The sequence below is a fragment of the Catelliglobosispora koreensis DSM 44566 genome, assembly GCF_000379685.1.
Taxonomy (GTDB): Bacteria; Actinomycetota; Actinomycetes; order Mycobacteriales; family Micromonosporaceae; genus Catelliglobosispora; species Catelliglobosispora koreensis.
In genome coordinates this window covers 1-55,067 of sequence record NZ_KB903250.1, presented here as the reverse complement: position 1 = coordinate 55,067, position 55,067 = coordinate 1, and the positions used below count along the sequence as shown (strand labels likewise).

Genomic DNA, 55,067 nt, shown 5'->3' with positions numbered 1-55,067 from the left:
CGCACGATGCCCGCATCACGGAACGCCCACGTGCTCAGCAGGTCTACGGCACGGGTCATCAAACCTCGCCCGCGAAACTCCGGGCGCAACGAGTAGCCGATCAGCGCTTCGCCCAGCATGGGCTGCCAGTAACGCAACGAGATCTCCCCGGCGAACGCCCCGGTCGCGGCGTCCTCGATCACGCACTCCGCGACATCGCCAGACAGCCATGCCGACTCGGCCGTGTGACACTTGCGGTAAGCCTCGTCGGAAGTCATCTCGCCACCGATGGTGGACTCCGCCACCTCGGGCAGCTCATAGATCGCCAGGTAGTCGTCCACATCGGTGGGCCGCAGGGGGCGCACGTTCACGACGCCATCGGTCAGCACCCCACCGGGGAAGTCAGGCAGCAGGCGGCGCACCGGGCCAGGGGCGTCATCGCGCATCCGAACGAACGCCACCAGGTCGCGCCGGTTGCCTTCGCGGTCGGGCGCGATCTTCGAACGCACGCCTTCGCGCCGGAAGCCCGAGGCCAGGGCCACCCGCTGACTGGCCGGATTGTCTTTCGCCGCAAGTAGTTCGAGCCGGTAAAAGCCCTTGCTGTAAGCCCATTGGCTGAGGGCGGCGACTGTCGCCTTAGCGACGCCGCGGCCACGAGCCGAGGCGGCGACCCAGTAACCGATCTCGGCCATGGATCTTGTCCAGTGCAGGGAGCTCAGCCCGGTACCCCCAAGAATTTCCCCGGATTTTTCATCGGTGATCGCAAATGCGACTCCGGTATCGCTCCACGCCGACCCTTGGGTCACCCACATCAGCGCGTCTTCGGCTGTATACGGGCTGGGAAACAGCGGCATGAATCGCTGTATGAGCGGATCATTGCAAAGGCTGGGCAGGATGTCGGCGTCGGCCAACTCCCACGGGCGCAGCACGATGCCTGCGCCAGCAACCGGCTCCGGGGTGAGCTTCATGGCTTCACCCTGCCATACTGAACAAGCTGTTATTTTGCCCGGTTTCGCCCGAGATCTTCAGCCCGGGGGTGTGGGTTGCCGGTTTCAGCGCCTACGATGGGGCCGTTAACTTTTTAGGGGAGCGAACCCGTGTCGTTTTTTGAGAAGATCCTTCGCGCCGGTGAAGGTCGGATGCTGCGCCGCCTTGAGGCTATCGCCAAGGCGGTCAATTCCATCGAAGACAATTATGTCGATCTCACTGATGCTGAGCTGCGTGCGCTAACTGATCAATACAAGGAGCGCTATACCGACGGCGAAACGCTAGACGACCTGCTCCCTGAGGCGTTCGCCACGGTTCGTGAAGCCTCCAAGCGCACGCTGCACAAACGTCACTATGACGTGCAGCTCATGGGTGGCGCGGCGCTTCACTTCGGCAACATCGCCGAGATGAAGACCGGTGAAGGTAAGACCCTCGTGTCGACCCTCCCGGCCTACCTGAACGCGCTGTCCGGCAATGGCGTGCACGTGATCACGGTGAACGACTACCTCGCCCAGCGTGACGCGGAGTGGATGGGCCGTATCCACCGCTTCCTGGGCTTGAGTGTGGGCGTGGTGCTGCCCAACCGTCCGTCGGCTGAGCACAAAGCCGCCTACGAGTGCGACATCACCTACGGCACGAACAACGAGTTCGGCTTCGACTACCTGCGCGACAACATGGCGTGGCAGGCCGAGGACATGGTGCAGCGCGGGCACAACTTCGCCATCGTGGACGAGGTCGACTCGATCCTGATCGACGAGGCCCGGACGCCGCTGATCATTTCCGGCCCCGCCGAGCAGTCAGCCCGGTGGTACGCGGAGTTCGCGAAGATCATTTCCCGGCTGGAAAAGGGCAAGGACGGCGCGGGTGACTACGAGGTTGACGAGTCCAAGCGGACCGTCTCGGTCACCGAGCGCGGTGTCGCCAAGGTCGAAGACCGGCTGGGCATCGAAAACCTCTACGAGTCGGTGAACACCCCGCTCGTTGGTTACCTGAACAACGCGATCAAGGCCAAGGAGCTCTACAAGCGCGACAAGGACTACATCGTCTCCGACGGCGAGGTCCTGATCGTCGACGAGTTCACCGGCCGCATCCTGCACGGTCGCCGCTACAACGAAGGCATGCACCAGGCCATCGAGGCGAAGGAAGGCGTGGAGATCAAGCAGGAGAACCAGACTCTTGCCACGATCACCCTGCAGAACTACTTCCGCCTCTACGACAAGCTTTCCGGCATGACCGGTACGGCGCAGACCGAGGCCGCTGAGTTCAACAAGGTCTACAAGGTCGGTGTGCTGTCCATCCCGACCCACCGTCCGATGATCCGCATGGACAAGTCAGACGTCATTTACAAGAGCGAGAAGGCTAAGTTCCAGGCCGTCGTCGAAGACATCGCCGAGCGTCACGCCCAGGGCCAGCCGGTGCTCGTCGGCACCGTGTCGGTGGAGAACTCGGAGATCCTGTCGCAGCTGTTGCGCCGCAAGGGTGTCGCGCACAACGTCCTCAACGCTAAGTACCACGCGCGTGAGGCGGAGATCATCGCCCAGGCGGGGCGTAAGGGCGGCGTCACGGTGGCCACGAACATGGCCGGCCGTGGAACCGACATTCTCCTTGGCGGAAACCCCGAGTTCCTCGCCGCGGCAGAGCTGCGCCAGCGTGGGGTGACCGAAGAGGAACACGGCGACGCCTACTACAAGGAACTCGAAGAGATCCTGCCCGAGTGGGAAGAAAAGTGCGCCGCCGAGGCTGAGGAAGTGGCCGCCGCCGGTGGCCTCTACGTCCTCGGAACGGAACGCCACGAGAGCCGTCGCATCGACAACCAGCTCCGTGGACGGTCGGGCCGTCAGGGCGATCCGGGTGAGTCGCGGTTCTATCTGTCCCTTCAGGACGATCTGATGCGGCGGTTCCGTTCCGGTGCTGTCGAGGCGGTCATGGACCGGCTCAACATCCCTGAGGACGTGCCGATCGAATCCAAGATGGTCAGCAAGCAGATCAAGAACGCGCAGACCCAGATCGAGGCGCAGAACGCGGAAATCCGCAAGAACGTCCTCAAGTACGACGAGGTCATGAACAAGCAGCGCCAGGTGGTTTATGCCGAGCGCAAGCGCGTCCTCAACGGTGAAGACCTCAACGATCAAATCGAAGGCATGATTGACGACGTCGTGACCGCCTATGTCCAAGGTGGAACCGTCGGCAGCGGCAGTCTGCACGCCGAGGACTGGGATTTCGAGCAGCTGTGGACCAACCTCAAGCAGCTCTACCCAGTGGGCATGACCATCGAAGAGCTTGAGGAAGAGTCAGGCTCCCCGAGGACCACGTGGGATGTCGACTTCCTTGTCGAGCGGCTCAAGCAGGACGCGCACGACGCTTACAAGAAGCGTGAAGAGTCCATGCCGCACCCCGACGCGATGCGTGTCCTGGAGCGCCAGGTCCTCCTGCACGTGATCGACCGCAAGTGGCGTGAGCACCTCTACGAGATGGACTATCTGCAAGAGGGCATCAGCCTGCGGGCCTATGCGCAGAAGGACCCGCTGGTCGAGTATCAGCGCGAAGGCTTCGACATGTTCGCCCAGATGATGGACGGCATCAAGGAAGAAGCCGTTGGCTACCTCTACAACGCGACCGTTCAGGTGACCGAAGCCGAGCCGCAGCCAGCCGCCGAAGGGGTCGCCCTGCCGCAGCAGGAGTCCGCTGTGGAGGTTAAGGCCAAGGGGTTCGGGCAGCAGCAATCCCGTGCGCTGCAATACACCTCGCCCTCGGTCGACGGCACGGCTCAGGTCCAGCAAGGCTCAGCGCTAGGCCTCGGCGGCGGTGGCACCGCCTCCAAGACCGCGGCGAGCCAGGGCCGCAAGCCTTCCCCGCACGGCAAGGCCCGCTCACAGCAGGCCCGCAACGCGCCGCCCGTGGGTCAGGTCGCCGCACCAGCTTCCCGCAACGCACCCTGCCCCTGTGGTTCAGGTAAGAAATACAAGCGCTGCCACGGGGCGACTGAGTGAGGACCCGCTCAGACGCCAACCGGACTGCGCAACGAAAAGACTTGTTTACCAAAGTAAACGGCGCCTTCTCGTTGCTTGCCGGATTGACGCCTGAGCGGGCCACCGAGGTTTAGAGCAAGAACTTGAGAAAGGCGCACTTCCAACTGGGGGTGCGCTTTTCTAGTCGGTAGGCGACGGCGAAGGTGCGGGTGGGGGAAGCGAGGACGGCGGCGGCTTCGGCTGCGCCGGTTATGGGTTCGCAGACGCGCAGGGTGCTGCGGCGAAGCTTGCTGTCGTTGGTGCGGCGGCGCATTTCGGTGGCCAGGTGCATGACACGGGTCAGCTCTTCCAGCACCACGAAGCTGGTTTCCGGCTCGATCAGCTGGCGCAGCTGTGCCGGGGTGCGAAAGCCGTTGAGCACTTCTAGGCCGAAGTTGAGGAACCGCAAGCACGCCTGGTGTGCCTCGGGCGAGGCGCCCGCGAGCGCGGAAGGCGGCAAGACGAACCGCTCATCGACCGGCTCGGGGCGGTAAGTCTGGGGACTGAGCTCATCGTCGAACGGGGGATCCAGCAGCGGCGCCCGGTGCAGGCGGATCATCGCGGGAGGGGCGTGGGTGACAGCCGACATCAAAGACCCCCGAACCTTGAGTTTGCTTCAGTTTGACAAAGTTTGCCTCACTCCTCGGCACCCGTCAATGGGTTCTCCCGCACATAACGCTCCGTATCGGTGTAGAGCTGGGCGATGAAATCCTCCAATTTGGAGCGCTCCACGCGCCACTGGCCCCTGCCGCCCAAGCGAATCGCGACCAGCTCACCCCGGCGCACGAGGGCATAGATCTGCGCGGCCGAGGTGCTTAGCTCCTCGGCGACCTGCTCGAGGGTGAGGAAACGAGGCTCATCCATCCACATAATCTTTCGCTTGACGCTGTTTGGATTAGTTTGCCACCTACGGCGGCGCAGGTACACCTGCGTGCGAGACTGTCAGCCATGATGCGCGTGTACCTGCCGGCGACCACGGCACACCTCGCTCAGCTGCGGGAAGCGGCCGAGATCAGTCAGCCAGGCGTCGCCGCGCATGCCGTCACGCCGGCGCTGCGGGAGTGGTACGCCGAAGGCGACGACGAAGAGCTCGAATACGTCGCGTTCACCCGTGCGGCACAGGAAGCGTTGCGGCTCTTGCACTCTGACCACGAGGCGCCCCGCCGCCGGGTAGTCATCTCCGCTGACGTGGTCCCTAATGTCGTGACCGTGGTGAATCAGGATCTAGGCACGAGCGCGGTGCAGTTGGCCTACCCGATCCCGCTCAATGCGGTGGCTGCCATCCACATCGACGCGGCCGAGGCCGAAACTGACGTCGCGGCGGCGGCCGAAGCCGTGGATGCCGCAGCGGCCGGAGACCCGGACGCTCAGTTCACGGTGGACTCAGCCGAGGATCACGAACTGCTTTGGTATGCGCCAGAGGAACTCAACGATCTGCTTTCTTAGGCATCGTGCGGCCGAGCGCGATGATGGCCGTGATCGAGCCCAGGAAGAACAGCAGCATCCCGGTCACGATGCGCCCGCCGCCCAGGCTGTGCTGAATGATCCGGTCGCCCAGGGCGTCATTGCTGGCAAGGGTTAGCAGCTTCGCCGTGCCAAGGCGGGTGAAGACGTCGCCCAGGATCCACACCAGACCCGGCATGCCCCCGGCGAGCAAGAACAGCTGCCAGCGTGTCATGCCCTCGCGGCGCATGACCCAGAAGGCGAAGAGCCCGCCCAGGATTCCCATGAGCATCGCCTGGGTGATGCGCAGATAGCCGTTGGCCGACTCGTTGCCCGCGACAGTGCCGTCAGCGCCAAAGAACCGCAGCAGCGGGCTGGAGAAGATCTGCAGCACGCTGAAGCACACCAACGCGGTCAGTGTGGCGGTCGTCCCGGCCCGGACCACAGCGGCTGGGCGCAGCAGGCTCAGCGCGCCACCCACCGCTCCGCAGAGCCCAAGAATCAGCGCGAGGGTCCACATGGCCCCGGTTGGCATGCCCCGCACCAGAAGCACGGCTGCCCCGGCCACCGCTCCAGTCAGGACACCGGCCACGACGGGGACGGCGTACCTAGTACCCCCGGAAAGGTTGGGAAAGCGTGAGGTGGACCAGGCGCCCATCGCGGCCCCGGCCACGATGGCGGCCAGGGTGAAGAGCGTCAGCGAACTCGCGGCAGTCGCCAGGGCGATGTCGGCGTTAGCGGAGTCGATGAACTGGCGCAGCATGCTCAGCATGGCGATGAGATAGGCCACAGCCGCGAAGGCGAGCCATCCGCCGCGGGCGGCCGGTGCCTCGCTTTGAGCGGGCGCGAGAGTGGCTTGCTCGGTCATCGTGGCCTCCGGGGGTGGGCGAGGGGAAGTGCGGTTGCCGCGTCGAGCCTAATCAACGCGTGCGAGGATGGGGAAAGGCCCCGGCGAACGGCCATGCGCCGCCGAGCGAAGCTACTCGTGCGGGGAAAAATACAGTTGGAGGATCGTTCATGGACGCCATCGTCGCCGTGCCGGAACCACATAATGAGCCGGTGCGCGGATACGCGCCGGGCAGCCCCGAACGGGCAAGCCTGCGCCGCACTTTGATTGAGCTCGCCGCACAACAGACCGAGCTTACGATGACTATCGATGGGCAGCACCGTATGGGTGGTGGCGAGGCGATCAAGGTCGTCCAGCCCCACAAGCACCGGCATGTGCTGGGAGTCACCCACAATGCCACCAACGCGGATGCGGTTGCTGCGGTAACGGCCGCCAAGGAGGCCGCCCCCCTTTGGCGTGATATGTCCTTTGAGGACCGGGCTGCGATCTTCCTGAAAGCAGCGGATCTTCTGGCTGGGCCTTGGCGCGACACCCTCAATGGCGCCACGATGCTCGGGCAGTCCAAGACCGCCTTCCAGGCCGAGATTGACGCCGCCTGCGAACTGATCGACTTTTTGCGGTTCAATGTCCACTTCGCCCACAAGCTCCTGGCGGAGCAGCCGATGTCCAGTGCGGGCATCTGGAACCGGTTCGATCACCGCCCGCTTGAAGGCTTCGTTTACGCCATCACCCCGTTCAACTTCACCGCCATCGCCGGCAATCTCCCGACCGCCCCCGCTCTGCTTGGCAACACGGTCGTCTGGAAGCCCGCGCACACGCAGCAGTTCGCCGCTCACTTCACGATGCGGCTGTTCGAAGAGGCCGGCCTGCCGCCCGGTGTGATCAACATGGTGACCGGTGACGGCCTCGCGGTGTCAGACGTGGCACTGTCCGACCCAGACCTGGCGGGCATCCACTTCACCGGCTCGACGCGGGTCTTCCAGCACCTGTGGTCCACGATTGGGAACAACATCTCCCGGTACCGCAGCTACCCCCGCATCGTCGGCGAGACCGGCGGTAAGGACTTCGTCTTCGCACACGCTTCAGCCGACCCACAGGCGCTCGTGACCGCGCTTATCCGCGGCGCCTTCGAGTTCCAGGGGCAGAAGTGCTCGGCCGCCTCGCGGGCCTACATCCCGCGCTCCCTTTGGGACAGCTACGTTCGCGACCACCTCGCCGCGACCGCCGAGTCGCTCACCTATGGCGATGTCACCGACTTCACCAATTTTGGCGGCGCGGTCATCGACGACAGGGCGTTCAAGAAGCACGCCGAGGCGCTGGAGATGATCAAGTCATCGAGCGTGTGCAATGTGATCGCCGGCGGCACGTGTGACGACAGCGAGGGCTACTTCGTGCGGCCGACCGTCGTCGAGTGCTCCGACCCGGCGCACGAAGTCTTCACGACCGAATACTTCGGGCCCATCCTCGCGGTGTACGTCTACGAAGACTCCGCAATGGACGATGTCTTGAAGCAGGCCGAAAGCGTGGCGCCCTATGCGCTCACGGGCGCCATCTTCGCCCGCGAGCGGACCGTCATCGAGAAGCTGTCGAAGGCGTTGCGATTTGCGGCTGGCAACTTTTATATAAACGACAAGCCAACCGGTGCCGTGGTCGGGCAGCAGCCCTTCGGTGGCGCTCGCGCTTCGGGCACCAACGACAAGGCGGGCTCGTGGCAGAACCTCGTGCGGTGGATGTCGCCTCGCACCATTAAGGAAACGTTCGTCCCGCCGGTCGACCACACCTATCCGCATATGCAATCTGCGAGCGACCAATGAGTTCCACGGGAGATTCGTTCGTCCGCTTCGGTGAGCAAGGCGGGCAGCTGACCTATAACAGCTATCTGCGCGTGCCAGAGTTGCTGTCACAGCAGGTGCCGGAGAGCGATCCTGAGGCACACGACGAGTTGCTGTTCATCACCATCCATCAGTCGTACGAGCTTTGGTTCAAACTCCTCCTGCACGAACTAAGTGATGCCCGCGACCGCATGCTCGCGGGGGAGAGCTACCTTCCGCGGGTGCGGCTGGAGCGCTGCCAAACCATTGAGCGGGTACTCGTGCATCAGGTCGACGTCATCGACACCATGACGCCACAGGACTTTCTCGTCTTCCGCAACAAGCTGGCGCCTGCTTCGGGCTTCCAGTCCTCGCAGTTCCGTGAGATCGAATTTCTCTCTGGCCTCAAAGACCCCACCTATCTCGACCGTTTCCGTGGCCTCACACCGGACGAACAGGCAGCCTTGCGCCGTCGGCTGGAGGAACCGTCCCTTTGGGACGGATACCTCGCACTCCTTGGCACGCATGGGTTTGACGTGTCGTCCGAAGAGGACAGGGTGAGCGCGCTGGTGATCATCGCGCACGACCGCGAGAAGTATGGCGCGCTATGGGATCTGGCCGAAGCCCTTATCGCGCACGATCAGGCGTGGTCGCTGTGGCGTGCCCGGCATGTGCTGATGGCTGAGCGCCAGATCGGCACGAAGTCCGGAACGGGTGGCTCGAGCGGCGGGGCATACCTCCGTTCGCGTGTCGCGACACGCTTTTACCCCGAGTTGTGGGATCTTCGCTCCCGGCTCTAAAAGCGACAAAACGGACAGCCCAGAGCCGTTACTGACTGTCGGCTCTGGACTGTCTGACACGAACTGTGCACATCGGAATGTGCGGAAATCCTGGCAAGAGCCCTGGAAGGCTGTAGCGTAGGTGTCATGGCAGAGTCAGATATCAACGCAACAGCGGCAGCCGTGCTGGGTCTCCTGCACGACGGCGCGATGACGGGCGGCCAATTGATGGCTGCCGCGGAACGGCGCCTCGGCGCTTACTGGTCGATGACGCGGTCCCAGGTTTACCGCGAGCTTCCAGTGCTCGCCGAAATGGGATACGTCAAGGCGGGCAAGCAAGGCCAGCGCGCCAGCCAGCCCTACTCCATCACGGCCAAGGGCAAGGCCGCGTTCAGCCGCTGGCTGACCGAAGAGCCCGGCCGCGAGCTCGTCCGCAACCCTTACGCGCTACGCACCGCCTTCGGTGGCGCGAAGCAGCGTAAGGAAGCTGAGGCCTACCACAACACGGCCCTGGCTGAGGCGCGCGAGCAGGCCAAGGAGGCGAAGAAGGATGGCGACAAGATGATGGAAGCCAGCCTCGAGTTCGCCATGAACTATCACAAGGCCGCGCTGAACTGGCTGAAGTCCGCTAAGTAGCGCAACGCCTGGTGCGCGGCGACGCCCGCACCAAGGCTATCCAAAGCGAATAGACCCGCACCGAGGACGGGCGGCTGGGTTAGCACGGACAACACGGCACCGGGTGAGTGAGCACCGATCCCCTCCCGGATTGCCATGTCCAGCAACGGATGTTGCGCCCGCAACACACCACCGCCCATCACGACGGCATAGCGATTCTCACGCAGCCCGAGGCGGTCAGCCGCAACGGTGACGAGTGAAACTATTTCCATAGCCTGACGGGCAACGACCCGTTTGGCGACCTCGTCACCCGTTGCGGCCACCGCGAAGAGCACCTTGCTCAAGTCATCAAGGCGCGCCGCTGGGATGGTTCCCAAGTGGACACCGGTAATGACTTCGGTGACGGTGCCGGTGCCACAATGCCTGGCGACCGCCGCTTCTAGTGCGGTTGCCGGGCCACGGCCGTCTTCGGCCCGCGCCGCGTGCCACATCGCGAGCGAAGCAAGGTGCTGCCCCCCACCCCAATCCCCGGAAAGCATGCCGAGCGCGGGAAAACGGGCCGTCTGCCCGTCTGACCGGCGCCCAGCGCAGTTGATTCCCGCACCGCAAACCACCGCTATCGCGTCGGGTTCGTCGGTGCCCGCCCGCATCAGGGCGAAGACATCGTTGTCCACGCGGTACTCGCTGGCCCAGCCAGTGTCTTGCACCGCAACGGAAACCGTGGCCACCTCCTCGGGCAGGTCCACGCCCGCTAGGTAAACCTCGGCGCGCGCGAAGGTCGCGTGCTCCAGGCCAGCGTCCTTCTTGGCTGCCGCCACGAGCCGGTCGAGCAACTGCAGCGCCGGTTGCACCCCAAGGGTTTGCGGCGACGAGCCGGGGCCGCGCACGTAGGCGTGCACCTTCCCGTCGCTGTCTCCAATGAGGACATCCGTCTTGGAGTTGCCGCCGTCGATGGCTAGAAAGAACGTCATTTCGCCCATGCCAGGTATGCGGAGTTGGCAGCGGCCAGTTTCCCGGTCAGCTGTTCGGCCTTTTCGTGCTGCGCTATCAACGGGTGCGCCAGCAGTGCCCGGTAAACCTTGTCCCAGCTGCCGTTGATGGCCGCGTCCACCGCGAGCTCCTCGTAGGCGCTGACGTTAGCGATGAGGCCCTTGAGTTCCGGCTTGATGGGCAAGGCCCGCAGTGGTTTCGCGCCCTCGGCGTTGACCTGGCAGCTCACTTCAATGACGGCGTCATCGGCGAGGAAGTCCCAGAAGCCATTGTTTCGCACGTTCACCGCGTGCACTCTGTTGTCGCCGTTGGTCAGCGACTCGATAAGCCCCACTGCCGCTTCGGAGTAGAAGGCGCCGCCTCGCTGGCCGAGCAGTTCAGGCTTCTGGGTGAGCGCTGGGTCCTGGTACATCTCGAGGAGCTGAGATTCAATAGCGGCAACCTTTTCGCCGCGAGACGGGGCTGTTCTTTGCTCTTTCAGCACCTCATCGTGTTCATAGAAATACTTCAAATAATATGAAGGTACGCTGCTGAGCCTTTCCAAAAGCGAAAGTGGCAGCTGCACCAGCTCGGCGGCCGGCGCCAAAAGCTCCGGCAGCCGGTCGTGTCCGTTCACGTATACGGCTTGTTCCCACGTGAGATGGTTGAGCCCTACGTGGTCGAGCGTTACTTCTTCTGGCGAGACGTTGAGGGCGGCCGCGAAGCGGCGCTCAAAGCCGATGGCGACATTGCACAGACCGGCAGCCTTGTGTCCCGCGTCCAGCAGAGCCCGCGTGACGATCCCGACCGGGTTGGTGAAGTTGACGATCCACGCGTTGTTCGCGAGCCGGGCGGCCCGTTCCGCGATGTCGAGCACCACCGGAACGGTCCGCAGGGCCTTGGCTAGGCCACCAGCTCCCGTCGTCTCCTGGCCGATGCAGTCACACTCCAGCGGGAACGTCTCGTCGCTGATGCGTGCCGCCTGGCCGCCGACCCGGAGCTGGATGATGACAACGTCGGCACCATCGAGCCCTTCATCCACATTGGACGTCATCGTCACCTTGGCGGGATGGTCGCGCAGCAGGCGCTGGGCGAACCCACCCACGATGGCGAGCCGCTCCTGTGCCGGGTCAATCAGGGCGACCTCGGCGAGCTGCCCGAACTTCCCGAAGCCGTCAATAAGCTCCGGGGTGTAGGTGGACCCACCGCCCACTACCGCGATTTTCATTGCTATCCCTTAACTCCCGTGAGGGTGACACCTTGCACGAAGGCCTTCTGAGCGAAGAAGAACAGGACGATGACCGGGATCATGGTGATCATCGTGGCCGCACTGACCAGTTCCCATTCCACGTGGTGCGCGTACTTGAACGAGGCGATGCCAAGCGACACCGTCCAGTTGTCCTGGTTCTCGCTCGTGTACAAAAGCGGGTAGTAGTAATCGTTCCAGGCGTAGAAGAACTGGAACATCGCCGCGGCGGCTATGCCGGGACGGGCCATCGGGAGGACCACCTTGAACATGGTCTTCCACTCACCCGCACCGTCCACTTTGGCGGCATCCAAGTACTCGTCCGGAATGGTCACCATGAACTGACGGAGCAGGAAGATGGCGAACGCGTCCCCGGCTAGCAGCGGCAGGATGGCGGGCCAGAGTGTCCCGGTCAGGCCGGCGTTGGCCCAGAACAGGTACATCGGGATCGTCGAGACCTGAGGCGGCAGCATCATCAGGCAGATGATGAGCACCATGGTGGTGTTGCGGCCGCGCCAGCGAAGCTTCGCCAGACCATAGGCGGCCGGCACACTGGACAGCAGCATGAAGATGGTCGCGAGCACGGCATACATCACGGTGTTGAGCAGATACCGCAACAGCGGCGCCTTCTCGAACACGGTCGCGTAGTTCTCCGGATGCCATGACTGTGGCCAGATCTCGGTGGTGAACGTCTGATTGCTCGTCATCATCGAGGTCAGGAACAGGAACACGAGCGGAGCCAGGAACATCAGCGACAGGGCGATCGTCACGCTATGGCGGGCGACGAATATCAGAAACGGCCGGTTCATCGCAGGAACGTCCTAAAGCGACGGAGCAAAATGAGGGTGAAAGTAACCGCGACAACGAACAGCACGACTGACAGCACGCTGGCGTAGCCGAGCAGTCCCCGTGGGCCGAAGCTGATCACGTATAGGTAGAGCGGATACGTGAAGGTGGAGCCACTTGGATACCCGAAGGTATTGGCGATGCCACCACCACCCGTCACCGCGCCGGAGGCGACACTCGAGGCCACCGCGGCCTGGGTGAAATATTGCAGCATTCCGATGACGCCAGTGATCGCCGCGAACTGCAAGACCGGTGAGATGCTCGGCAGCGTCACGTAGCGGAACCGTTGCCACACCCCGGCACCGTCTAGCGCTGCTGCTTCGTGAAGCTCCACCGGCACATCCAGCAAAGCCGCCACGAAGATGATCATCAGGTCGCCGATGCCCCAAAGCCCGAGCAGGACAAGGGAAGGCTTGGCCCACAGCGGATCGTTGAACCACAGCGGTCCCTCAATCCCGATGTTGGCGAGCAACGTGTTCACGGGACCCGTGCCCGGCTTGAGGAGCAGAACGAACGCGACGGTCGCCGCGACCGGCGGGGCAAGTGCCGGAAGGTAGAACAGCGTGCGGTAAAACCCGCGGCTGCGCTTGGCCTGGTTGAGCAGAAGTGCCGTGATGAGTGCGCCAACGATGCGCATCGGAACCATGATGACGACGAACCAGAGCGTGTTCTTAGCCGCCCGGATGACGTTGGGGTCTTCGAAGAAGAACTTCCAGTTGTCCAGGCCGATGAAATCTGGTGGCTGGGTCAGGTTCACCAGATGCATGCGGTGAAACGAGAACCAGATCGACGACAGCAGCGGGTAGAACAGGAACAGGCCGAGGCCGATCAGCGCGGGAATCATGAACGTGTAGGGGGTGAGGCGCCGGCGATACCGGCCGGCGCCTCCCGTGATCGTGGGCATGGATGCTGGCCTTAGCCCGCTAGCTTGATGAGATTGTTGACTTGACTATCCACTTTGGCCAGTCCACCGGGGACGTCTTTTTGCGCCCCTGACTGGTACTCCTGAAGGAATGTGGAGAACTCGTCCTGATAGGCCGGGCCCACCGCGCTGGGCGGGGTCGTCACCGTCGCGGGGTGGTTGAAGATCTCAAGGAACACCTTGAACTCCGGGTCCACCACGAGGTCCTTGCTGGCAAGGGCGTCGGTGGTCGTCGGCAGGTTGCGAATGCCGTTGCTGAGCTTGACGATCGCGTTGGTGTCGGTCGTCAGGTACCGGATGAGTGCCCATGCGGCTTCGGCGTTCTTCGACGTCCGAGACACACCGATCACGCTGCCACTGACGTAGCCCGCGCCGTAGCGGCTCGCGTCGCTCACCGGCATCGGGGCGACCCCGAACTGAACATCCTTGGCCTGGTCCCGCAGGAAGGCCATGCGCCACTCGCCGTCGATCGCCATGGCGACCTGTCCTTTGTGGAACGCGTTGTCAGCTGACCACTCGTCACCAAGGCTGGCGCGGAAGGCTTCGAGCTTTTCGTAGCCGTACCAGTCGACGAGTTCCTTCTGCCACTTGATGAGCTCCTGCCACTTCGGGTCGCTGCCGATGTTTGACGTGCCGTCAGACTTCAGCCAGCTCGCCCCGGTCATGGGCGCCAGGTGTGACGGAGAGTTCTCGTAGAAGCCAAACAGCGGAAGGAAACCCACCTTCTGCAAGTTGCCCGCGGCGTCCTTGACTGTCAGCTTCTTCGCCAGTTCCGTCAGCTCGGCGAGCGTCTTAGGTGGCGTGGTCACCATGCTCTTGTTGTAGTAGAGACCGTAGGCGTCAGCCAGGAACGGCATCGCACAGCGCTTGCCACGGAACTCCGTGTAGGAGCGGACTACTTGCGGGAACTTGCCCAAGTCAATCTTGTCGCGATTGAGGTAGGGCGCCAGGTCGTTCCATGCGCCCTTGGCACAGAAGGAACCAACGATGTCGGTGGAATAACTGATCGCTACGTCGGGACCCTGTCCCGCGCCGATCGCCTGAGTCGTCTTGGCATCATCCTGGCCACCCTTGGCGACCAGATTCACCTTGGGGTGCTTCTTCTTGAAGTCTTCAAGGATTTCGTTGAGCGCTTTTTCTTCCCGGTCGGTGAAGAAGTGCCAAAGCTCGATATCGCCGGTGGCCTCAACGCCTGCGTTTTCGATCGGCGTGTTGTTCGCCGACGGCGTGCAGCCCATGAGAAGACCGGCAAATGCCGCGGCAACGGCCAGTTTTCTATACATTCGCTGGCTCCCTTTAGCTAAGGGGTGAAAGGGGTGTGGTGCTATGCCGGGGTCAGCGCGTGCCGTAACGAATCGATGAGTGACTCGCGCACGGTACGCAGACCGGCATCAAGGGCCCCCAGTAACACCGCATCGTCGGTTAGCGACGTAACGGCGACCGGGGTGCGTAACGGAGTGGCTCCATGGAAGGCCTCCGCTACCAGATCCCGCAGCGCACTGCCGCCCGCTTGGGCGACCTCGCCGGCCAGAATGACCAGTGGGGGATCGAGGATGGCCGAGACTGAGGCCAGAACAAGAGCGATGCGTTCGGCGAGTTCCTTGAGGAACATGCGCGCCCCGCTGTCTGGCTGGGACACCGCGCTAGCGACCGCTGCCTCGGCCGTCTTCGCTGTGAACCCGTGCTCTGCCGCAAGTGAAAGAACGGCCGGACCGCCGACAAAGTCCTGAAGATCCTTGCCGGACTGTCCTACCGGGACATAACCGATCTCACCGGCTCCGCCGGAGACCCCGCGCAGCAAATTGCCGCCGAGGTCGATCGCACAACCGAGACCAGCGCCAAGCCAGAGCATGGCGAAACCTTCAGTGCCGGACCCGACCCCGCGATGGCGCTCGGCGATCGCGGCCAGGTTCACGTCGTTTTCAGCCCACACCGTCGCTTCTAGACGGGTCGCCAGATCGCTGATGAGCCCGGGGCGGGACCATCCTGAAACGTCGATATGGCGGATCGTGTCGCTGCTCGCGTCGTAAGAGCCCGGAACGGCCAGCTGAACGTGTGTCACGACGCTCGCGTCGAGGCCAGCTCGCTCGCACAGGCCGGTCACGACCTCCTGCACGCTAGCGAGCGGGTCCCCTGAACTGTTGTCGTATTCAGCTTGGGCCAGCACTGTCCCCGTCAGATCACACAACGCCGCGCCGAACGCGGGATGTGGGGTCTCGGTGATGTCGCGGACGGATATCGCCACGACATGTGCGGCGCTGGGGTTCACCGCGTAGATTTCCGCGTTCGGTCCGGGGCCGCCGCTGGTGTGCCCGATCACCGTCGCGAAGCCCGCGTCGGTGAGGGTCCGGAGCACATCAGATGTGGTCGGCTTGGAGAGGCCCGTTAGCTCGCGCAGCTCAGCCCGGGTAAGGGTGCCGCGTTCGAGCAACAGCGCCAGCGTGGCGCTTTCATTCATGGCGCGCAGAAGTTTTGACGACCCGGCAAGCCGCGTCATGCTGTTCCTCCGATAGATAGGAAATCTGACTAACTATTAATCGTGGATAGGTTGCTGTCAAGGCTCAACTGTTTCGTGCCTCTGTAGTCTTGTTGCGTGACGACAGCCGACTACGCGGACCAGATCAAGCACCTCGACGCCACACTCAGGTCGATCGAGGGGGTTCTGGACATCGCCAAACTCCGTAAAGACAAAGAGGGGTTGGAGATCGCGGCGTCGGCACCGGACCTCTGGGACGACCAGGCTAAGGCGCAGGAGGTCACCTCTCAGCTGTCCTATGTAAACGGTGAGATCGAACGGCTGACCACGCTGCGCTCGCGCATCGATGACGTCAATGTCTTGCTCGAGCTCGCCCAGGACGAAGGGGACAGCGACTCGCTGGCCGAGGTCGGCAGAGAGATCACCGCCCTGGCCAAGGCCGTTGAGGAACTTGAGGTCCGCACGCTGCTGTCGGGCGAATACGACTCGCGGGAAGCCCTGGTCGCGATCCGGGCTGGTGCCGGTGGCGTTGACGCGGCTGACTTCGCCGAGATGTTGCTGCGTATGTATATGCGCTGGGCCGAGCGGCACGGGTACCCAACCGAGGTCTATGACACCTCCTACGCCGAAGAGGCCGGATTGAAGTCCGCGACCTTCGCGGTGAAGGCACCTTACGCCTACGGCACGCTCAGTGTTGAGTCCGGCACCCACCGGCTCGTGCGCATCAGCCCGTTTGACAACCAGGGCCGCCGCCAGACCAGCTTCGCCGGCGTCGAGGTGCTTCCGGTCGTGGAGCAGACCGACCACATCGACATCCCCGACAACGACATCCGCGTGGACGTCTACCGTTCCAGCGGCCCGGGTGGGCAGAGCGTCAACACGACCGACTCCGCGGTGCGCATCACGCACCTGCCGACCGGCATCGTGGTGACTTGCCAGAACGAGAAGTCCCAGCTGCAGAACAAGGCCTCGGCGCTGCGCGTGCTGCAGGCTCGCCTGCTGGAGCGCAAGCGGCAGGAAGAACAGGCCAAGATGGAAGGCCTGAAGACTGACGCGTCCGGCGCCTGGGGCGATCAAATGCGGTCCTATGTGCTGCATCCGTACCAGATGGTTAAGGACCTCCGGACCGAATATGAGACCGGAAACCCTAGTGCTGTCTTCGATGGTGAGATTGATGACTTCGTGGAAGCGGGCATCAAGTGGCGGAAACAGCAACAGAAGAGCGCCGCGTAGTTACATTGAGTGACTTTTTCCAAGAACATTTCCGGCAATAGTGGCATCCCGCCTAGGGTTGTCTTGGCGGAACAGCAACAGCGCGTAGACTCTCGCCCGTGATTCGACTCGACCACGTGACTAAGACCTACCCGAAGGCGTCCCGACCCTCGCTGGACGACGTGTCTGTGTCGATCGAGAAGGGCGACTTCGTCTTCTTCATCGGTCCGTCAGGTTCGGGTAAGTCCTCCATCATCAAGCTCCTGCTGCACGAGATCAGCCCCACGCGTGGCAAGGTGCACGTGAACGGCAAGGACGTCACGGCAATGCGCTCGTGGCGCATCCCTTCCTTCCGGCGCACGATCGGCTGCGTATTCCAGGACTTCCGGTTGCTGCCCAACAAGACGGCCTACGAGAACGTCGCCTTCGCCCTTGAGGTGATCGGCAAATCGAAGGCTGTCGCGCGCCGGATCGTGCCAGAGGTGCTTGAACTCGTCGGGCTCGGCGGTAAAGAACACCGCTACCCACACGAGCTTTCCGGTGGTGAGCAGCAGCGCGTGGCGGTGGCCCGGGCATTCGTTAACCGCCCGCTAATCCTGCTGGCGGACGAGCCCACGGGAAACCTTGACCCCGATACCTCGATCGAAATCATGCGGCTGCTGGACCGGATCAACCGGACCGGCACGACAGTCGTCATGGTGACCCACGACTCAAACATCGTTAACCAGATGCGCCGCCGGGTTATTGAAATCGAAGGCGGACGGATCGTTCGTGACCAGGCCCGAGGAGTTTACGGCTGATGCGCGCTAAGTACGTTCTAGCCGAAGTACTGGTGGGCCTGTGGCGTAACGTCACGATGACCATCGCCATGATGATCACAATGACGGTGTCATTGTCCATGCTGGGCGCCAGTCTGCTGATGTATCTGCAGGTCGAGGACATGAAGGAGTACTACTACTCCCAGGTCGAGGTCTCGATCTATCTCAAGACCGACGTGACCCCCGAGCAGCGCACGGAGATCCAGACCAAACTGGACACCGATGAGCTCGTGGAGAAGGTCGACTACGAGAGCAAAGAAGCCGCCTACGAGAACTTCAAGAAGCTCTTCCACGACGCCAAGGCGATGGTCGACTCGGTTGGCCCCAATGAGATGCCGGAGTCGTTCCGGGTCAGTCTCAAGGACCCGACCCAGTTCCGTGCGATCGACGAGGGCTACCGGCAGCTGCCGGGCGTGCAGAGTGTCGTTGACCAGCAGCAGTTGCTGGCCAAGGTGTTCGACGTCCTCGGGGCGATCCAAAGCATGTCGCTCGTTGTCGCCGCCGTGATGGGTATCGCCGCCTTGCTTCTGGTCGCGAACACGATTCAGGTCGCCGCCTACAGCAAGCGCCGCGAGGTCGCGGTGATGAAACTCGTCGGTGCGTCCAACTGGTTCATCCAGATGCCGTTCGTGCTTGAGGCGGTCTTCGCCGCTCTCCTCGGTGCGATCCTGGCCGGTGTCATGCTCGTGCTGGCGAAGGTGTTCCTGCTCGATGGATCCCTTGCCGCGCTCACCAACCTGCTCACGCCAGTGACATGGGGCGATGTCTTGCTCATGTTCCCGGTGCTCGCGGGTATCGGTGGTGTGGTTAGCGCGGTCACCGCCTGGATTACCTTGAGGTTCTACATTCGCGTGTAGTGTCCAGCTTTGTCTGGATTTAGACCGTATGTCGGCTGTAGAGTGCTGTCATGCGAGGTGGGCGCCTACTCCTAGTTGTGTTGGCCCTGCTGAACATGGCAGCCCTACAGCCTGACGGGGATCCGAGTGAACTGAAAAAGCGGGTAGACGCTGAGCTGGCCAAGGCCGGCGCGATCGCCGAAACGGCGTCCGCCGAAGCGCAACAGGCCGTCGCGAGACTCGCCAGCCTCAATCAGCAAGTCGCTGACGCCCGGCATGCCGCCGCTCAAGCGCGGGGAGCTGTGGCGGCGGCCGAAGTTCAAGCCGCGGCAGCGGCGCGGACGGCCGCGCAAGCGGGACTCGTCCGGGATCAGGCCACGGCTCGCTATGACGAGGTCGCCCTAGGAGTGCGTGAAGGGCGTTCCCGTCTCGGCCGGTTCGTCGCTATGACCTATCAGGGCGGCGATGTCGCTCAGTTCAACGCCCTTGTCTCGGCGGGAAGCCCCAAAGACCTGATGGTCAAAATCTCCTACGCCCGCAAAATCGCGGAGTCCAAAAAGGACGCACTAACGGAACTGATCGCCGCGGAACGTGCGGCCAAAACGATTTCCAGTGAGGCGGCGCTGGCGTCGCGGGCCGCCGAGGAGGCCTCCCGCCAAGCAAAGGCAGCGCTAGCCGAAGCCGAAGCCGCACGCGCGGCTGCCGAGCGCAGTGAGCGTGAGCTGAGCGAATTCGTGCGCAGGCAAGAAGGCGCTGTGGCGGACGCGCAGAAATATCGTGACGAGGTCGTGGCCCGGCACGAAGAGGTCAAACGCGAAAGCGACCGGATCGCCGCCGAATTGCTTGCCTGGCAACAAGCTCAGGGCAGCACCGGCCCGGTGCTGCAACCCGGTGCCAGACTATTGATGCCGGTGCGCGGCTGGAAGTCCAGTGACTACGGCCAGCGCTACGACCCCTACTACCACGTGTGGCAACTGCATGCCGGGGTCGACATCGCCGCCGGTGGTGGGGAGCCGATCTACGCGGCCGCTGACGGGCAGATCGCTTCGGCCGGATGGCGAGGTGGGTACGGCAACTACACGTGCGTGAGCCACGGCAGCTATCAGGGCCGTTCCTTGTCGACCTGTTACGCGCACCAGTCGAAGATCCTCGTGGGCGTGGGGCAGTGGGTGACCCGTGGGCAATTGATTGGCCGGGTCGGCACGACGGGTGCCTCGACTGGAAACCATCTGCACTTTGAGGTGCGGCTCAACGGCAGTCCTACCGACCCAGAAGAATGGCTGCCCGGTTGCCTGTGCTGATCCGGTAGCATTGCCGAGCCACATTAGCTGGGGAGGAGGAGAAGTCATGCCACGGGAAAAGGGACAGAAGGTCGTTGCGTCTAACCGCAAGGCCCGGCACGACTATGCCATCCTCGACACTTTTGAGGCAGGTCTGCAGCTGACCGGCACCGAGGTGAAGTCGCTTCGGCTGGGCCGGGCCTCGCTCACGGACGCGTTCGCTCAGGAGCGCGACGGTGAGATTTACCTGCACCACTTGCACATTCCGGAATACACGCAGGGCACGTGGACCAACCACGAGCCGCGCCGCACGCGCAAGTTGCTGCTGAACCGGATGGAAATCATCAAGCTAACGACCAAAATCAACGAGAGCGGATTGACGCTTATACCGCTTTCTATTTATTTCAAGGATGGCTGGGCCAAGGTCGAGCTAGGTCTCGCGCGCGGTAAAAAGGACTACGACAAGCGGCAGGATCTGGCCAAACGCGATGCCAACCGGGAGATTCAGCGTTCGCTGGGCCGCCGATCCAAGGGCATGGATTAAATAGTCTTCCGTCGATCGGACGATAGACCCTGATATGTGGTACCGGTAGCGTGCGCCACCATGGGGAGACATCGGCGTGATCTCGGGCCTGAGCCCGAGAGCCTGCGCCCGGCGACCGTCGAAGAACTGGCGGCGCAGGAGCGGGCGGAAAAACCGGATCGGGAGCGTGGCGGCCACAAGCGGCCCATCCTGGTCGCACTGTCCACATCGGCCTTGCTTGTCGCTGGCGCTGGAGCGTTCGCGCTAGCTCGCGAAGACCAGCCTGCCGTGATCATTGAGCCGTATGGTGCCGCGGCGCCCTTCGGTGTTGGTTACAAGGACGGCTTCGGCGAGCACACACCGAAACCGTCGCTGCCGGCCACGCCGAAGAAGTCAAAGACTTCGGTGCCCAATACGTCGCCGCCAGTGTTGCGCTCGTCGCCCACCGTGGCCGGTTCCGTTAGCAGCCCCGGCACCCTCCTCGGTGGCACGCCAGCTAGCTCACCGTCGCAAGAAGACGGTGCGATAGCGACGCTGACCGCGGTTCACTGGGAGATGACCTTCCAAAACCAGTACTGGGTCTATATCTGGGTCAACAACAGCGGCAAGACCTCAGCCAACTGGCAGGTCGACGTCAAGCTTCCGAAGGGCGCGACTATCACCGGCGCCTACGCCGTGAACCGGGTCTCCAAAGGCGACGGAGCGTGGCGGCTGACCCCGACGCGTGGCACCCTCGGGCCCGGCCTGACCTACTTGTTCGCGATCGAGGGCGTCAGCCCGACCCAGTTCCAGCTGCATTCCTGCACCGTAAACGGCGTCACCTGCGATCCGTTCTAGGAAGCCATATAGTCACAGCCGTGAGCGACGTGCAGATCACGGTCGATCTTTCGTACCCGGCTGACCTTGTCTGGCGAGCCCTGACCGAGCGCCCGCTGATGGGTGAGTGGTTCCTGCCCACCGATCTGGCACCGGTCGCTGGCGGCGTCTACCGCGTCTTTCCGCCACCGGGCACGCCGGGGTTTACCGCGCCGTTTGACGTCGATGTGCTCGAAGTCGTTGCCCCGCAGCGCATTTTGCAGCTTTGGCAAGGCGAGCAGCTGCACACCGAGATGCTCTGGGAGATCAAGCCCACGGATGACGGCTGCCACTTGCGGGTCGTGCAGAGCGGATTCCTTGGCCTGGCCGGGGAAAGCCGTCGTGGCGAACTGCTCGAACTCTACGAAACCCTGTTCCAGCAACGCCTTCCAGCCGTGCTGGAGCGGCTCGCGAGCACGGACAGCGCGGCACGCCCGGCCGCGTCCGCTCGCGTGACCCGCAGCCAGCCCGCGCACGCGGCACTGCGCCGCGCGCCATGGTGGCGCCTGCGTGAACATCACCGCCTGCGGCTGCTGTCCGTGGCAGGGGCGGCCGTGCTCACCGTGCTCATCGCCACCGCCCTCGCGACGCTGGTGTTCCGGCCACACCTGGGCCCAGGTGACGCGATGCCACCCGGGTTCAGCGTGATCAGTGGACGTCAGGCAGCCGGGGCAACGGCGTCACCGGCTCCCTCGCCCGGGGCGACCCCGTCGCCTTCACCGTCTGCCGTGGACCGTCCCGCGACCCCACAGCCCACCGTACTGACCGCCACGTACCGCACCGCCGAGTCATACAGCCTGAGCTACATCGGGACAGTCAGCATCAAAGCGGGCCCATCCGCGGTGGACGGATGGACAGCCGTGCTGGAGCTGCCGCCCGGAGCGAGCGTCTCCAGCGCCTGGGACCAGATTCGCCACACATCGGACGGGCAACGTGTCACCTTCACGTCGTCTGTTCACCAACACATCGACGCAGAGGCTACATTCACCTTCTCCTTCCAAGTCGGTGACGATGCCAGTGGTCATCGCAAGCCCTTGTCCTGCACGGTGAACGGTGTCCCATGCTCCGGTTTCTAAGGTGGCCCAGCGATCGGCGGCTGCGCCTGCTCAGCATGACGGGCGCGGCTGTGCTCGCGGTGATGTGCGGCTCCGCCTTCGCCGTCTGGCTCAACGGTGGCCAGCTGCCGCTGGGGCTACCGCCGCTGACCGGCAACCAGGCCTCCGACGACTACGGGGTGGGGGCAGCCGCACAGCCCGGCCCATCAGCGTCGCCGTCGCGGACACCGGGGTCCTCGCCGACCTCAGGTGATGTTCCAGTCCAGGTGAGTGCTTCGGGAGTACCGGCAAAAGCAAGCTATAAGACCGTGGCCTTGCTGGGACTCGGGGGTTTCGATACCGAAGTCACGGTGAGTGATTCGCCTCACGGAGCGTGGACGGTCGTGCTGACTATGCCCGATGCCACCGCGGTGGAGAATCGGTCAAAGGATCTTGTGAAAGTGGAACAGAACGGCACGGTCGTCACGATTACGCCGCTCAAGGCCACAACGCCGGTCAAGTTCACGATCCGGTTCCCGGCCGTGCTCGCGCTGGGGAAATCCGCGAAGGACTGCAAGATCGACGGCACACCGTGCGTGGCTGGCTGATACTGGAATGACTTCGAGTGACCCGGGCGTTAGGGTAATCGGGTACACCAAACTGGGGGTGACTGGTTTCGACATTGTTCGTGAATGCAGGAGAAGCGAGCCGAGGAAGCCAACGCCGTCTCGTAAATCGTCGTTGGAAAACACAAATGGCACTTACGCCAAGCAAGACCTCGCTCTCGCCGCCTAGGCGACTGCGCTAAAAGGTCCGGTGGTCTGGAATCGTCTGCGTTCCAGATAGCCACCGTCAGCTAGCAGACTGGCCAATCTAGTCCCGTCGGGGGGCTGGGGCGGCGAGATCAAACCCGGCTGGGCCCGTCACACCAACTTGCTTGCGTGATTGGTGGGGCCGAGAAAGGCACAGCAAGCTGCGCTCGGAGAAGCCCTGTTGCAGCGGCGATGGACCCGGGTTCGATTCCCGGCACCTCCACACCTGCGACCTGCACGTGCCCATGGCACGTGCAGGTCGTGTCTTCGTTATAGCCCGTTTCTTTTGAAGAACTTTGGTCCCCATACCGAGTGTGGGTGACTTTCTCTTTGCGCCTAGGTGGCATCCCGCTGGTCCAGCCACTTCAGAATCGCCTGGTTTGTTTCTTCCGGCTTTTCTTCCTGGATCCAATGCCCGCAATCCAAACTGACCACTTCCACATTGGGCACGAACTTCGCTAGATTCTCCGACTTCTGGATCACATCCCGGTCGCCGTAGATCATGAGCGTGGGCTGCTGGATGATCGGGTCCACGTCGGCCAGCAAGTGCCAGTTGCGGTCAAGGTTGCGGTACCAATTCACACCGCCCGTGAAACCTGAGGTTTCGAAGGCGGAGACGAAAACGGCCAGTTCGCTTTCGCTCATGACGGGCTCACCGAGTGGTGCGTCCGCTGTGGCGAGGTCGATCAGCGTCATACCTGGCTGAGGCTGCATGGGGGGCTCGTTCTTGCGGTACAGGTTGCGAAGGAACTGGTGGGTGTTCGCGTCGAACACGGCGTCGGCGACGCCTGGCTGCCGGTTGAAGTGGACGAAATAGAAGTCGCCGCCAAACACCTCTTCCATGAACTCGATCCAGGGCTTTTCTCCGCGCTCCTGGTAAGGCAGGCTCAGGTTGATCACTTTGTTTACCCGGTCCGGATGCAGCAGGGTCAGTCCCCAGACGACCATTGCACCCCAGTCATGACCGACGAAGGTGGCATCCTCGTACCCGTAGTGATCGAGAAGTGCGACGAGATCACCCGACAGGTGTTCAATGTCGTAGGCGGTTACTTCGGCCGGGCGGGATGAATTGCCGTAGCCCCGCTGGTTCGGGACGATGACGTGGTAGCCCGCTGCGGCAAGGGCCGGCATCTGATAGCGCCATGAGAAGGCGTGCTCTGGCCAGCCGTGGCAAAGGACAATGGGTTTTTCCACGTTTTGCTGGCCTGCTTCAAAGACTTCGAGTTCCACCCCGTTGACGGAAATAAGGGTGGGCTTGGGAAATTCGGGATTCGCCGCTGAGGTCATGTCGCCATCTTGCCGACCGAAACCGGTCACCTCATGACCGGTTTTTGTGAAAATGTTGCCGACATGCGAACCGACCGGCTGGTGGCCATCCTCCTGATGCTGCAACGGCGCGAGCAGGTGACAGCGGCAGAGGTCGCCCGGGAGCTAGAGGTCTCCGAGCGCACCGCACGCCGCGACCTTGATGCTCTGGCCATGTCCGGCGTGCCCGTGTATTCCGTGCAGGGCCGCAGCGGCGGCTGGCGTCTCGTGGGCGGCGCCCGCACAGACCTGTCCGGGCTGACCGCCAGCGAGACCCGCGCCCTGTTCTTGGTCGCGGGCCAGGCCTCGGCGGCGACGCCAGCCGTGAAAGCAGCTCTGCGCAAACTCGTTCACGCTCTGCCCGAGCCCTTCCGGGTGCAGGCCGAGGCGGCAGCGTCATCGTTGGTCGTGGACCCGCAACGATGGGGATCGAATCGGATCGAGCACCGGCCACCTCGTTTCCTCGGCGAACTCCAAGACGCGGTGATCCGCGGCCTCCAGATACGCCTCGGCTACGTCGACCGCAACGGCACCGAGACCGAAAGAACCGTCCACCCGCTGGGCATCGTGGCCAAAGGCCCGGCCTGGTACCTCGTTTCCCACACCGAAGCCGGCCAGCGGACCTTCCGGATCGACCGTGTGTCATCCGCCGATCCGACCGGCGATCCTGTGCATCGGCCCGAGGACTTCAACCTTGCCCAGAGCTGGCGCGAAATCGCCGACGAGATCGACCGCAAGCGAACACCACTTGAGATCCAGGCGGTATCCACATCCGACGGGATAGGCATACTCCGGATGGCACTCGGCGAACGGCTCGACGTGGGAGGCTCCACCGCCGATGGCCGCATCGAGGTCGTGATCCGTGGCCACAACGAATACCTGCTCGCCGGAGAGCTTGCCTGGATGGCCGAATGGCTTGAGGTGACCGGCCCTGCGGGTGTGCGCGACCACCTGGCCGCGATCGGCAACGCGCTCGCCGCCCGATACGGCTGAGACCAGCATGAGCGCTCATCGATGGGTTTGGGTCGCGTGTCGTAGTGCAATAGGCGAGCGCTGGGTCTGCGAACAGCCCGCACGTGCACTTCGCACGTGCGGGTGTTTCGTCTATGTGCCGTGATCCGCGACGGTTGGCGCCCATGCTGAGTGCGGGCCTTGTCCTGAAGTGCTGGTGCGCCAGTGCGGGATCGTCAAAGCGCGGGTACCAAACGGTGGCCTTTCGAGATCCTTGAAATGGCCATGGGGACCAGGTTCTTGTGATTGAGCAGGCGGCTATTGCTGAGATGCGGGCGTTAGGCCCTCCGTTCTGACATCGCGTCGGCGGAAATGCCCCAGGTGGCTGAATGTCAGAGAAAGCGGTTTGGCGCGTGGCATAAGGGACTTCGCTTTCCAAATTGGCTTGGAGCCTGGCTAAGCCGTACACCGGATGGTGTACAGCGTGCTCCAGGCGAGCAGGCGGAGGTGACTCCGGCTGGATGACGACCGTAGGACGTTGGGCCGCATAGCTTTCTTCACATGACAAGCATGGTGATGAAACGATCGGTCATTGGAACGGCAATCGGCGTTTGCGCGAGCATCGCGGTGGCGGATCTGGTGAACCCGCAGTATCAGCCAATCAGTGAAACGGTTAGCCGATACGTGAATGGCAATGCGGGCTGGCTGATTTCCGCGGCAATTCTGGGCATGGGTCTCGCGTCGGCACTGGTGCACGGGTTGTTGCGCCGGGTGCCCGGCCACCGGTGGGGTAAGTGGTTGCTGGCGCTCTGGACTGTGGGGGTTCTGGTTGCCGGGGTATTTCCGGCTGACCCACCGGGCCAGTGGAGCCGTCCGTCCACATCGGAAATGACACACGGGATGGCGGCGTGGCTGGCATTCGCCAGTTTTCCGGTCGCCGCGGTTCTGCTCAGCCGGCCCTTGGCGGCACGTTGGGTCAAGGGACGCCAGTGGCTTTGGGGAGCGGCGATTTCCTCGGTGCTGGGCACGGTCGCGCTGGCGGTTTTTCTGGCGGATGTCATGGATGGCCCATCGCTGGGCATCGGAGCCGTCCCGACACTGCTTGGCCTGGTGGAGCGGCTGCTGATCGCCGTCAACCTGCTTTGGCTTGCTCTGGCGGCGGTGGCCGCCGCACAGCATGCGCGGCCGAACGGCATGATCGGGTCGTGAAGATGGAACGGGCCACTGATCTGGCATTGGCCGTGGCCACGTTTGTGGGCGTGCTGGCAGGGGCTGCTCTTGCGGGCGAGCCGGTGACATACGAGGCGACGCTGCCGCTGGCCGTGGTGCTCAGCGCATTGGTGTGGGCCTGGCGCCGCTGGCCGTTGGCTGCCTTGCTCATAAGCGCGGCAACGATCACCGCCTTCCGTACTTCCGAGCTAACCGCGACCGGCTGGATATGGCCGGCCTCTGTGGCCTATTTCGCGGTCGCTGTGGCCGGCCGGCCGAGATGGGGAGGCTTACGCTGGGCGCTTGGGGTGGGGCTATTTCAGCTCGGGTTTGCGGCGAGTTGGGAGATCTTCGTCCAGGGTGGTGATCCGCAGGCGGTCTTGGGGTCGCTTGGCGGAGAGCTGCTGTGGTTAGCGGTGGTGCTCAGCGCGGCGGTCGCCTACCGCAATCAGCTGCTGTGGCGGGAACAGGCTTCCGAACGTGCCCGTAGCGAGGCGCTGCGGCGCGCGGCCGACGAACGACTGCGGATCGCCCGTGAGCTGCACGATGTGGTGGCCCATACGCTGACGGTGGTGGGGCTCCAGTTGCGGGTAGTTATCGAAGCTCTGGACGACTCCCCGGCTGAAGCCCGGGAAGCTTTGCGCATCGCGCAGGAGGTGCGTGGCCAGGCGGTGGCTGATCTGCGCGCCCTCGTTGGGGTGTTGCGGGACGGCGGCGATGCCGTCGACCTGGCGCCGCCGGCTGGATTGGACAGCCTCATGCAACTGATACAACGGATCCGGGCCAGCGGCTTGAACGTAGAACTGAGCTCGGCTGGGGACCTGCACGGGTTGCCAGCGACAGTGGGGCAGGCTATCTACCGTTTGGTTCAAGAGTCGCTGACCAACGCGGTCCGGCATGCGCAGGCCACGAGGGTTTCAGTCCGCCTGGAGAACTCTGGCACGGTAGCGATTGCTGAAGTGACGGATGACGGCGTGGGGACACCAGGGTTGCCCGGCGCGGGCATAACCGGGATGAAGGAGAGGGTCAGTGCTTTAGGCGGTAGCTTCACGGCCGGCCCGGCCAGCGGCGGGGGCTACGCCGTCCGAGCCGAAATCCCTGTGCCAAGCTCGTCCTTATGACGATCAGGGTGCTCCTCGCCGATGACCAGGCACTCGTACGGGCGGGATTCCGCAGCCTGCTTCGCCGTGCCCGCACCATTGAAGTCGTCGGCGAGGCCACCACCGGAGACGAAGCGGTCCGCGCGGCTAAAACCCTGCTTCCAGACGTTGTCCTGATGGACATCCGAATGCCTGGGCTCGATGGGCTTAGTGCCACGGCCCAAATCACCGCGGATCCAGCCCTGGCCGCCGTCAAAGTAATTATCCTGACGACTTTCGAAACGGATGAGTACATCTTTTCCGCGCTGCAAGCCGGAGCCAGCGGCTTTCTCACCAAAGAAATCGAGCCGGATGAGTTGCGGCACGCGGTGACCGCGGTCGCCGCTGGCGATGCGTTACTTTCCCCTAGCGTCACGCGGCGGGTCATCGAGCAGTTTGCCCGCCGCCCGGTTCCCAATCCCAGCAACGATAGCCGTCTAGAGGTTCTTACTGGTCGCGAGCGGGAGGTAGTGCAGCTGCTCGCTTCCGGCATGTCCAATGAGGACATTGCGCGAGCTCTGTTTATCAGCCCGCTTACGGCCAAGACGCATATCACACGGGCGATTTCGAAGCTGGGCGTCAGAGACCGGGTGCAGCTGGTGATTCTGGCCTACGAAACGGGATTGATTAAGCCCGGCTAGGCTGGTTCGCCGGTGACGTCCCATTGCGCTAGAGGGCGGCCGTCGCTACGCCACTGGTGCTGGCCGGCAGGAATCTTTGGCCAGCCGTCGGGAGAGTCCTCCCACGCCTCCTGACGGCCGAACACGGTCCGGTCCAGCAGACTGTAGGACCAGAAGCCCGCTTCGTTGCCACGGTCAGTGGTCCAGTAGGTCTCGTAGACACGGCCATGATCGTCGCGTACGTAGCAGCCGAGCCAGCCGAAATCCCGGCCTGCCAGCAGCCCGTCGCCCGCGTCGCGCGCCGAATACCAGGGTGCCGTGTAGCGCATGAAGTCCGCGTAGGCCCGGCTTTCCTCATAGGTGCCCTCGCAGAAGTAGGCCAGTGTCACGTCACGTGCGTGCAAGTGCGCCAGCGGACCCTGGACTTGAGAGGCGAAGTAGGTGCAGCCAATGCACTGGCCTTGCGCCGGCTGGCCGTCGTGCCACATATGGAAGTAACCGACGAGCATCCGCCGCCCTTCGAAGGCCTCCAGAAACGGGACCTCGCCCTTCGCACCGACGACGGTGACGGACTCGGGAATCTCGATCATCGGTAGCCGGCGGCGCTCCGCGGCGATCGCATCTCCCGCGCGGCTGTGCGCCTTCTCCTTGACCAGCAAACTGGCGCGGGCAGCCTCATAATCTTCGCGGCTGGTGGCAGTTGGCAGCGCCGAGACGGCTAGCGGCTCGATGGGTAGGTGGCGCACAGTCGCTCCCTCTTTTCGGCAGTGCCTGATTCAACACCGGGACCAGGCTTCACCAAGCTAGTCCGGGGATACGACACATACGCTTGCCCAGCGAGTGCGTAAACACGCCGAGTTGCGATGCTCCGCCGAAAACCCTTCAAGAGCCTCATTTCCCGGGTCCGCGGTGCTTTCAGACCGCTGCTCCCGCCGGGCACCGGTCAGGCCTTGCCGGCCTTTCCCTGCCAGATCCGCGCGGGTTTTGGACACCCGGCCGCCGATGGCACGTAGCCGTTGGCCCGGAACGCGTAGGCTCAAGGGCTATGCGGATCTCCGTCTCTTCGGATATGGACGAACCAGTAGCGCGCGCACTCGTCAATGAGCTGAGGGAGCGCGGGCACACGGTTTCGGCGTATGGGGCGCTCGATCCGGGTTCCGATGCGCAGTGGGCCGTCTGCTCGGAGGCAGCCGCCCGCGAGGTGGCTGACGGGAAAGCGGACCAGGCGGTCGTCTGCTGCTGGACCGGCACGGGCGCGTCGATTGCCGCGAATAAGGTTCCCGGCATTCGGGCCGCCCTGTGCACGGACGCCTACACGGCCGACGGTGCTCGCCGCTGGAACGATGCCAATGTGCTGGCGCTCAGCCTCAGACTGACCTCCGAGCCGCTTCTCAAGGAGATCCTGGACGCGTGGTTCGCGGGCTCGGCCAGCGAGGACACCGACGACCAGGAAAACGTTGCCTACGTAAGGCGTCTAGACCGCCGGTAGCGCCATCACTTGGGGATGCCGTGGGTAACCAGCCACCACACGGCACTGCTCAATCCGGCGCCGACCAGAGCGGTGAAGACTGTTCCGGCCACTATCGGCAATGCCCAGCCGGGCAGCCGTTTGCTGTGTAGCACAAGGATTTTGGACACAAAGGCGCCGTAGAACAGGCAACCCAGCAACCCGTGCAGGACGACGCGGGTATCGGTGGAGTGCAAGCCCAGCACCCACAGACAGGCGCCGGCCACCGGCAGGCTGGTCAGGAACGCGAGGCCACCGCTGACCTTGTGCACCTTGCCCAGCCACGACGGCGACGCGATGCCGAGCTTGCCGTACATCCACAGCGCGGTGACGAGCTGGATGGCGGCGAACACCAGAACGGCGACGGTGAGCCACACCTTCATGGAAAGCATCGACGGGAAGGGGCCGTGCCACGACACCCCTCGCTGGGCGGGATGGGTGCGGGCAAACACACCCAGCCCAACCGTCACGACGGCGCCGATGAGCAGAGGTAGCACCAGAAGCGATGCCTTGATCGAGGTCTGGCCTGCGGGTTGGTCCGACATGGCGACAGTATGTGCTCGCTAGCTCCAAACCGGAATCACCACGATGGCTGTCGAAGTCTGGCGGTCCGCCGCCTAGCCCAGGACTCGTTTGGCGATGCCGCTGCCGGTCTCGCGCAGGCTGCGCAGATCGGCGTGCACGAGCCGTCCGTCGCGTTTGACGACTTCACCGTTGACCAGCACCATGTCGACGTCGGCGCGGCCGAGGCAGGTGACGACCGCGCTGGCGCACTCGCTCACTCCGGCCAAGTGCGACAGCCCACCGAGGACGATTATGTCGGCCTGGTTGCCCACGGCAAGCGAGCCGATGCGGTCCTGCATCCCGATCGCCCGTGCGGCGTCGATGGTGACCGCGTCAAGCAGCGAGCCCGCGGAAGCGAAAGTGAAGGTACGCAACGTATCCCGCATCGGCTCGAACAGGTCACCAGGCGCGTTGATGACCACGTCAACACCGAGCGCGGGCCGGCCGCCCGCTTCGCGGAACATGCCAAACGGAGACGATCCGTGGCCCATGATGGCTTCGACGAGCGGCGTGACACTGATCCCCGAACCCGCGTCGACCAGCATCTTGACATCGTCGTCCGTTACCGCGTTCATGTGTACCCACAGCAGGTCCGGCCCTAGCAGCCCTGCATCATGCAGACGGCGCGTGAGACGGCCGCCCGCATGCATCGTTGTCACCAAGCCGAGCTCCCGGGCCTCGGCGATTTGCCGCACGGAAGTGTCCCAGTCGCCATACTCGGGCCCGAGAATCGCCCTAGCGCTCGTGACCAGAGCACTGTCGATGACGACTGGATTCTCTTGTGCGACAACGGCTCTGGCACCTATGTCGCGGTAAGCACTAGCTACCGCGTCTAGATCGGCCGCGGTGCGCGTGACGTTGGACCAGTCGAAAAGCGTTGTCACGCCGGCATCCAGCGCTTCAGCCGCCCCCAGCATCGTGGCGAAATGGGCATCGTCCGGCCGGTACCCGGAAAGCGCCCTTCCAAGCACCACGGAGAAGTAGCCGGGCATATCCATGTTGGCGCCAACGCCACGAAGCGGCGCCTGCCAAACATGACGATGTGTGTCGATCAGACCCGGCATGACGATGTGCCCGGAGACGTCGATGACCTCGGCTTCTGGGCTCGTGAGGTCGGCACCGATCGCCCTGATAACCCCCGCGTCGATCAGCACGTCAGCCCGCAATTGTTCCGGCGCGCCCGCGCCAGGAATGACGTGCCCATTCTTAAGTAGCAGCATTTCGCGGTACTCCTTTGAAGAAAGCTTTTCTGAAAGGTATCGAGAAAGCTTTCCTAATGCAAGACTTCACCTAAGATCGGCCTATGAGCACGCGCGACATCACCGACAACATCCTGGCGACGTGGCGGCGCGAGCTGCCCGGGGTCGTCGGCGACGAGATGGCGATAGCCAAGCGGGCCGCCCGCCTCTCGGCGATCTTCAGCGAGCGCGTCAGTGCCGAACTCGCCCGCATGCAACTGACGAAGGCCGAATACGAGATCCTCGCGGTGCTGCGGGCCGCTGGATCGCCGTTCCAGCTGCGACCGTCCGATCTGGCCGGTCGGCTGCTGCTCTCCTCGGGCGGGACGAGCAACCTCCTGCGCCGCCTCACCGAGGCCGGCCTGGTCGAGCGCGAAGCCGACCAGCGCGATGCCCGCAGTTCCTGGGTGAGACTGACCAAGCAAGGCATCAAGGTCGCCGAACAGGCCGTGCGCGCGGCGAGCGAGGCGCAGGCCGCGCTGCTGCGCACCATCCCTTCGCAGACGGCCGACAACGCCATCAAAGCATTGCGCGACTTGCTCATCGCCCTCGGCGATACCAACGATCAAGCGGCGTCCACTTAGGACGCCGCTGAGGTTTTACCGTGGTTATGCCAGCACAAGCACGGCGCAAAGGGCAGCCAAGGCGATGCCTTGCAAGGTGACGCGGAGAACGATCACGCTGTCCCAGCGGGTCTGCAGCTCGCGAGTGTTGTCTGGCATGCGGTCCTCGCGAACCGCGGCGGTGAATTCCCGGTTGATCGGTTCGTTGACTCGCTTGTAGATCGTCAGCCAGGTGAGCAGGGCGATGGTCGCCACCGCTCCTGCCGCGAAGGCAAGCCACAGTTCGGCAAACGCTGAGGTTGCTGTCGCCAGCACGGTGGCGACGATGCTGAGGATGCCTGGGATCGGGAAGCGCCGGTCGCCGTAGTAGTGCGAGTGGCCAGCGACGATGGCCAGCGTCCGGTCGTCGACCTTGGTCCAGGTGGGCCGCATGACAAGGGCGCCAAGCATGTCGGTGCCGTAGATGGCGGCGGCGGAGAGCACCGCGACCGCGGCGATCAGCTGAGTCAGGATGTTCATGTCAGTTCTCCTTCGAGGTGCGCTCACGCAGCAGCAGGACAGCATTGGCGACAACCGCTAGAGCGGTCAGGCCGTGGACGCCGAGGGCCATCGCGATGGATCCGCCGTCGTTGAGCACGATCACCATGTCGCCGCTGGGAACGAAAGCGAGCGCGAGCAGTGCCCAGCCGAGCGCCCGGCGGTGTCCGGTGAAGAGCAGAGCGAAGATGACCAGTCCGCTGGCGATGTCGCGGACGGCTTTGACGGCCAGAAACGCTGTGCCGTCGTGCGTTGGCCAGCTCGTCACGCCGAACGCGGCGGCGGACTCCACGGGATTTACCAGGAAGATGACGCCGATGTAAATGATGAAGAGACCGCCGAGAACGGCGAGGACAGTGGCGAGGCGTTTCATGACAGCTCCAGTTTCTAGCATTGCTAGGCAATGGAGCAACGCTAACAGTAGTAATGCTCGCTTGGCTAGCGGTGCTAGGATGTGACGGTGCCCACGCCTATTCAGCAACGCCGCGAGCGCGAACGTGCCCAGCGCCAGCAACTCATTGTCGCCACGGCCCGGGAACTGGCTGAGACTGAGGGATGGGATGCCGTCACCATTCGCCGTCTCGCCGACAGCATCGAATACAGCCAGCCGGTGCTGTATAGCCATTTCGCCGACAAGGGTGCCATCATCGACGCCGTCGCCTTACAAGGTTTCGCCGAGTTGGTGACAGTGCTGAGATCAGCTGGCACGGGCCGGTCCGGCCGCAAAAAGCTCGACGCTCTCGCTAAGGCCTATCTAGACTTCGCCGACGAGCAACCGGCGCTCTACGAAGCCATGTTCACCCTCGCCTCTGACCTGCCCTTCGGCACGCCCGAGGCACCTAGCTCGCTACGAGAGGGCTACGAGGAACTCCGCACGGCATTCGCGGCGCACGCCGACGGCCGCGACGTTGACGTGCTCACCGAGGTCGGCTGGAGTGCCCTGCACGGCCTTGCCACCCTCACTCGCGCCCGGCGCCTTCGCCCGGACCTGCGGGACCAACGCTTGCCGTTACTGCTGGGCCTCCTGCGCGGCTGACTGTTCAAGGTAATTCGGGTGCGGACGCCGCGGACATCGTCCAAAGTGGTTTCCGCCAACAGTTCCCTTGGAGTTTCGTTGACTAACACGCCAGACCTGGGTCCCGTGCCAGTGCGCATCGCCGTTGAGCCAGAGCATGTCCGGCGGCTCGTCGAGGAGCAGTTCCCGCAGTGGGCTGAGCTTCCCGTCGTGCCCGTTACCAAGGGCGGCTGGGACAACTGGACGTTCCATCTCGGCGCCACCATGGTGGTGCGGCTGCCCAGCGCGCCCGAGTACGCCGAGGCGGTCGAGAAGGAACACAGATGGCTTCCGGTGCTGGCTCCCCAACTCCCGTTGCCGATCCCCGTCCCGTTAGCGAAAGGCAAGCCCAGCAGGGACTATCCGCATCCGTGGTCGATTTACCAATGGCGCGAAGGCGTGACAGCGGCTGCCGGCCGCGTCGCCGACCCGGTGCGGTTTGCCGTCGACCTAGCCGGATTCCTTGCCGCGCTACGTCACGTCGATGCGTCTGGCGGTCCGCAACCGGGAGTGCACAACTGGTTTCGCGGCGGCACGTTGCGCACCTACGACAAGCTCACCCAGCGGGCACTCACGGAACTGGACGGCCACGTCGACGTCGCGTTGGCTCGCGAGATCTGGACGGTGGCGCTCAGCAGCCGTTGGGACAAGGTGGATCGCTGGTTCCACGGCGATGTCGCCGAGGGCAACCTTCTCCTCAACGACGGGCAACTGTCTGCCGTCATTGACTTCGGGACATGTGGCGTCGGTGACCCAGCCTGCGATCTGGCGGTCGCGTGGACATTGCTGACTCCCGAAGGGAGACAAGCGTTCCGCGAGCGTTTGGTGGTCGACGACGCGACCTGGGCGCGTGGGCGTGGCTGGGCGCTCTGGAAGACGCTCGCCACTTGCTTATACAACTACGAAGATCCTGAGGACGCAGAGGATTTCGCGAAGGCGAGCGGCGTGCTTGGCCAAATATTCGCTGAGTATTCGGCCTAGTCGAGGCAGAACTCGTTGCCCTCAATGTCTTGCATCGTGATGCAGGATTCGTTTTCTTCGTCGGCGACCTGCACCAGCACCAGTGTCGCGCCTAGCGCTTCGAGCCGTGCGCGTTCGGCCTGAAGCACGGCTAGGCGCTCTTCGCCCACGAGCCCGGTGCCGGCGCGCACGTCGAGGTGCACCCGGTTCTTGACGACTTTGCCTTCGGGGACGCGCTGAAAGAACAGTCGCGGGCCAACACCTGTGGGATCGGTGCACGCGAACCAGGAACCCGCAGGCTCAGGCAGCGGCGACGGTGGGACGTATCCCAGCACCTCGCACCAGAAACGGCCGACACGCTCAGGATCCGCGCAATCGAAGGTTACTTGAAATTGCTTGACTGAACCCATTGCCTCACCATAATCGCCGCGCGATCAGGGCGCGAGCGAGGGTAGCGAAGCCTCCAGCATAGGCGCGACCAGTCTGGCGAAGGGTTGCGAGATGTGGTGGTTGTCGCGGTACACCAGCACATTGCGGATCACGATCGGGCACTTGGAGTTCAAGCACATCCACGGGATGGGATCGATGACGACCACACCGAGGGACTCCGCGAGCTTGGCCACGTTTGCCCTGCGGACAGGTTCCCAGAGCGCACCTGAGGTCGACTGGATGCAGGCGGTCAGCCGGGTTGGGTTTCCAGCAGCACAATCCGGTCCGTTTGTGCTGCGGTAAGGCGTATCGACCATCATCGCAACGTGCTCTGCCGAGCCTTGCAGGCTGACGAAGGATCGCTTCCAGCCCTCGACCCAGGCGGCACCGGGATCCGATGTCGCGGGCACAGGGTTGCGGCTGTCGAACAGCGCAGACACGAGGACGAGCGCCGGGCGCAATTCGGCAATGCGCGCAAGGGCTTTGGCCCGCCATTGCTGACACTCGGTGTAGACGCGGTTGAGCCCTTTCTCAAACACGGCAACATCTGCGGGACCGCAACTGCTCTTGGTCAGGCTGACAAGACGCCACTCTTGCTGTGCAGCCAGCACGAGCAGTGTGGGAAACCATTGCGCCGCATGGGAATCACCGAAGAGCACGACTGTTGTGGGCGAGGGCAGGTCGCCGAAGAAACATCCATTTGGCAACGAGGAACTATTCAAGCCAAGGTGACAGCCATTGGAGTAGAGGATGGGCATGTCCTTGGCCGCCTTGGCAATTGGCGGGTCAAGATTGCTCGGCAGGTTTTGTGTTTTGAGACCCTGCTCGATCAGGCTCACCATCGAGGGCATGGGCTTTGCCGCCGGGCCCGCGCCCGGCTCCGGTAAGGAAATAATCGTCGGCAAACCGCCCATCGCCTCGGGCGGCATGAACCTGGGCGCGTCGGCGGTCAGCAGGCCCGGCATTCCGCCCGGTGGCAACAGGATCGCCATCCCTAGCGCTACGGCCGCCGTAGAGGACGACAGGGACAGCCCCAAGCCGATGCCTCGCCCGGGACGACGCCGAAGCGTGGCGAGGTGACGGATCGGATTCTCCACGGCGACAAGGGAAATCTGTGCCAGCACCAATGCGATGCCAACGAGGACGAGGTTGACGACCGGGCTGGGGGACAGGTCGAACGCGGCGGGAACCACGATCAGCAGTGGCCAATGCCAGAGATACCAGCCGTAGGACAGCTTTCCGAGTACCCGCAAAGGGGGAATGCTGAGCACGCGGCCCGCAGACGACGAGCGGCAGCCGGCGGCGATGAGCAATGCGGCCCCACCAACGGGAAGAAGCGCGGCGATGCCAGGAAAAGCCGTGAACTCGTCATACATCAGGGCGGAGGTGATGATGGCGCCAAGGCCGACCCATGCCGCCAATTCGGCCGCCACCCGCGGAAGGCGCACGAGCTTGGGCGCGCCCAGCGCCACTAGGGCGCCGAGCCCCAACTCCCATGCCCTGGTGTGCGTGCCAAAGTAGGCCCACGGAGCGTTCTGGTGCGTTACCAGCCAGCTCAGGGCAAGCGAGCCGACAGTCAGCGTGCCCAGGATGACGGCGAGCGGGCCGAAACGGACGTGTCCCCGGCGCCGTGACCAAAGGGTGGCCAACAAGATGAGGACCGGCCAGAACACATAGAACTGCTCTTCAACAGCGAGCGACCAGAAGTGCTGCACCGGCGATGGCGGATCGTCAGAGGCCAGGTAGTCAGTGCCGATCTCCGCGAGCCGGAAGTTGATGAAATAGAAGGCGCTGGCAACGATGTCCTGGACCGTGTCAGCGAACCTGAGCGGCGACAACCACGACCACGACGCGACCAGCGTGGCAAGCAAAACCACGGTCGATGCGGGCAGCAAGCGCAGCGCGCGGCGCGCATAGAACTGCCGAATCGAGATCTTCCCGGTTGACGACAGCTCTTTGGTCAGCAGCGATGTGATGAGGAAGCCCGAGATCACGAAGAAAACGTCAACGCCGGCATAGCCGCCCGAGAACCAGCCGATCGACGCATGGCCGATGACCACCAAAAGCACCGCGATAGCGCGCATACCCTCGATATCGCCGCGATACTCAAGGCGGTTCGCCGGGTGCATCTGACTTTTCTCTCCTGCCTAGGAACGCTGCTCGCGGCTGTCTGGCGGGTCAATATACCGGGCGCGCAGCAGCAGGATCGCCCCCCAGACTGGCGAACATTTGGCCCACAGCGGCCTATGCTGTCGCCGTGTCTAGTGAGCCGCTTTGGCGGGCGATCATCGTTTTCAGGGTGGTCGCCCTAGCTTTTGCGGCCGTGATCATTGGCGTTAACCGAGAAGGTTATGAGCATCCGGCGCTCGCGTGGGCCGCGCTCGGAGCGATGACGCTGTGGACGGTTTTCACCTGTTTGCGGTATGCGTGGCCGGCCGGGCGCAAAGTGTGGGTTGCCGTGTCTGACGTTGTGATCACGTCAGCGCTGCAGTATTCGTCGGTGTTCGTTTTGACGGACGTTCAGTTGCACAGTTCGTTTCCCACGATCACCACGGTGTGGACGGTTGGTCCGGTAATCGTGGCGGGGGCACTGGGCGGGCGGCCGGGCGGGCTGATCGTCGGTGCCATCCTGTCTGTCGTCAACATCGTGACCCGTGGTGTCTTCGACGCCGATATGGGCCGGGATGCCGTGCTATTGCTCGGACTGGGCTTTCTGATCGGGCAAGTCTCCGTGACCTCGCAGAAGGCGGCAGAACAGGCTGCGCGCGTGCTCCAGCTGGAAGCCGCGGCGAGGGAGCGTGAGCGGCTGGCACGGTCCATTCACGACGGTGTCCTGCAGGTGTTAGCACGGGTGGCGCGCCAGAGTGGGACTGATGCGGAGCTGGGAAGGCTAGCGGCAGAACAAGAAATCGCGCTCCGCGCGATGGTGGCCACGGCACCGGTGAGCGAGAGCGGCGAAGTCGACCTGAGCAGCAGACTGAATCTTTTCTCCAGCCCGAGCGTCCAAGTTTCCGTTCCAGGGCAAGCGGTTTCGCTGCCAGCCGGCACGGCGACAGAGTTAGCGGCCGTCGTCGGCGAGGCGCTGGCTAACGCCAGTAGGCATGCCGGACCGCACGCCCGGGCTTGGGTGTTGCTGGAGGACCTGGGTGACGAGGTCGCCGTGAGTGTCCGTGATGATGGGCCTGGCATTGAGGCCGGAAGGCTCGCCGCCGCTGAGGCGCAAGGACGGATGGGCGTGGCCAAATCCATGCGCGGGCGCGTTCAGGACCTCGGCGGTGTCATCGAGCTGCACAGTGAGCCGGGGCAGGGGACCGAATGGGAAATCCGGATCCCCCGCCAGCGAGGCTAACCCGCGAGGTGGTGCCACCTGGGTTCAAGGTCGCGCCAGCGGCCAACAGCGGCGACCCGGCCGCCTAGGAGGACCACGACCTTGTCCGCTTGCAGCAGGGCAGCAGCCTTGTTGGTTGACCCGATCACCGTTACGCCATGGGCGCGAAGAGCTTGCCAGAGCTGAAGTTCCGTCGTGACGTCCAAAGCGGACGACACGTCGTCAGCCACGAGCAGCTCCGTGTTCGGGGCGAGCGCCCGGGCCAGGGCCAGCCGTTGCAGCTGACCACCGGACAGGCGCGTGCCCTTGTGTCCGATCAGCAAACCGAGGCCAGCCCCGGCAGCAGACAGGTCATGGTCTAGCTGAGCCGTGGTCACAGCGGTCTTCGGGTCATGACCAAAGCCCAGAGCGATGTTGTCAGAGATGGTCCCTGACAGCACACGCGGCAGCTGCGCCACGTAACCGACCTGGTTCGGCCGCAGGAACTTCTCCGGATCGCGTACGTCCAGGTTGTTCCAGCGCAACGTGCCTGAATGGTGCACGATGCCGGCCAAGGCCCGCAGCAGCGAGGACTTGCCCGAGCCGACGGGTCCGAGCACGAGCACGAGCTGGCCCCGGTCCACGGTCAGGTCGACATCCTGTGCCGCGACCATGCCGTCCTCGTGAACCGCGCTGAACCGCTTGAGCTCCAAGCGCTCCAGCGGGTGCCGCGGCGCGATCTCCGGTGCCGGCGCGGTGCCTGCCGAGATGTCCACACCCGGAACCGAGGCGGAGTAGTTGCCGACACCGGCCATCGCGACTGTCCGATGTGTCCAGACCCGGGCAGAGGGCAGCTGTGAGATCAGCGAGGCCGTGGTCCAGGCGAACCATCGCGCCGCTCCAAGAGTGGAAACCACAATGAGTACGCCTGCCGAAGTCAGCTGCCCGTTGAGGTAAAGCCCCCACGCGGCAATGGGCAGGAGTCCACTGAGGATCGAGGGCGTGGAGCGAGCCCACACCTGGATGGCGATCTCCTGCCGCTGGCGCTCACTGCGGTCGAGGTCGAGCCGGGCGAGGTGGTCGAGGACCGGCTTGACAGCGCCCGCGAGCTTGACAGTGCGCGCGGACGACAGTGACGACGTCAGCGCGGTGGCGAAAGCGGCCCGGGCCGCGACCGTCCCCTTAGCGAAGGCAGCCAGCCGTGGGCCAAACGTCAACGCAGCCAGGCCCGAAACAAGCATCGTCCCGGCGAAGAACAATGCCGGGACGATCGAGCCGGAGACGACGGTCATCGCCACAATCGTGGCGACACAAGCGGTCTGGTCGATCGTATTGTCAGCGAGGACCACAACCCGTTCCGTGTCACCGCTTTGGGCGACCACTTCAGCGGGCGTGTGCGCGCTGACCCGGCGCGGGCCGGTCTGACCGTGCACGAGCCGCAGGCTGATGCGCAGCATCTGCCGAACCCACCACTCGGGAAACCACACGTTGGTGTAGAAGGGAATCGGTGCGGTGATGAGCAGGGCCGCGACGATGCCCACGGCGGGCCAGACGAAACCGCCGGTGCCGTCGACAAGGTCGGCCCACAACCACGGCAGGATAGCGCCGTCGAGACCGGCCACAACCATGACGAGGAACAGCACCACGGCCGCGAGGCCGAACCGGGGATCGTTGGTCGCCAAGCGAACGATCTCGCGGAGGGTCCGCGTCCGCGGAGTAGGCGGCAGTGCCGGCGGATCGACCCGCGGCAAGTTGTGGCTCATGTCTACGGTGTCCGGTGGCAACTCCGCCTGCTTCGTGCCCCGCACCACCGTCGCGACCCGTCCAGCCGAAACCCTGGCATCCATCGTCTCGTCGGCGTGAGCGGATCCGTCAAGCGCCGGCGCCGAAGCGAGTCCGGCCGTCGCGGTGGAGCCGTTGCCGCCCGAAGCGGGTCCGGGTGACACGGTGGTTCCAGCCGGAGAGGGAGCCGCTAGGGCGGCTTCGCTTGCGGCTAGCAGATCGGCGAACCGTTGGGAGGCAACGAGAGGACCGGCCTCGATAACCTCGCCGTCGGCGAGCACGACGACCTCGTCGCACTTGCGCACGGACGAGAGCCGGTGGGCGATGACGATGCCGATCCGGTCGCGGAGCAGGTGTTCGGTGGCTCGCTGCACCTGAGCTTCCGTGATCGGGTCCATGCGGGCGGTGGCTTCGTCGAGGATGACGACGTCGGGATCGCGCACGAGGATGCGGGCGAACGCGACGAGCTGTTCCTGCCCAGCCGACAAAGCGTGTCCGCCGTCGCCCAGTTTGGTCTGCATCCTGTCGGGCAGCTCAGCCACCCAAGCGGACAGTCCGAGATCGGCCATCGCCCGCTCCGCGGACGACAGCAGCACAGGGTCAAACAGCGCCACGTTCTCAGCGAGCGTCCCCACGAGAATGTCTGTCCGTTGTGGAACGACGGCGACGTGCCTGCGGAGCTGTTCGACGTCAAGGAGCCGCAAGTCCACTCCGGACAGAAACACCGAATCAGCCGGTACTTCAACGGCGCGCGTCAGCACCTTCGACAGCGTGGACTTGCCCGAACCGGTGCGGCCGATGAGCGCGTAGGAGCGCCCACGGCGGAAGGTCAGGTTGACCCGCGACAGGACGGGACGCTCACCGTAGGAGAACGTCAGGTCACGAATGACCAGATCGCCTTTCAGGGGAACGGATCCGCCCGTGGGCTCCTGCTCGGCCGAACGCAGCATGACGACCCGCATCCAGGCGCCGAGGGCGTTCTGAACTTCCGGGATCATGCGGCTCAAGTGCTCGACGGTGAAGCCGAAGGCGAGAGCGAGTAGCCAGATCGCCGTCAGCCGGGCACCGTCGACGTAGCCGGCGTAAAGTCCCCACGCGCCAGCCGCGACCACGGCGATGATGCCAAGGCGGGTAACGCCCGAAGCGGCGAACGTCACGCGGGCGGTCATGCGCCACACGATCCGGCCGCGCTCAAGCACGACACGGGATCGCTTGGCAAACAAGCGAAGCACGTAGGGCCGCGCCAAGCTCGTGCGAATGTCATCCTGCCCGTGAATGGCTTCTTCCATCACAGCGGCCAGGTCTGACCACGCTTCCTCTTCGGCCGCGCGGGCGGGAGCGATCGCCATCGCTGGCTTGCGCAACTTCCAGCCGAGCAAGGCGAGGACGACAATCATGGCGACGCCGGCCGGCCACCAGACGAACAGTGACACGGCAACGGAAAGGGCACCGATGGCGATCGACTGCGCTAGCCGAACGCCCGGGCCGCGGAGGATCGACGCGACTTGATATACGTCGCCGTCGATGCGGTCGAGAAGTTCACCCACTGGAGTGGATTCAAGGGCGGTCAGTTCCTGGCCCATGGCGACGCGGCACAACTCACGGCGTACTCCCGCTGACCATTCGGCGGTTAAGCGGGCCGCGAGCAAATCGATGGCCAGGCTGCCCAGAACGTTGACCACGAGTGCTGCTGCCAGCACCCCAAAGAGCAGTGACGACCGGTACAACAGCACCGGCCCGGCGAGCGCGGCCGCGGCGGCCTGCCCTGCGGCACTGATCACGATGAGAGCCATGATCAGGCCGGTGCGGCGGGGTGAGGCCGACCACAAATCGCGGATGAGGCGCATGAAACCCCCTGCTCGAAGACGAGGTTCCAGCCTGCACGGCCTGGCCCGCCGCAGCAACGCAATTACCGCGTGCGCAGCGGCGTCACCTAGCGCAGAAGCGAGTTGATGGCGCCGTAGTCAAGCGAGCGGTTAAGCGACTCATAGGTGCCAGACGTCAGCGCTTCCTTAGCGGCTTCCTGTGCGATCGAGTAGGCCGCCTGCGCCACTGAGGAACCAAGGCTCACGCGAGCCGCACCGAGCGCGCCGAGGTCGGGAATGGACGGTGATCCCGGCCCGGCAAGGATGTTGAGCGGAGCGTTGATGCTCGCGGCCAGTTCCTTGATGAGTGCCGGATCGGCCACTCCCGGCACGAAGATGCCGTCAGCGCCGGCGGCGATATAAGCGGCCGCGCGGTCGAGCGTTTCCGCGATGCCACCAAATCCGCGCAGATAAGTGTCGATCCTGGCGTTGATGAACAGCGGCACCCCCGAGGCGTCCGCCGCTGCCCGTGCCGCCGCCAGGCGAGCCGCTGTGGTCTGCGCGTCGCGGTCACCGTCTTCAATGTTGACGCCAACCGCTCCCGCCGCGATGACGGCGGTGATGGTCTCGCCCACCTCGGCCGGGGTGGTGCCAAAGCCGCCCTCAATGTCGGCGGTCACCGGAACCGACACCGCTTTGACGATGCGTTTGATGAGCTCGACAGCTTGGTCACGGTCAAGCACATCACCGTCTGGCGCGCCCAGGCTCCAAGCGACACCAGCACTCGTGGTGGCAACGGCTGTGGAGCCTGCCGCCTCGGCGATGCGGGCGCTCGCCACATCCCAGGCGTTGACGAGAACAAGTGGCGTGCCAGGCACGTGCAAAGAGCGGAACAGCTCAGCGTTAGTCATGAACCGGAGTCTGTCAGCGCCCTCTGACAGCCTCCAATGCTTTAGCTCCACCTAAATCTTCGCAGGCGAAATGTCGTATTTAAGGGCCAGCGGAGAATTCGAGGTATGTGCATGCCGCACCACGTGTGCGATGTTACTGTGCCCAGACTATGGGGGCGATCGATCATTTTGGGCTGTTCTATCGTGGCCGTAGTGACTACACGGCCCAGCTCAGCGTGTTCATCGACAGGTCGCTTCACGACGGTTTTCCGGTGGTCGCCGCGCTACCCGAGCCCAACCTGAGCTTGCTGCGCGAGAGCTTGTCACCTCGTACCAACGCCAATGTTGAATGGGTCGACATGGCGCAAGCTGGCCGCAATCCTGGGCGCATCCTTCCTGGGGTTTTGATGTCGGCCGTCGGGCGTCACATTGGGCGGCGCGTGCATTTCATTGGCGAGCCCGCTTGGCCGGGGCGCAGCGACGCGGAGTATTCAGCGTGCGCGATGCATGAGGCATTGGTGAACGAGGTCCTACCCTATACCGGCGGGGCTGTCATCGTGTGCCCCTATGACGCTGATTCCCTTAGCCCGCAAGTGCTGGCGACGGCTGAGTTGACACATCCCACGCTGGCCGACCACGGTTTGACGCGGGTCAGCAGTAAATACGACCCGTGCGCGTGGCTGAAGTTCAACGTTCCGTTTGAGGACGCGCCGAGTGCCGCCGCGGTGATCGCCTACAACGAGCCTTCACACCTCGCGAGGGTACGAGACTTCGTTGCCGTGCAAGGATTTAAGGCTGGCCTGTCAGCGATGCGGACCGCCCAGGCGGTGCAGGCGGCCAACGAGCTCGCGGCCAACACGCTCCAGCACACCCGCGGTGGCGGTCAGCTTGCCGCGTGGCAAGACAGCGGAAACCTTGTGCTGCAAGCCGATGATGGCGGTCAGTTGCCCCCGCTCGCCGGCCGGATTCCTCCGGCGAACGGGGTCGGGCCGGGTCACGGCCTCATTCTCGTCAACGTGCTGTGCGATCTGGTCCGCACTTACGTCAGCCCGGCGGGCACGTCGGTGCGGCTGTTGCTGCGTCCTGTTTAGACATCCATGCCAGCGAGGTAGCCGAAAGTCATGGCGGGGCCGAGCGTTGAGCCGGCACCGGCATAGCTGTGTCCCATGACGGCGGCGCTCGCGTTACCGGCCGCGTAAAACCCTGGGATCACCGAACCATCGGGCCGCACGACCCGTGCCTTGGTGTCTGTCAGCATGCCGCCCTTCGTGCCCAGGTCACCAGGCACGATCTTGAACGCGTAGAACGGCGCGATATCAAGTGTGGCAAGACATTCGTTAGGCCACTGCACCGGATCGGCGAAGTAGTGGTCGTAGTGACTGTCACCGCGCTTGTAGTCGGGATCGCGTCCCGTGAACGCCTGCCAGTTGAACCGCACGACGGAGTTCTTGAGATTGCCCGCGGGCACGTTGATCCGGCGGGCCAGATCGTCTAGCGTCCACGCCTTGTGCACGGCTCCACTGTCGTACCACGACTGCGGCAACTCGAGCAGCGGTGCCGTTGTCTTGAACAGATACCTGTTGCGGTACTTCTGATCCGTGATCATCCAGCACGGGATCGTGGAGACCTCGGGCGTGTTCTTCTCGTACATCACGTGGACGACATCGCTGTAGGGAGCGGCCTCGTTGACGAACCGTTTGCCCGCGCTGTTGACGAAGATGTTGCCAGGCAACGTTCTTTCGGCGAGGCAGAAGTAGGGACCCTCGGGCAGGGGGATCGCCGGGCCCCACCACGCGTCGTCCATCAGCTTCAGCTCGGCTCCAGCGCGGCGTCCAGCTTCGATGCCGTCACCGGTGTTCGTGGTCGCACCGACCGTCCACTCGACGCCGATCGGTTCGGATTGCCACTCCTTGCGCATGCGCTCGTTGTGCTCAAAGCCGCCACTGCACACGATCACGCCGCGGCGTGCCTTGATGAGATATTCGTTGCCTTGACGGGTGGCCCAGACCCCAGCGACACGGCCATTCTCGACGTAAAGCTCGTTGAGCGGACAGTTGAGCCAGACCGGCACCCCTTTCGCCATCAGCCCCGCGCGCAGACCGCCAGCAAGGGCTTGCCCCATCGTGACGGGCCGTTGCCCTTGCGCGGCAAGGGCCAGGTAACGCGTCACGATCTCGGTCGCCGTGGCGAGCCCTTGCGGGTGCCGGGCGATCAGGTTCAGCCACCGGTAATCCGTGGTGTAGACCACGGTTCCGTCGGGCGAGGGAACGTAAGCGGGGAGAAGGTTTTGTGCCTCCGCGCCGAGAATGTTGAGATCGAACACGGCCGGCTCGACCGAGCGGCCGTTGGGCATGCCGCCGTAGAACTCCGGGTAATAGTCCGAATAGGACTCCATGTAGCGAAAGCGCAAGGGACTGTTGCGCACGATGAACGAGATCGCCGCTGGGCCCGCGCTGAGAAACGCTTGCTGCCGTGCCGCGCTCACGGTCGAACCGACGACACGCGCCATGTATTGGCGTGCCTTGTCGGCGGTGTCGGGTACACCCGCCGCGAGGATCACTTCGTTGTTGGGAACCCAGATTCCCGCGCCCGACCGGGCGCTGTTGCCGCCGAACTTCGCACCTTTTTCAATCACGATCGTCTGTAGTCCGCGGCTCTGGGCAGCCAGCGCGGCGGTCATGCCTGCCGCTCCCGCACCAACCACAACGACGTCGTACTCTGCCACCGTTGTCATCCGGCCTCCGATTGCAACAGGTTACAATTTTGGCGTCCGTGACCGTTATAGCAAAAGGTTATAGGCCCGCATAGATATTAGAACGCGGTCCAAATGTGTAACCTAACGGCCGTTCAGTTCCGCAGATCTGTAGACACACCAGCCACCTGTTGTCCACCATCGAAGGCAGGACTCGCTGGAGGTGACAAAAATGCACCCCTCGCTGGACGAACTGAAGTCAACCGTGCTCGGCCCTGCGCCAAAACTGCGGGATGTCATAGCGGACGCCCCACGGCTGGCAGGTGGCATCCGGAGCCTTGAAGAAGACCGGCGCGCGCTGTTAGCAGCCTTCGATGTGTTAGACCACGAGCAGCTCGCCACCAAACTCAAGGCGTTCCGCCAGCGGGCCGCCGATCTGCTCTACCAGGCGTATGCCGTCGACCTCGGAGGCGAAACATAAACTGCCGGGATGCACCTCACCGGCACCGTATCCAGCACGCGGCCACTGCTCGTGGCCGCTTTACCTGAAGAAGCCGCCTACTTCGGCCCGGCGCTGCCCATTTTGATCACAGGCGTTGGCAAGCACTGTGCCACGCTTTCCGTCACGAGGTTGCTTGCCCTCGGCGAAAAGCCGAGTGAAATCATCAACCTCGGGACGGCCGGTGCGCTGCGATCAGGCTTTAGCGGCATCCACGAGATCTCCACCGTTATCCAGCACGACTTTGACACGGCAGGGATCTTCGCTCTAACGGGCTACACCTTCGGAGATCCGATCGCCCTCCGTCCACAAGGGCCGGTCCTGGCCACCGGAGATGTGTTCGTGTCAGATCCAGTGCTGCGCACCGCGCTCGCGCAACGGGCCGATCTGGTGGATATGGAGGGGTACGCGGTGGCGGCCGCGGCCGCTGCTTTCGGCGTACCCACGAGGATTGTTAAGCATGTCAGCGATGACGCTGATGGTGACGCTGCTCGCACATGGACGTCCGCTGTGGACGAATGCGCTCGCGCTTTGGCGGGTTGGCTCGCGGTGTCATAGACATTGCCCGCAAATTCGCTAGGTTGTTGAACATGCCGTCACGTGATCCGTGGATGACATGGAAAGACCTGGGGCGAGGTGCGGTGAAGTCACTAACCGGGAGTCTGCTCGTGGCTATGCCCACGCTGCGGGATCCCCATTTCGAGCGGACGGTCGTCTTCCTGCTCGCCCACGAGGCGGACGGGGCACTGGGCGTCGTCCTCAACCGGCCCACCGGCGTGTCGGTTAGTGAAGTCCTGCCTGGCTGGGAGCCGCTCGTAAGCGGTCCGCAGGTGTTGTTCGAAGGCGGCCCGGTCGGTGCGGACTCGGCCATTTGCGTTGCTCGTGCTCGTCCGGGTGTGGCCGGTTTTGTCGGATTTAGTCGCGTCGTCGGCCAGATTGGCACGCTCGATCTGTCCCGCGAGCCCCTGAAGGTGGCTGAGCGGGTGGATTATGTCCGGGTTTATCACGGGTACGCGGGCTGGGGCGCCGGCCAGCTCGAACGTGAACTCGACGAAGGCTCGTGGTTCGTGTTCTCCGCGCTTCCCTCCGACCCCTTCCTCGCCGCGCCCGAAGATCTGTGGCAGTTGGTGCTCCGCCGTCAAGGCGGAATGACCGCCGCCGTGGCGCACTACCCCTCCGACCCGCACCTCAACTAGGTCGGCCCCTGAATTTCGCGATCACTGTGGGGCCGTGTACTATTTCGCAGGTGCTCCGGTCCGCCGGGGCATGTACCAGGTTTGGGGCTGTGGCGCAGCTGGTAGCGCACCACACTGGCAGTGTGGGGGTCAGGGGTTCGAGTCCCCTCAGCTCCACTCATCTATATAAGCAAGTAAAACGCCCTGGATTTCTCCAGGGCGTTTCGCGTTTTCGCCCGCTGATCTAGCCGCGTGCCAGATTCGTGCCAGATGAGTAGCCGAGAAGTGTCGCGCTGATCTTCGAAGCATTCGGAGTGACAGGGTTGGCGGCCGGCACACTGTGGTGGGGATACGCCGGTGAATCGTCGCTAGGCCATCGGGCAGGGCTCTGGGAAAGATCAGAGATCTGCGCTTGCCAGGGCCACTCAGGTGATTGGTCTGTCGCAAGTCTCCAGCGGTCCAAAAGGGCGAAGACAGGGATTCCCCTGAGTAGCGCAGCCGACATTTCGACTCGTGTCCAAGGGGTGGCTAGGTAGGACGGTGAATGAATGCCGACAAAGACGGTGGCGGCGGCCAATGCGTCGCGCACCGCAGCAAGGCGATCGGGCGCGGAGTATCCGTGTAGATCATCAATGTATGTGGTTCCTAGCTGGGCCAGCTGAGCGTCCACCCGGCGAAGGCTCTCAACCGTTTGGTCTTTTCTTGCGTAGCTAATAAAGATCATCATGGCTGTTGCCCGCTGCTCGTTGAAAATGCTCCCGCCCAAAGAAGAATAAGGCAGGCGGTTAAGATTAGCCCCAAGATTAGATAGTAGATCATCGAAGTATTGAACGCTGCTCTAACTGCTCCGACAGGTTGAGTTGTCGGCACATACACGTACGGTTCACTGCAACGCGCGGCGCGACGGCGCCATATGTGATCCATAGCGATACGTAACTTGCGCTGGTAGTAGAAGCCAACAGCATCGGCCAGCCAGAATGCTGCTACGACCAGCAGCCCCGACACGAACACTGCGGGATCCAACTTCTTGTCCGAGAAGACAGACACGAGTGCGCCCGTGGGTACCAAGATGGTGGCGCAAAGTTTCTTTAGCTCGAAACAGTAGTCAGAGGCCTTCAGAGTGGCGTTATGCAGCTGGGCAAGTTGTTCCTTATCCAGTTCGTCTGCTTTTATTTGGTCGTCGTTTCCGGGGCCGTCAGATTTGGACGTCACGGCAGCGGTCTTCTGGTCGCGCTGGCGGGCGACTCTCTCACTCACGCCCACATCATCCCCTGCTACTTACCGTCCATCAATTCCGGCGAAGTTCTGCCCATTGTGGACGAAGAGAAGGCAAGAAGCACTTTCCTTCTCGCCTTCTCCGAAGGTTTCTTCCGCCTAGCTGTACGTCTTGTTTCTCGCGGAGGCGATTAATTCGTCCAAGACGGCGGCGATTGCTTGGTCCCGTTCGCGGTCTGCGTGCTGGTAGATCATGGCTGCTCGCGTGCTGGAGTGCCCAATGCGGGACATCAGTTCCTTGAGCGTCGCTCCTCCTCGTGATGACCATGTGCTTCCGGTGTGGCGGAGGTCGTGCAGGTGAAGGTCCATCTCTTGTGGAATGCCCGCCTCTTTGAGGGCTCGTTTCCAGATCCGGTTGAAGTTGCGCCGACGCGGTACGCCGCCCTGCTGTCCGATGAACAGCCGTCCGTCTGGTCCGGGCTGGGCGAACCGCTCCACGTGCAATTTGATGTCCTCGTGGAGACCGTGAGGCAGGCTGATCGGTCGCTTCCCTGCTTGAGATTTAGGATCTCCGTCGAGTTGCGTCCCGTCTTCAAGCTCTATGGTCGCGCGGCGGACCTTCAGCTCCATCGAGTCGAGGTCGATGTTCTTCCGCCTCAGTGCCACCAGCTCGCCAAACCGCAGTTGCGCGAACGTGGCCAGCAGGACTAGAAGCCGGTAGCGGGGCTGGATCTTCTCGGCTATCGCGAAGACCTGGTCCAGCGTCGCGATTGGACGTTCCTCCGCGACATCCTGACCAGCGCCCTTAATGCGGCAAGGGTTGCGCCGGATTAGCTCGTCATCTAGCGCGGTGGTGAAGATGGCTCGCAGAATCCGGTAGGTCTTGGCAACGGTCGGCTTCCCAATGCCCGCCGTGAGCCGTTCAGTGCGCCACGTCCGGATGTGCTGGGCCGTAATGCTGTTGAGTGCTCGGGTGCCGAGGCTATCGCGAACGTGGAGCCTCATGTGCCGTTCGTATTCTTCTCGCGAGCGGGGCCGTAGATCGCGTTCGCCGATCCAGCGCCCGGCGTAGTCGTTGAGCGACAGCTTGCCCGCTTCCGGGTCGAGCCAATCACCCCGCATCATCTCAGCCTCCGTCGCCACTAGGAACCGTTCAGCGTCGGTCTTGGTCAGGAATGTGTCAGGCGCGTTGCGTGGCAGGCCATCAGGCGCGGTGTATCGCGCCTGCCACCGGCCAGACTGGAGCTTGCGTACGCTTCCGAAGCGCTTCTTTCTTCCAGTGTTGTTGCCGCTCAACGGATTCGCCTTCCTGCAGGCTCGACTGTGCATGACTCGATGTACGTCAAAAGTGTTGATTCAGCTATGCGGACGTGCTTGCCAAAGCGCTTGAACTCGATCCGGCGCTCTTCGATGAGCCTGCGCGGGAAGCGTTCTGAAGTTCCGAGCCGTTCAGCAACTTCGGGAATCGAGAGGTATTTCTCGGCTGTAAGTGTGCTCATGTGAGATCCACCCAAGAGAGTGCTCGCAGGGCCTGAAGGATCGGGAGTGGCCCTGGAGCACACCCGCGTGGCGTGCGCCAGGGCCGTGGGTGTGCGCGGTCGCCCGCTGTGGGCGCCGCTGAGCCAAGATCTGTGGCCGGTGAGGGTTCGAGACCCTGGGTGCCGCTTGGCTCGCGCTATAGGTCCGTCTAATGCGGACAGTCGTGAATGGAGCTATTTCCGGGTGCCGAGTTTCGCTTTCCGGGTGTTACTCGGCTGAGGGCACGAGACGCAATTTCGTTTGCCCGTGGGCCGGTTCTTGGTTGAGGGGGGCCGGGGTAAGCGTCCCAAGCGTCCCAAGCGTTGCATTGCAGGTCAGCCCTGGGACGGAATCTTGAAGTGGGACGCTTTGAAGCGTCCCAGCGTTTTGAAGCGTCCCGGGGTTGAGCTGGGCGGGGACGCTTGGGACGCTTGGGACGGTTAGGTGGGACCCCTGTGGCGGTTCAAGGTCGCAGTAGCGGTCCCACGCGTCTATGAATAGATCTTTTGAATAGCCTTTCACTTGACCAATGGGGAGGCGGATATTGCATGAGGTGATGCCGAATTCCCGTAGGAGCCTGCCGAGCCGGTGAGCGTTCAGATCGCTCCACGGCGCGTCTTCGATTGCTTTGAGCCGGTCGAGGATGTGCCCGGTGGGCAGAGCGGTGACCGCGCCCGCTTCGTTGAAGATGTCCCAGCAGCTGCGCAGAATCTTTACGCCGTCGCTGGTTTCGGCGCGTTCCTCACGTGCTCCGGTGAGCGCCACGGCCGCTGTACGTGCCCGGATGGGCCACTGTCCTCCGGCGAGGTCCGCCAGGGCGATCAGCGGTTCCCAGGTGTCGGCGTCGCGATCTTCCACGGGCATGAGCGGTACCGCGTCGCGCAGTGCCTTGTGGTTCGGTTTGAGCCAGGCGTTAAGTTCGGCACCGAGCGCGGCCACGGCGGGCCGGTCGCGCTCGATGCGCCACGGCTGCACTTTCTCGCGTGCGCGGCGGCGTCTCATGTGGATGACCACGGCCCGGTCCTCGATGGTTTCTGGTGCTGGGCCGATACCAGCCATGGCGGCCATGGCGAAGGTTGGGATGTGTTCTACCTGGTCTTTGTTGGGGTTGTAGCGCAGGGCGGGCCGGTTGCGCTGGTGGCCTGCGTTGAGCAGGCCGCGCAGGTCGGCGTAGGTGTCGGCTGAGCCGGTGAAGATGGTGTCGTACTCATCGATGAGCAGGGTTGGCGGGCTGTCGGTGCCCACCGACCGGTAAACGGCCGCGGGGCTGGCGTTGACGGTCATCAGCGGGTTGTACGACGCTGCCTCGGTCACGTCGAGCAGGCGTGACTTGCCGCAACGTTTTTCCGGTGCCCGGATCACCAGCCGTGGCGCGCATGCCCAAGCCGGGAGTGCGTGGGTGGCTGCGATCCATAGCGTTACGGCGTCTAGGGCTTCGTTGCTGGGCAGGATCACATAGGTACGGATCGTGGCCCGCAGGCGGTCGAGCAGTTCCGCACCGTCCAATGTGGTGGGCTCCTTTCGGGTCATAGGGTTACTCCTTCGTCTCGGAAGCCACCGCTGATCGCGGCAAGGGCAGAGTGTTCGGTCTGGCCTTCGGCCAGCCCCACTGCCAGCAGGGCAGCCTGGCCATCGGCGGCGCTGATCGCCCCGCTGGCGGCCATGCGGGCTACGCCACGGGCGCAGCCGTAGAGGGTGACTCGCGTTCTGCCTGGTGGGGCGTTATGTACTTTGTCCAGCAGGGTTTGCAGCAACCGGGCGGGGTGTGAGATGGCCCCCGCGCTGCGCATAACTGGGGTTGAGCCGTTAGCCGCGGGGACCGCAAGCCGCGCCTCCAGCTGGTTGCAAGCAGCCACCAGCGCGGGGGCCATCTCACTAATGGGTGTGGACTCATCAGCCCACGCATACGGTTTGCGGGTGCGTGGGTGCAGCGACGGTGGCGCGGCAGCCAAGCCGCCATCACCACGGATATCAATGCCGGGCGCGAGTTTGCCGCTGGAGTTGAGGATTTTCGTGTGCGGGCCAGGGTGCTTGTAGTACAGGTGCAGCCCACCAGAGCCGGTGACCACGTACCGCGTTGGCGGTGTGAGGCCCTGTGCCACCAGCGTTTTCAGGCTAGCCATGCCACCATGGCCCGGGTCAACATCGACCACGACCAGCCCGGAAGCCGTCCCGGTGCGGATCGCGAGCATTCCGTGAGGCTCGCTGATCAGCAGCTGGCCGATCACCTTGGGGTCACGGGTCGCGGCGTAAAACCCGTGGCAGGTAAGGCACCGGCACCCTTGCGGATCGTGGTGCTTGGGGTCGATGTCGCGGCATTCGGGGCAGTTGGCCAGGGGACGTTTGTTGCGCCCCAGCATGAATACGGGCCAGCCTTTCGCGGCGTAGCGAAGCGCAGCCGCCTTCAATGGTGAGTGCACCGCAGGTGCCCCCTTTCAGGCTCTTGGTTTGTGTGCTCTTGCTAGTTCTTGTATGGCTGGGACAGTGAGCGTGGGCTGGATTTGAGGAGCTGCTCTAGGGCGGCGACGGCTTTGTCGACGGCGCGGCGGATGTCGAACCAGCCTTCTTCGGATTCGTGCCGGAAATCGGTCAGGCGCCGGATCTCGCTGATGAGCCCGTGGTTGCGGGTGTCGCCGTGTTCGAAGTCGGCCAGGATGCGCATTAGCCGTTGCTGCTCGCGTGCTGGCTCACGCCGTACGCAGGGGACGGCGTGCAGGTCGCTGACCAGCTGCCGCAACGGTTGCGGGGTCACGGCAGGCACCTGCGGGACGGGGCTGTTTGGTGCGTCGAGGCTGTTCACGCAGTGCTCCATGGCCGCGCGTGCTCGGGTGCCTTCGGGGAGGCGGTCACGCAGGGTTTTGAGCTGGTTGAGGGCCTGCTGGCTGCTCGTGCTGCCGCTGACGGGTCCGGACGCGATGTTGCCCAGGACATTGGCCAGGGGTTCACCGTCGATGCTTAGGTGCCGGTCGCTGCCCATCGCGCGGATGGCCTGGCCGATCTCGCCGTCTTCGTGAAAACGGATAGGGCTACGGCTAGAAGGGTTGGTCCAGGCGTTGGACAGCAACAGTTTGTTCGACATCTGGCCACGCACGACCGGAGCTGGGCCGTCGCTAGCCGTGCGGCGGGGCGGGGTGTGGGTGGACCGGTACATCTCAAGGTCCCCGGCCAGGTCTGCCTTCGTCCGGTTGCCAGGGGCCAGGCCAATGCTGCGGCTGACCTCACGCAGTTGCTTGAGCGTCATCGCCTGAACCTGTTGCGGGGTAGGGAAATCGGCGGGCAGCCCGCTAGACGTGCTCCGGCTCGCTGTGGCCGTGCCGGAGATCTGGCCTGGCTGTCCGAAGAATCCGGGCGGTGTGGGCTGGCGTACGCCGGATTCAGCCGTGGCAAGGTGTGCGGTGTAGAGGGTTTCGAAAGTGATCCGGGCTTCCTGCAAAGCGATCGAGGCACGGAAGATTCCTTCCGTAGCTGCGGGAAGGCAGCCGGTAACGCGGGCGTCTAGGTTCTCTTCGCTCAGCGCGCCGATGTAGTCCTCAGTCGCCGTGGCGATCGCGTTCATGCCACTGGCGAGGCTCTGCAGCTGCCCGATCAGTTCCCACGCGCTGTGTGGGGTGAGGTCCAAAGCCGATAGTGCGTGTGCGGCGTCCAGCAGGGGCCGGTTAGGGCTGGAGGTCTGGGTCACAGTTGTGTCCTTTGGTCGGATGAGCGGAGGCTTTGCAGGTTGCGGCGCAGGGTGAAGTGGCCGTTGAGCTGTTCGGCTAGCTGGTTTTTCGTGCCTTTCAAGCCGTCGTAGCCGTAGGCGGTGGCTACGTCTTTGAGCTGCTTGACGGTCATCGTGGCCAGCTGCTCGCGCGATGGGTAGCTCTGAGATGCCGTGCGGCTCACCGCTTGCGCGGGCTTGGTGCCGAAGAACCCGCTGGGGCGTGGCTGGCGTACCCCGGATTCGGCCGCTTCGAAATGTGCGGCGTAGACGGTGCGCAGGTTTTTGGCGGCGAACTGGAACGCCGCGCTTGCGGCGTAGAAGCATTCGGCCGCATCTTCGATGTGGTAGATCACGCGCGGATCGATGCCGGTGCCGAGGTTTTCGGCGTAGCGGTAGGTGGCTTTAGCGAACGCTTGCGCACCTTGGCTTAGCCCGCATAGCTGCGTGTCCAGATGCCATGCGGTGACGGGGCGGAGGTCGGCGGCTGNTAGGTGNNGGGCGGCGTCCAGGAGTGCNACGGCGCCNGTGTTGGTGTCGCTCATGCGTGGTTGGTGTCCTTTCCTGGTCGGAGTACGCGGTCGAAAACGGTGTGGGTGACGGCGATGAGGTGGCGGCACTGTGCTTGGGCGATGGGCTCGTGTGGGTCTAGCGCGGTGACGGTGCGGATTTCGACCCAGCCGCCACGGGCGTTGTGGTAACGGGTGGCGATCAGGGTGCCGTGGCTGGTTTTCCAGCGTTCCGGTTCGGAGACGTGCTCGCCCCCGGTGATGTGCGCGGCGGTGCAGCGGTGATCGCGTGCGCACCACGGCGGGTGCCCGCCCGCCCATGGCACAGTCTGATCAGGTGCTGTCTGTCCAATGTGCTTAGTGGTGCGTGGGGTGAGCGCGGTCATGCGTAACCTCCGTGTGGTCACGTTGCGTATACGGGCGGGGCGGGTTACGCGGGCGTCTCACGCGTCTCACGGGTGCGCCAAATAGCGCCCATACGCGGGCGCGTACGCGGGTGGTGAGACGGTGAGACGAGACGGTGAGACGGCTACGCAGCGTGAGATTCGCTGACCGCCTTGAGCTGGTACAGCTGGCGTCCCTTGTCGCGGGTGCGGGTGACGTG

At 63.8% G+C, this 55,067-nt stretch carries 55 protein-coding genes, 1 tRNA gene and 1 other RNA gene (1 of these 57 running past the window's edge); 28 read left to right on the top strand and 29 right to left on the bottom strand.

From position 1 onward, the window contains the following. Positions 1 to 947: the 5' portion of a GNAT family N-acetyltransferase gene (locus tag A3E1_RS0107355; RefSeq protein WP_020520106.1), read on the bottom strand. Its footprint begins 178 nt before the window's first position; only the first 947 of its 1,125 coding nucleotides appear in the window; its start codon is at positions 945 to 947; the stop codon falls past the left edge of the window. A 129-nt stretch (positions 948 to 1,076) separates the two neighbouring features. On the opposite strand from A3E1_RS0107355, the gene secA reads away from it, so the two are divergent. After that, on the top strand, positions 1,077 to 3,956 hold the full coding sequence (gene secA, locus A3E1_RS0107350) for a preprotein translocase subunit SecA (protein ID WP_020520105.1): 2,880 nt from the start codon (positions 1,077 to 1,079) through the stop codon (positions 3,954 to 3,956). A gap of 109 nt (positions 3,957 to 4,065) precedes the next feature. Here secA and A3E1_RS0107345 read toward each other — a convergent pair whose 3' ends face one another. After that, on the bottom strand, positions 4,066 to 4,563 hold the full coding sequence (locus A3E1_RS0107345) for an Rv3235 family protein (protein ID WP_020520104.1): 498 nt from the start codon (positions 4,561 to 4,563) through the stop codon (positions 4,066 to 4,068). A gap of 47 nt (positions 4,564 to 4,610) precedes the next feature. After that, positions 4,611 to 4,838: a helix-turn-helix transcriptional regulator gene (locus A3E1_RS0107340; protein ID WP_026208190.1), complete on the bottom strand. Its 228-nt coding sequence runs from the start codon at positions 4,836 to 4,838 to the stop codon at positions 4,611 to 4,613. A gap of 84 nt (positions 4,839 to 4,922) precedes the next feature. On the opposite strand from A3E1_RS0107340, the gene A3E1_RS0107335 reads away from it, so the two are divergent. Beyond that, a complete protein-coding gene (locus A3E1_RS0107335) occupies positions 4,923 to 5,420 on the top strand; it encodes a DUF6912 family protein (protein WP_020520102.1) in 498 nt (165 codons plus the stop codon). Here the strand turns inward: A3E1_RS0107335 and A3E1_RS0107330 are convergent. After that, the gene (locus A3E1_RS0107330; RefSeq protein ID WP_020520101.1) at positions 5,401 to 6,285 is read right to left on the bottom strand and encodes a hypothetical protein; all 885 of its coding nucleotides are present in this window, start codon (positions 6,283 to 6,285) and stop codon (positions 5,401 to 5,403) included. The genes A3E1_RS0107335 and A3E1_RS0107330 overlap by 20 nt on opposite strands. Before the next feature lie 149 nt (positions 6,286 to 6,434). On the opposite strand from A3E1_RS0107330, the gene pruA reads away from it, so the two are divergent. The 3 genes from pruA to A3E1_RS0107315 all read left to right on the top strand — a co-directional run bounded on the left by pruA (position 6,435) and on the right by A3E1_RS0107315 (position 9,490). Beyond that, the gene (gene pruA / locus A3E1_RS0107325) at positions 6,435 to 8,078 is read left to right on the top strand and encodes an L-glutamate gamma-semialdehyde dehydrogenase (RefSeq protein ID WP_020520100.1); all 1,644 of its coding nucleotides are present in this window, start codon (positions 6,435 to 6,437) and stop codon (positions 8,076 to 8,078) included. Continuing rightward, positions 8,075 to 8,875, top strand: coding sequence for a tryptophan 2,3-dioxygenase family protein (locus tag A3E1_RS0107320; RefSeq protein WP_020520099.1), 801 nt, complete (start codon positions 8,075 to 8,077; stop codon positions 8,873 to 8,875). The genes pruA and A3E1_RS0107320 overlap by 4 nt, the downstream gene beginning before the upstream one ends. Positions 8,876 to 9,001: 126 nt before the next feature. Continuing rightward, entirely contained in the window at positions 9,002 to 9,490 is a 489-nt protein-coding gene (locus A3E1_RS0107315) for a PadR family transcriptional regulator (RefSeq protein ID WP_020520098.1), read from the top strand. On the opposite strand, the gene A3E1_RS0107310 is transcribed toward A3E1_RS0107315, so the two are convergent. The 6 genes from A3E1_RS0107310 to A3E1_RS0107285 are packed head-to-tail and all read right to left on the bottom strand — an operon-like array spanning position 9,451 to position 15,949. Continuing rightward, positions 9,451 to 10,440 (bottom strand): N-acetylglucosamine kinase, encoded by a 990-nt coding sequence (locus tag A3E1_RS0107310; RefSeq protein WP_157631385.1) that lies wholly within the window; start codon positions 10,438 to 10,440, stop codon positions 9,451 to 9,453. The genes A3E1_RS0107315 and A3E1_RS0107310 overlap by 40 nt on opposite strands. Continuing rightward, positions 10,437 to 11,666 carry a 6-phospho-beta-glucosidase gene (locus A3E1_RS0107305; protein WP_020520096.1) on the bottom strand — a complete coding sequence of 410 codons (1,230 nt, stop codon included), beginning with the start codon at positions 11,664 to 11,666 and terminating at the stop codon, positions 10,437 to 10,439. The genes A3E1_RS0107310 and A3E1_RS0107305 overlap by 4 nt, the downstream gene beginning before the upstream one ends. A gap of 2 nt (positions 11,667 to 11,668) precedes the next feature. After that, positions 11,669 to 12,493 carry a carbohydrate ABC transporter permease gene (locus tag A3E1_RS0107300; RefSeq protein ID WP_020520095.1) on the bottom strand — a complete coding sequence of 275 codons (825 nt, stop codon included), beginning with the start codon at positions 12,491 to 12,493 and terminating at the stop codon, positions 11,669 to 11,671. After that, positions 12,490 to 13,434 carry a carbohydrate ABC transporter permease gene (locus A3E1_RS0107295; protein WP_020520094.1) on the bottom strand — a complete coding sequence of 315 codons (945 nt, stop codon included), beginning with the start codon at positions 13,432 to 13,434 and terminating at the stop codon, positions 12,490 to 12,492. Before A3E1_RS0107295 ends, A3E1_RS0107300 begins: the two co-directional genes overlap by 4 nt. 11 nt (positions 13,435 to 13,445) lie before the next feature. Beyond that, entirely contained in the window at positions 13,446 to 14,735 is a 1,290-nt protein-coding gene (locus A3E1_RS0107290) for an ABC transporter substrate-binding protein (protein WP_040390625.1), read from the bottom strand. A 41-nt stretch (positions 14,736 to 14,776) separates the two neighbouring features. Next, on the bottom strand, positions 14,777 to 15,949 hold the full coding sequence (locus A3E1_RS0107285) for an ROK family transcriptional regulator (protein ID WP_020520092.1): 1,173 nt from the start codon (positions 15,947 to 15,949) through the stop codon (positions 14,777 to 14,779). Positions 15,950 to 16,045: 96 nt separating this feature from the next. On the opposite strand from A3E1_RS0107285, the gene prfB reads away from it, so the two are divergent. The 9 genes from prfB to ssrA all read left to right on the top strand — a co-directional run bounded on the left by prfB (position 16,046) and on the right by ssrA (position 23,524). Then, positions 16,046 to 17,161 (top strand): peptide chain release factor 2, encoded by a 1,116-nt coding sequence (prfB, locus tag A3E1_RS0107280; RefSeq protein ID WP_020520091.1) that lies wholly within the window; start codon positions 16,046 to 16,048, stop codon positions 17,159 to 17,161. A 98-nt stretch (positions 17,162 to 17,259) separates the two neighbouring features. After that, positions 17,260 to 17,940, top strand: coding sequence for a cell division ATP-binding protein FtsE (ftsE, locus tag A3E1_RS0107275; protein WP_026208188.1), 681 nt, complete (start codon positions 17,260 to 17,262; stop codon positions 17,938 to 17,940). Beyond that, a complete protein-coding gene (gene ftsX, locus A3E1_RS0107270; RefSeq protein ID WP_020520089.1) occupies positions 17,940 to 18,815 on the top strand; it encodes a permease-like cell division protein FtsX in 876 nt (291 codons plus the stop codon). The genes ftsE and ftsX overlap by 1 nt, the downstream gene beginning before the upstream one ends. A 50-nt stretch (positions 18,816 to 18,865) precedes the next feature. Then, positions 18,866 to 20,095 (top strand): M23 family metallopeptidase, encoded by a 1,230-nt coding sequence (locus tag A3E1_RS0107265; RefSeq protein WP_026208187.1) that lies wholly within the window; start codon positions 18,866 to 18,868, stop codon positions 20,093 to 20,095. A 46-nt stretch (positions 20,096 to 20,141) separates the two neighbouring features. Next, on the top strand, positions 20,142 to 20,618 hold the full coding sequence (smpB, locus tag A3E1_RS0107260) for an SsrA-binding protein SmpB (protein WP_020520087.1): 477 nt from the start codon (positions 20,142 to 20,144) through the stop codon (positions 20,616 to 20,618). Positions 20,619 to 20,678: 60 nt separating this feature from the next. After that, positions 20,679 to 21,434 carry a hypothetical protein gene (locus tag A3E1_RS0107255; protein ID WP_020520086.1) on the top strand — a complete coding sequence of 252 codons (756 nt, stop codon included), beginning with the start codon at positions 20,679 to 20,681 and terminating at the stop codon, positions 21,432 to 21,434. A gap of 20 nt (positions 21,435 to 21,454) precedes the next feature. Beyond that, the gene (locus A3E1_RS44525; RefSeq protein WP_020520085.1) at positions 21,455 to 22,528 is read left to right on the top strand and encodes an SRPBCC domain-containing protein; all 1,074 of its coding nucleotides are present in this window, start codon (positions 21,455 to 21,457) and stop codon (positions 22,526 to 22,528) included. Beyond that, on the top strand, positions 22,513 to 23,094 hold the full coding sequence (locus tag A3E1_RS0107245) for a hypothetical protein (RefSeq protein ID WP_040390624.1): 582 nt from the start codon (positions 22,513 to 22,515) through the stop codon (positions 23,092 to 23,094). Before A3E1_RS44525 ends, A3E1_RS0107245 begins: the two co-directional genes overlap by 16 nt. A gap of 54 nt (positions 23,095 to 23,148) precedes the next feature. Then, positions 23,149 to 23,524: a transfer-messenger RNA gene (ssrA, locus tag A3E1_RS45585) on the top strand. A 110-nt stretch (positions 23,525 to 23,634) separates the two neighbouring features. Here the strand turns inward: ssrA and A3E1_RS0107240 are convergent. After that, entirely contained in the window at positions 23,635 to 24,690 is a 1,056-nt protein-coding gene (locus A3E1_RS0107240) for an alpha/beta fold hydrolase (RefSeq protein WP_211215885.1), read from the bottom strand. On the opposite strand from A3E1_RS0107240, the gene A3E1_RS0107235 reads away from it, so the two are divergent. From A3E1_RS0107235 to A3E1_RS0107220, 4 genes are all read left to right on the top strand, one after another. Next, a complete protein-coding gene (locus tag A3E1_RS0107235; RefSeq protein ID WP_026208185.1) occupies positions 24,649 to 25,596 on the top strand; it encodes a helix-turn-helix transcriptional regulator in 948 nt (315 codons plus the stop codon). The two genes, A3E1_RS0107240 and A3E1_RS0107235, sit on opposite strands and share 42 nt — an antisense overlap. 519 nt (positions 25,597 to 26,115) lie before the next feature. Then, positions 26,116 to 26,763 carry a DUF998 domain-containing protein gene (locus A3E1_RS0107230; RefSeq protein ID WP_083929400.1) on the top strand — a complete coding sequence of 216 codons (648 nt, stop codon included), beginning with the start codon at positions 26,116 to 26,118 and terminating at the stop codon, positions 26,761 to 26,763. A 2-nt stretch (positions 26,764 to 26,765) separates the two neighbouring features. Further along, complete coding sequence (locus tag A3E1_RS0107225; RefSeq protein ID WP_040390623.1) at positions 26,766 to 27,884, top strand: sensor histidine kinase; 1,119 nt, start codon at positions 26,766 to 26,768, stop codon at positions 27,882 to 27,884. After that, complete coding sequence (locus tag A3E1_RS0107220; RefSeq protein WP_020520079.1) at positions 27,881 to 28,543, top strand: response regulator transcription factor; 663 nt, start codon at positions 27,881 to 27,883, stop codon at positions 28,541 to 28,543. Before A3E1_RS0107225 ends, A3E1_RS0107220 begins: the two co-directional genes overlap by 4 nt. Here A3E1_RS0107220 and A3E1_RS0107215 read toward each other — a convergent pair. After that, a complete protein-coding gene (locus A3E1_RS0107215) occupies positions 28,540 to 29,268 on the bottom strand; it encodes a DUF899 family protein (protein WP_020520078.1) in 729 nt (242 codons plus the stop codon). The genes A3E1_RS0107220 and A3E1_RS0107215 overlap by 4 nt on opposite strands. A gap of 299 nt (positions 29,269 to 29,567) precedes the next feature. Here A3E1_RS0107215 and A3E1_RS0107210 point away from each other — a divergent pair, with 299 nt between their 5' ends. Further along, on the top strand, positions 29,568 to 30,011 hold the full coding sequence (locus A3E1_RS0107210; RefSeq protein ID WP_020520077.1) for an RpiB/LacA/LacB family sugar-phosphate isomerase: 444 nt from the start codon (positions 29,568 to 29,570) through the stop codon (positions 30,009 to 30,011). 5 nt (positions 30,012 to 30,016) lie between these two features. Here the strand turns inward: A3E1_RS0107210 and A3E1_RS0107205 are convergent, their stop codons facing one another. Next, positions 30,017 to 30,574, bottom strand: coding sequence for a DUF6529 family protein (locus A3E1_RS0107205; RefSeq protein WP_020520076.1), 558 nt, complete (start codon positions 30,572 to 30,574; stop codon positions 30,017 to 30,019). Between the two features lie 72 nt (positions 30,575 to 30,646). Further along, the gene (locus A3E1_RS0107200; protein WP_020520075.1) at positions 30,647 to 31,813 is read right to left on the bottom strand and encodes an amidohydrolase family protein; all 1,167 of its coding nucleotides are present in this window, start codon (positions 31,811 to 31,813) and stop codon (positions 30,647 to 30,649) included. A gap of 83 nt (positions 31,814 to 31,896) precedes the next feature. Between A3E1_RS0107200 and A3E1_RS0107195 the strand changes: the two genes are divergently transcribed. After that, positions 31,897 to 32,415: a MarR family winged helix-turn-helix transcriptional regulator gene (locus tag A3E1_RS0107195; RefSeq protein ID WP_020520074.1), complete on the top strand. Its 519-nt coding sequence runs from the start codon at positions 31,897 to 31,899 to the stop codon at positions 32,413 to 32,415. Between the two features lie 24 nt (positions 32,416 to 32,439). Here A3E1_RS0107195 and A3E1_RS0107190 read toward each other — a convergent pair whose 3' ends face one another. Together A3E1_RS0107190 and A3E1_RS0107185 are read right to left on the bottom strand one after the other, a co-directional pair. Next, positions 32,440 to 32,913, bottom strand: a complete 474-nt coding sequence (locus tag A3E1_RS0107190) for a DUF1772 domain-containing protein (RefSeq protein WP_020520073.1) — start codon at positions 32,911 to 32,913, stop codon at positions 32,440 to 32,442. A 1-nt stretch (position 32,914) separates the two neighbouring features. Then, a complete protein-coding gene (locus A3E1_RS0107185; RefSeq protein WP_020520072.1) occupies positions 32,915 to 33,304 on the bottom strand; it encodes a DUF4267 domain-containing protein in 390 nt (129 codons plus the stop codon). Positions 33,305 to 33,391: 87 nt separating this feature from the next. Here A3E1_RS0107185 and A3E1_RS0107180 point away from each other — a divergent pair, with 87 nt between their 5' ends. Further along, the gene (locus tag A3E1_RS0107180) at positions 33,392 to 33,967 is read left to right on the top strand and encodes a TetR/AcrR family transcriptional regulator (protein ID WP_245571111.1); all 576 of its coding nucleotides are present in this window, start codon (positions 33,392 to 33,394) and stop codon (positions 33,965 to 33,967) included. Positions 33,968 to 34,045: 78 nt separating this feature from the next. Continuing rightward, complete coding sequence (locus A3E1_RS0107175) at positions 34,046 to 34,966, top strand: aminoglycoside phosphotransferase family protein (protein ID WP_026208183.1); 921 nt, start codon at positions 34,046 to 34,048, stop codon at positions 34,964 to 34,966. Here the strand turns inward: A3E1_RS0107175 and A3E1_RS0107170 are convergent. Together A3E1_RS0107170 and A3E1_RS39325 are read right to left on the bottom strand one after the other, a co-directional pair. Then, positions 34,963 to 35,355, bottom strand: coding sequence for a VOC family protein (locus A3E1_RS0107170; RefSeq protein ID WP_020520069.1), 393 nt, complete (start codon positions 35,353 to 35,355; stop codon positions 34,963 to 34,965). The genes A3E1_RS0107175 and A3E1_RS0107170 overlap by 4 nt on opposite strands. Positions 35,356 to 35,379: 24 nt before the next feature. Next, the gene (locus tag A3E1_RS39325) at positions 35,380 to 37,503 is read right to left on the bottom strand and encodes an acyltransferase family protein (RefSeq protein ID WP_020520068.1); all 2,124 of its coding nucleotides are present in this window, start codon (positions 37,501 to 37,503) and stop codon (positions 35,380 to 35,382) included. A gap of 128 nt (positions 37,504 to 37,631) precedes the next feature. On the opposite strand from A3E1_RS39325, the gene macS reads away from it, so the two are divergent. Further along, positions 37,632 to 38,723: a MacS family sensor histidine kinase gene (gene macS, locus A3E1_RS0107160; protein ID WP_020520067.1), complete on the top strand. Its 1,092-nt coding sequence runs from the start codon at positions 37,632 to 37,634 to the stop codon at positions 38,721 to 38,723. On the opposite strand, the gene A3E1_RS0107155 is transcribed toward macS, so the two are convergent. Both A3E1_RS0107155 and A3E1_RS0107150 read right to left on the bottom strand, forming a co-directional pair. Next, positions 38,720 to 42,310 carry an ATP-binding cassette domain-containing protein gene (locus A3E1_RS0107155; protein WP_020520066.1) on the bottom strand — a complete coding sequence of 1,197 codons (3,591 nt, stop codon included), beginning with the start codon at positions 42,308 to 42,310 and terminating at the stop codon, positions 38,720 to 38,722. The genes macS and A3E1_RS0107155 overlap by 4 nt on opposite strands. A gap of 86 nt (positions 42,311 to 42,396) precedes the next feature. Beyond that, a complete protein-coding gene (locus A3E1_RS0107150) occupies positions 42,397 to 43,179 on the bottom strand; it encodes an isocitrate lyase/PEP mutase family protein (protein ID WP_020520065.1) in 783 nt (260 codons plus the stop codon). A 149-nt stretch (positions 43,180 to 43,328) separates the two neighbouring features. Between A3E1_RS0107150 and A3E1_RS0107145 the strand changes: the two genes are divergently transcribed. After that, positions 43,329 to 44,249 carry an anti-sigma factor RsbA family regulatory protein gene (locus A3E1_RS0107145; RefSeq protein ID WP_020520064.1) on the top strand — a complete coding sequence of 307 codons (921 nt, stop codon included), beginning with the start codon at positions 43,329 to 43,331 and terminating at the stop codon, positions 44,247 to 44,249. Here A3E1_RS0107145 and kstD read toward each other — a convergent pair. After that, positions 44,246 to 45,892, bottom strand: a complete 1,647-nt coding sequence (gene kstD, locus A3E1_RS0107140) for a 3-oxosteroid 1-dehydrogenase (protein WP_020520063.1) — start codon at positions 45,890 to 45,892, stop codon at positions 44,246 to 44,248. The genes A3E1_RS0107145 and kstD overlap by 4 nt on opposite strands. Positions 45,893 to 46,082: 190 nt before the next feature. On the opposite strand from kstD, the gene A3E1_RS0107135 reads away from it, so the two are divergent. The 4 genes from A3E1_RS0107135 to A3E1_RS0107120 all read left to right on the top strand — a co-directional run bounded on the left by A3E1_RS0107135 (position 46,083) and on the right by A3E1_RS0107120 (position 47,701). Then, positions 46,083 to 46,331 (top strand): hypothetical protein, encoded by a 249-nt coding sequence (locus A3E1_RS0107135; RefSeq protein WP_020520062.1) that lies wholly within the window; start codon positions 46,083 to 46,085, stop codon positions 46,329 to 46,331. Between the two features lie 9 nt (positions 46,332 to 46,340). Then, a complete protein-coding gene (locus tag A3E1_RS0107130) occupies positions 46,341 to 46,907 on the top strand; it encodes a nucleosidase (RefSeq protein WP_020520061.1) in 567 nt (188 codons plus the stop codon). Positions 46,908 to 46,939: 32 nt separating this feature from the next. Then, positions 46,940 to 47,545, top strand: coding sequence for a YqgE/AlgH family protein (locus A3E1_RS0107125; RefSeq protein WP_245571109.1), 606 nt, complete (start codon positions 46,940 to 46,942; stop codon positions 47,543 to 47,545). 83 nt (positions 47,546 to 47,628) lie between these two features. Continuing rightward, positions 47,629 to 47,701, top strand: a tRNA-Ala gene (locus A3E1_RS0107120). 67 nt (positions 47,702 to 47,768) lie between these two features. Here A3E1_RS0107120 and A3E1_RS49095 read toward each other — a convergent pair. The 8 genes from A3E1_RS49095 to A3E1_RS0107080 form a co-directional block, all read right to left on the bottom strand. Beyond that, complete coding sequence (locus A3E1_RS49095; RefSeq protein WP_407637350.1) at positions 47,769 to 48,248, bottom strand: TIR domain-containing protein; 480 nt, start codon at positions 48,246 to 48,248, stop codon at positions 47,769 to 47,771. Then, positions 48,248 to 48,781 (bottom strand): hypothetical protein, encoded by a 534-nt coding sequence (locus A3E1_RS44520; protein WP_051104877.1) that lies wholly within the window; start codon positions 48,779 to 48,781, stop codon positions 48,248 to 48,250. Before A3E1_RS44520 ends, A3E1_RS49095 begins: the two co-directional genes overlap by 1 nt. 117 nt (positions 48,782 to 48,898) lie before the next feature. Next, positions 48,899 to 49,864: a tyrosine-type recombinase/integrase gene (locus A3E1_RS0107110; protein ID WP_211215884.1), complete on the bottom strand. Its 966-nt coding sequence runs from the start codon at positions 49,862 to 49,864 to the stop codon at positions 48,899 to 48,901. Positions 49,865 to 50,031: 167 nt separating this feature from the next. Beyond that, positions 50,032 to 50,238 carry an excisionase family DNA-binding protein gene (locus A3E1_RS0107105; RefSeq protein WP_020520057.1) on the bottom strand — a complete coding sequence of 69 codons (207 nt, stop codon included), beginning with the start codon at positions 50,236 to 50,238 and terminating at the stop codon, positions 50,032 to 50,034. A gap of 247 nt (positions 50,239 to 50,485) precedes the next feature. Further along, positions 50,486 to 51,787 (bottom strand): DUF3631 domain-containing protein, encoded by a 1,302-nt coding sequence (locus tag A3E1_RS39315; protein WP_020520056.1) that lies wholly within the window; start codon positions 51,785 to 51,787, stop codon positions 50,486 to 50,488. After that, positions 51,784 to 52,617: a bifunctional DNA primase/polymerase gene (locus A3E1_RS0107095; protein WP_020520055.1), complete on the bottom strand. Its 834-nt coding sequence runs from the start codon at positions 52,615 to 52,617 to the stop codon at positions 51,784 to 51,786. Before A3E1_RS0107095 ends, A3E1_RS39315 begins: the two co-directional genes overlap by 4 nt. 101 nt (positions 52,618 to 52,718) lie before the next feature. Next, positions 52,719 to 53,936, bottom strand: a complete 1,218-nt coding sequence (locus A3E1_RS0107090) for a hypothetical protein (protein ID WP_020520054.1) — start codon at positions 53,934 to 53,936, stop codon at positions 52,719 to 52,721. 559 nt (positions 53,937 to 54,495) lie between these two features. Further along, complete coding sequence (locus A3E1_RS0107080) at positions 54,496 to 54,849, bottom strand: hypothetical protein (protein WP_020520052.1); 354 nt, start codon at positions 54,847 to 54,849, stop codon at positions 54,496 to 54,498. Between the last annotated feature and the right edge of the window lie 218 nt (positions 54,850 to 55,067).

Excerpts from the sequence above, each read along its gene's own strand:
- A3E1_RS0107345 (WP_020520104.1), bottom strand. The coding sequence starts at position 4,563 with ATGTCGGCTGTCACCCACGCCCCTCCCGCGATGATCCGCCTGCACCGG.
- A3E1_RS0107340 (WP_026208190.1), bottom strand. The coding sequence starts at position 4,838 with ATGGATGAGCCTCGTTTCCTCACCCTCGAGCAGGTCGCCGAGGAGCTA.
- A3E1_RS0107335 (WP_020520102.1), top strand. The coding sequence starts at position 4,923 with ATGATGCGCGTGTACCTGCCGGCGACCACGGCACACCTCGCTCAGCTG.
- A3E1_RS0107330 (WP_020520101.1), bottom strand. The coding sequence starts at position 6,285 with ATGACCGAGCAAGCCACTCTCGCGCCCGCTCAAAGCGAGGCACCGGCC.
- pruA (WP_020520100.1), top strand. The coding sequence starts at position 6,435 with ATGGACGCCATCGTCGCCGTGCCGGAACCACATAATGAGCCGGTGCGC.
- A3E1_RS0107320 (WP_020520099.1), top strand. The coding sequence starts at position 8,075 with ATGAGTTCCACGGGAGATTCGTTCGTCCGCTTCGGTGAGCAAGGCGGG.
- A3E1_RS0107315 (WP_020520098.1), top strand. The coding sequence starts at position 9,002 with ATGGCAGAGTCAGATATCAACGCAACAGCGGCAGCCGTGCTGGGTCTC.
- A3E1_RS0107310 (WP_157631385.1), bottom strand. The coding sequence starts at position 10,440 with ATGACGTTCTTTCTAGCCATCGACGGCGGCAACTCCAAGACGGATGTC.
- A3E1_RS0107305 (WP_020520096.1), bottom strand. The coding sequence starts at position 11,666 with ATGAAAATCGCGGTAGTGGGCGGTGGGTCCACCTACACCCCGGAGCTT.
- A3E1_RS0107300 (WP_020520095.1), bottom strand. The coding sequence starts at position 12,493 with ATGAACCGGCCGTTTCTGATATTCGTCGCCCGCCATAGCGTGACGATC.
- A3E1_RS0107295 (WP_020520094.1), bottom strand. The coding sequence starts at position 13,434 with ATGCCCACGATCACGGGAGGCGCCGGCCGGTATCGCCGGCGCCTCACC.
- A3E1_RS0107290 (WP_040390625.1), bottom strand. The coding sequence starts at position 14,735 with ATGTATAGAAAACTGGCCGTTGCCGCGGCATTTGCCGGTCTTCTCATG.
- A3E1_RS0107285 (WP_020520092.1), bottom strand. The coding sequence starts at position 15,949 with ATGACGCGGCTTGCCGGGTCGTCAAAACTTCTGCGCGCCATGAATGAA.
- ftsX (WP_020520089.1), top strand. The coding sequence starts at position 17,940 with ATGCGCGCTAAGTACGTTCTAGCCGAAGTACTGGTGGGCCTGTGGCGT.
- A3E1_RS0107265 (WP_026208187.1), top strand. The coding sequence starts at position 18,866 with ATGCGAGGTGGGCGCCTACTCCTAGTTGTGTTGGCCCTGCTGAACATG.
- smpB (WP_020520087.1), top strand. The coding sequence starts at position 20,142 with ATGCCACGGGAAAAGGGACAGAAGGTCGTTGCGTCTAACCGCAAGGCC.
- A3E1_RS0107255 (WP_020520086.1), top strand. The coding sequence starts at position 20,679 with ATGGGGAGACATCGGCGTGATCTCGGGCCTGAGCCCGAGAGCCTGCGC.
- A3E1_RS0107245 (WP_040390624.1), top strand. The coding sequence starts at position 22,513 with ATGCTCCGGTTTCTAAGGTGGCCCAGCGATCGGCGGCTGCGCCTGCTC.
- A3E1_RS0107235 (WP_026208185.1), top strand. The coding sequence starts at position 24,649 with ATGCGAACCGACCGGCTGGTGGCCATCCTCCTGATGCTGCAACGGCGC.
- A3E1_RS0107230 (WP_083929400.1), top strand. The coding sequence starts at position 26,116 with ATGACAAGCATGGTGATGAAACGATCGGTCATTGGAACGGCAATCGGC.
- A3E1_RS0107225 (WP_040390623.1), top strand. The coding sequence starts at position 26,766 with ATGGAACGGGCCACTGATCTGGCATTGGCCGTGGCCACGTTTGTGGGC.
- A3E1_RS0107220 (WP_020520079.1), top strand. The coding sequence starts at position 27,881 with ATGACGATCAGGGTGCTCCTCGCCGATGACCAGGCACTCGTACGGGCG.
- A3E1_RS0107210 (WP_020520077.1), top strand. The coding sequence starts at position 29,568 with ATGCGGATCTCCGTCTCTTCGGATATGGACGAACCAGTAGCGCGCGCA.
- A3E1_RS0107205 (WP_020520076.1), bottom strand. The coding sequence starts at position 30,574 with ATGTCGGACCAACCCGCAGGCCAGACCTCGATCAAGGCATCGCTTCTG.
- A3E1_RS0107200 (WP_020520075.1), bottom strand. The coding sequence starts at position 31,813 with ATGCTGCTACTTAAGAATGGGCACGTCATTCCTGGCGCGGGCGCGCCG.
- A3E1_RS0107195 (WP_020520074.1), top strand. The coding sequence starts at position 31,897 with ATGAGCACGCGCGACATCACCGACAACATCCTGGCGACGTGGCGGCGC.
- A3E1_RS0107190 (WP_020520073.1), bottom strand. The coding sequence starts at position 32,913 with ATGAACATCCTGACTCAGCTGATCGCCGCGGTCGCGGTGCTCTCCGCC.
- A3E1_RS0107185 (WP_020520072.1), bottom strand. The coding sequence starts at position 33,304 with ATGAAACGCCTCGCCACTGTCCTCGCCGTTCTCGGCGGTCTCTTCATC.
- A3E1_RS0107170 (WP_020520069.1), bottom strand. The coding sequence starts at position 35,355 with ATGGGTTCAGTCAAGCAATTTCAAGTAACCTTCGATTGCGCGGATCCT.
- A3E1_RS39325 (WP_020520068.1), bottom strand. The coding sequence starts at position 37,503 with ATGCACCCGGCGAACCGCCTTGAGTATCGCGGCGATATCGAGGGTATG.
- A3E1_RS0107155 (WP_020520066.1), bottom strand. The coding sequence starts at position 42,310 with ATGCGCCTCATCCGCGATTTGTGGTCGGCCTCACCCCGCCGCACCGGC.
- A3E1_RS0107150 (WP_020520065.1), bottom strand. The coding sequence starts at position 43,179 with ATGACTAACGCTGAGCTGTTCCGCTCTTTGCACGTGCCTGGCACGCCA.
- A3E1_RS0107145 (WP_020520064.1), top strand. The coding sequence starts at position 43,329 with ATGGGGGCGATCGATCATTTTGGGCTGTTCTATCGTGGCCGTAGTGAC.
- kstD (WP_020520063.1), bottom strand. The coding sequence starts at position 45,892 with ATGACAACGGTGGCAGAGTACGACGTCGTTGTGGTTGGTGCGGGAGCG.
- A3E1_RS0107135 (WP_020520062.1), top strand. The coding sequence starts at position 46,083 with ATGCACCCCTCGCTGGACGAACTGAAGTCAACCGTGCTCGGCCCTGCG.
- A3E1_RS0107130 (WP_020520061.1), top strand. The coding sequence starts at position 46,341 with ATGCACCTCACCGGCACCGTATCCAGCACGCGGCCACTGCTCGTGGCC.
- A3E1_RS0107125 (WP_245571109.1), top strand. The coding sequence starts at position 46,940 with ATGCCGTCACGTGATCCGTGGATGACATGGAAAGACCTGGGGCGAGGT.
- A3E1_RS49095 (WP_407637350.1), bottom strand. The coding sequence starts at position 48,248 with ATGATCTTTATTAGCTACGCAAGAAAAGACCAAACGGTTGAGAGCCTT.
- A3E1_RS0107110 (WP_211215884.1), bottom strand. The coding sequence starts at position 49,864 with ATGATGCGGGGTGATTGGCTCGACCCGGAAGCGGGCAAGCTGTCGCTC.
- A3E1_RS0107105 (WP_020520057.1), bottom strand. The coding sequence starts at position 50,238 with ATGAGCACACTTACAGCCGAGAAATACCTCTCGATTCCCGAAGTTGCT.
- A3E1_RS39315 (WP_020520056.1), bottom strand. The coding sequence starts at position 51,787 with ATGACCCGAAAGGAGCCCACCACATTGGACGGTGCGGAACTGCTCGAC.
- A3E1_RS0107095 (WP_020520055.1), bottom strand. The coding sequence starts at position 52,617 with ATGCTGGGGCGCAACAAACGTCCCCTGGCCAACTGCCCCGAATGCCGC.
- A3E1_RS0107080 (WP_020520052.1), bottom strand. The coding sequence starts at position 54,849 with ATGACCGCGCTCACCCCACGCACCACTAAGCACATTGGACAGACAGCA.